51 protein-coding genes and 1 pseudogene (2 of these 52 only partly in view) are annotated in these 55,782 nt (G+C 65.0%); 16 read left to right on the top strand and 36 right to left on the bottom strand.

The annotated features are described in order from the left end of the window. A protein-coding gene (locus H7A76_RS02395; protein WP_058437100.1) for a class I SAM-dependent rRNA methyltransferase crosses the window boundary here: on the top strand, positions 1–676 show its 3' portion. 521 nt of this gene lie to the left of the window's left edge; 676 of the gene's 1,197 nt are visible here — the last part of the coding sequence; the start codon falls outside the window, past its left edge; the stop codon is at positions 674–676. Between the two features lie 113 nt (positions 677–789). Further along, a complete protein-coding gene (locus tag H7A76_RS02390; RefSeq protein WP_185697028.1) occupies positions 790–1,983 on the top strand; it encodes an MFS transporter in 1,194 nt (397 codons plus the stop codon). On the opposite strand, the gene H7A76_RS02385 is transcribed toward H7A76_RS02390, so the two are convergent. Further along, positions 1,952–2,530 carry a hypothetical protein gene (locus H7A76_RS02385; RefSeq protein WP_185697027.1) on the bottom strand — a complete coding sequence of 193 codons (579 nt, stop codon included), beginning with the start codon at positions 2,528–2,530 and terminating at the stop codon, positions 1,952–1,954. The genes H7A76_RS02390 and H7A76_RS02385 overlap by 32 nt on opposite strands. A 301-nt stretch (positions 2,531–2,831) precedes the next feature. On the opposite strand from H7A76_RS02385, the gene ilvD reads away from it, so the two are divergent. Then, positions 2,832–4,673 (top strand): dihydroxy-acid dehydratase, encoded by a 1,842-nt coding sequence (ilvD, locus tag H7A76_RS02380; protein WP_185697026.1) that lies wholly within the window; start codon positions 2,832–2,834, stop codon positions 4,671–4,673. Between the two features lie 69 nt (positions 4,674–4,742). Here ilvD and H7A76_RS02375 read toward each other — a convergent pair whose 3' ends face one another. From H7A76_RS02375 to H7A76_RS02360, 4 genes are all read right to left on the bottom strand, one after another. Beyond that, positions 4,743–5,966 carry an SGNH/GDSL hydrolase family protein gene (locus H7A76_RS02375; RefSeq protein WP_185697025.1) on the bottom strand — a complete coding sequence of 408 codons (1,224 nt, stop codon included), beginning with the start codon at positions 5,964–5,966 and terminating at the stop codon, positions 4,743–4,745. A 1-nt stretch (position 5,967) separates the two neighbouring features. Next, positions 5,968–7,101: a DUF459 domain-containing protein gene (locus H7A76_RS02370; RefSeq protein WP_185697024.1), complete on the bottom strand. Its 1,134-nt coding sequence runs from the start codon at positions 7,099–7,101 to the stop codon at positions 5,968–5,970. Continuing rightward, positions 7,088–8,488 (bottom strand): MBOAT family O-acyltransferase, encoded by a 1,401-nt coding sequence (locus H7A76_RS02365; protein WP_312026230.1) that lies wholly within the window; start codon positions 8,486–8,488, stop codon positions 7,088–7,090. Before H7A76_RS02365 ends, H7A76_RS02370 begins: the two co-directional genes overlap by 14 nt. Before the next feature lie 210 nt (positions 8,489–8,698). Further along, the gene (locus tag H7A76_RS02360) at positions 8,699–9,754 is read right to left on the bottom strand and encodes a haloacid dehalogenase-like hydrolase (protein ID WP_185697023.1); all 1,056 of its coding nucleotides are present in this window, start codon (positions 9,752–9,754) and stop codon (positions 8,699–8,701) included. 240 nt (positions 9,755–9,994) lie between these two features. Here H7A76_RS02360 and H7A76_RS02355 point away from each other — a divergent pair, with 240 nt between their 5' ends. After that, a complete protein-coding gene (locus H7A76_RS02355) occupies positions 9,995–11,386 on the top strand; it encodes an L-cystine transporter (protein WP_185697022.1) in 1,392 nt (463 codons plus the stop codon). A gap of 116 nt (positions 11,387–11,502) precedes the next feature. Here the strand turns inward: H7A76_RS02355 and H7A76_RS02350 are convergent, their stop codons facing one another. After that, on the bottom strand, positions 11,503–12,015 hold the full coding sequence (locus H7A76_RS02350) for a dihydrofolate reductase (protein ID WP_185697021.1): 513 nt from the start codon (positions 12,013–12,015) through the stop codon (positions 11,503–11,505). Between the two features lie 120 nt (positions 12,016–12,135). Here H7A76_RS02350 and H7A76_RS02345 point away from each other — a divergent pair, with 120 nt between their 5' ends. Further along, positions 12,136–13,515, top strand: a complete 1,380-nt coding sequence (locus H7A76_RS02345) for a DUF2868 domain-containing protein (RefSeq protein ID WP_185697020.1) — start codon at positions 12,136–12,138, stop codon at positions 13,513–13,515. Beyond that, the gene (locus H7A76_RS02340; RefSeq protein WP_185697019.1) at positions 13,508–14,884 is read left to right on the top strand and encodes a GTPase/DUF3482 domain-containing protein; all 1,377 of its coding nucleotides are present in this window, start codon (positions 13,508–13,510) and stop codon (positions 14,882–14,884) included. The genes H7A76_RS02345 and H7A76_RS02340 overlap by 8 nt, the downstream gene beginning before the upstream one ends. Positions 14,885–14,977: 93 nt before the next feature. Here the strand turns inward: H7A76_RS02340 and H7A76_RS02335 are convergent, their stop codons facing one another. From H7A76_RS02335 to H7A76_RS02290, 10 genes are all read right to left on the bottom strand, one after another. Then, entirely contained in the window at positions 14,978–15,535 is a 558-nt protein-coding gene (locus H7A76_RS02335; protein ID WP_185697018.1) for a phosphonate degradation HD-domain oxygenase, read from the bottom strand. Further along, on the bottom strand, positions 15,535–16,668 hold the full coding sequence (locus tag H7A76_RS02330) for a TIGR03364 family FAD-dependent oxidoreductase (RefSeq protein WP_185697017.1): 1,134 nt from the start codon (positions 16,666–16,668) through the stop codon (positions 15,535–15,537). The genes H7A76_RS02335 and H7A76_RS02330 overlap by 1 nt, the downstream gene beginning before the upstream one ends. 61 nt (positions 16,669–16,729) lie before the next feature. Beyond that, on the bottom strand, positions 16,730–17,755 hold the full coding sequence (locus tag H7A76_RS02325) for a putative 2-aminoethylphosphonate ABC transporter substrate-binding protein (protein WP_185697016.1): 1,026 nt from the start codon (positions 17,753–17,755) through the stop codon (positions 16,730–16,732). Positions 17,756–17,806: 51 nt separating this feature from the next. Then, positions 17,807–19,531 (bottom strand): putative 2-aminoethylphosphonate ABC transporter permease subunit, encoded by a 1,725-nt coding sequence (locus tag H7A76_RS02320; RefSeq protein ID WP_185697015.1) that lies wholly within the window; start codon positions 19,529–19,531, stop codon positions 17,807–17,809. A gap of 1 nt (position 19,532) precedes the next feature. Further along, the gene (locus H7A76_RS02315; RefSeq protein WP_185697014.1) at positions 19,533–20,609 is read right to left on the bottom strand and encodes a putative 2-aminoethylphosphonate ABC transporter ATP-binding protein; all 1,077 of its coding nucleotides are present in this window, start codon (positions 20,607–20,609) and stop codon (positions 19,533–19,535) included. A 121-nt stretch (positions 20,610–20,730) separates the two neighbouring features. Continuing rightward, on the bottom strand, positions 20,731–22,389 hold the full coding sequence (locus H7A76_RS02310; RefSeq protein ID WP_185697013.1) for an IucA/IucC family protein: 1,659 nt from the start codon (positions 22,387–22,389) through the stop codon (positions 20,731–20,733). A 25-nt stretch (positions 22,390–22,414) separates the two neighbouring features. After that, entirely contained in the window at positions 22,415–23,158 is a 744-nt protein-coding gene (locus tag H7A76_RS02305) for a hypothetical protein (RefSeq protein ID WP_185697012.1), read from the bottom strand. A gap of 205 nt (positions 23,159–23,363) precedes the next feature. Next, complete coding sequence (locus H7A76_RS02300; RefSeq protein ID WP_185697011.1) at positions 23,364–23,579, bottom strand: hypothetical protein; 216 nt, start codon at positions 23,577–23,579, stop codon at positions 23,364–23,366. A 261-nt stretch (positions 23,580–23,840) separates the two neighbouring features. Beyond that, the gene (locus H7A76_RS02295) at positions 23,841–24,710 is read right to left on the bottom strand and encodes a LysR family transcriptional regulator (RefSeq protein WP_185697254.1); all 870 of its coding nucleotides are present in this window, start codon (positions 24,708–24,710) and stop codon (positions 23,841–23,843) included. A 115-nt stretch (positions 24,711–24,825) separates the two neighbouring features. Continuing rightward, positions 24,826–27,153: a heavy metal translocating P-type ATPase gene (locus tag H7A76_RS02290; RefSeq protein WP_185697010.1), complete on the bottom strand. Its 2,328-nt coding sequence runs from the start codon at positions 27,151–27,153 to the stop codon at positions 24,826–24,828. Positions 27,154–27,242: 89 nt separating this feature from the next. Here H7A76_RS02290 and cadR point away from each other — a divergent pair, with 89 nt between their 5' ends. Then, positions 27,243–27,692 carry a Cd(II)/Pb(II)-responsive transcriptional regulator gene (cadR, locus tag H7A76_RS02285; protein WP_185697009.1) on the top strand — a complete coding sequence of 150 codons (450 nt, stop codon included), beginning with the start codon at positions 27,243–27,245 and terminating at the stop codon, positions 27,690–27,692. 24 nt (positions 27,693–27,716) lie between these two features. Here the strand turns inward: cadR and H7A76_RS02280 are convergent, their stop codons facing one another. From H7A76_RS02280 to H7A76_RS02265, 4 genes are all read right to left on the bottom strand, one after another. Continuing rightward, complete coding sequence (locus H7A76_RS02280) at positions 27,717–28,301, bottom strand: undecaprenyl-diphosphatase (protein ID WP_185697008.1); 585 nt, start codon at positions 28,299–28,301, stop codon at positions 27,717–27,719. A 171-nt stretch (positions 28,302–28,472) separates the two neighbouring features. Beyond that, positions 28,473–29,444, bottom strand: coding sequence for a thymidylate synthase (locus H7A76_RS02275; RefSeq protein WP_185697007.1), 972 nt, complete (start codon positions 29,442–29,444; stop codon positions 28,473–28,475). Between the two features lie 48 nt (positions 29,445–29,492). Next, on the bottom strand, positions 29,493–30,302 hold the full coding sequence (gene lgt / locus H7A76_RS02270; protein ID WP_185697006.1) for a prolipoprotein diacylglyceryl transferase: 810 nt from the start codon (positions 30,300–30,302) through the stop codon (positions 29,493–29,495). A gap of 79 nt (positions 30,303–30,381) precedes the next feature. Further along, positions 30,382–31,164 (bottom strand): sulfite exporter TauE/SafE family protein, encoded by a 783-nt coding sequence (locus tag H7A76_RS02265; protein WP_022641676.1) that lies wholly within the window; start codon positions 31,162–31,164, stop codon positions 30,382–30,384. A gap of 124 nt (positions 31,165–31,288) precedes the next feature. Between H7A76_RS02265 and H7A76_RS02260 the strand changes: the two genes are divergently transcribed. Further along, the gene (locus H7A76_RS02260; RefSeq protein ID WP_185697005.1) at positions 31,289–32,035 is read left to right on the top strand and encodes an NRDE family protein; all 747 of its coding nucleotides are present in this window, start codon (positions 31,289–31,291) and stop codon (positions 32,033–32,035) included. A 41-nt stretch (positions 32,036–32,076) separates the two neighbouring features. On the opposite strand, the gene ptsP is transcribed toward H7A76_RS02260, so the two are convergent. Together ptsP and H7A76_RS02250 are read right to left on the bottom strand one after the other, a co-directional pair. Continuing rightward, the gene (gene ptsP, locus H7A76_RS02255) at positions 32,077–34,356 is read right to left on the bottom strand and encodes a phosphoenolpyruvate--protein phosphotransferase (RefSeq protein WP_185697004.1); all 2,280 of its coding nucleotides are present in this window, start codon (positions 34,354–34,356) and stop codon (positions 32,077–32,079) included. Positions 34,357–34,378: 22 nt separating this feature from the next. Next, a complete protein-coding gene (locus tag H7A76_RS02250) occupies positions 34,379–34,858 on the bottom strand; it encodes an RNA pyrophosphohydrolase (protein WP_011064073.1) in 480 nt (159 codons plus the stop codon). Positions 34,859–35,001: 143 nt separating this feature from the next. On the opposite strand from H7A76_RS02250, the gene H7A76_RS02245 reads away from it, so the two are divergent. Further along, positions 35,002–35,658: an HAD family hydrolase gene (locus H7A76_RS02245; protein ID WP_185697003.1), complete on the top strand. Its 657-nt coding sequence runs from the start codon at positions 35,002–35,004 to the stop codon at positions 35,656–35,658. A gap of 45 nt (positions 35,659–35,703) precedes the next feature. Here H7A76_RS02245 and H7A76_RS02240 read toward each other — a convergent pair whose 3' ends face one another. From H7A76_RS02240 to ilvA, 4 genes are read right to left on the bottom strand one after another with little or no spacing between them, the layout of a single operon-like run. After that, entirely contained in the window at positions 35,704–36,171 is a 468-nt protein-coding gene (locus tag H7A76_RS02240; protein ID WP_185697002.1) for a DUF2269 domain-containing protein, read from the bottom strand. Beyond that, positions 36,168–37,424 (bottom strand): SDR family oxidoreductase, encoded by a 1,257-nt coding sequence (locus H7A76_RS02235; protein WP_185697001.1) that lies wholly within the window; start codon positions 37,422–37,424, stop codon positions 36,168–36,170. Before H7A76_RS02235 ends, H7A76_RS02240 begins: the two co-directional genes overlap by 4 nt. 19 nt (positions 37,425–37,443) lie before the next feature. Further along, positions 37,444–37,872 (bottom strand): DUF2269 family protein, encoded by a 429-nt coding sequence (locus H7A76_RS02230; protein ID WP_185697000.1) that lies wholly within the window; start codon positions 37,870–37,872, stop codon positions 37,444–37,446. Between the two features lie 40 nt (positions 37,873–37,912). Then, positions 37,913–39,427 (bottom strand): threonine ammonia-lyase, biosynthetic, encoded by a 1,515-nt coding sequence (gene ilvA / locus H7A76_RS02225; protein WP_185696999.1) that lies wholly within the window; start codon positions 39,425–39,427, stop codon positions 37,913–37,915. Between the two features lie 207 nt (positions 39,428–39,634). On the opposite strand from ilvA, the gene rpiA reads away from it, so the two are divergent. Beyond that, positions 39,635–40,306 carry a ribose-5-phosphate isomerase RpiA gene (gene rpiA, locus H7A76_RS02220; RefSeq protein ID WP_022641685.1) on the top strand — a complete coding sequence of 224 codons (672 nt, stop codon included), beginning with the start codon at positions 39,635–39,637 and terminating at the stop codon, positions 40,304–40,306. Positions 40,307–40,363: 57 nt separating this feature from the next. On the opposite strand, the gene H7A76_RS02215 is transcribed toward rpiA, so the two are convergent. The 4 genes from H7A76_RS02215 to H7A76_RS02200 form a co-directional block, all read right to left on the bottom strand. Further along, positions 40,364–41,272, bottom strand: a complete 909-nt coding sequence (locus tag H7A76_RS02215) for an SdiA-regulated domain-containing protein (RefSeq protein WP_185696998.1) — start codon at positions 41,270–41,272, stop codon at positions 40,364–40,366. Positions 41,273–41,369: 97 nt separating this feature from the next. Then, positions 41,370–42,293 carry an SdiA-regulated domain-containing protein gene (locus tag H7A76_RS02210; RefSeq protein WP_185696997.1) on the bottom strand — a complete coding sequence of 308 codons (924 nt, stop codon included), beginning with the start codon at positions 42,291–42,293 and terminating at the stop codon, positions 41,370–41,372. Between the two features lie 163 nt (positions 42,294–42,456). Then, a complete protein-coding gene (locus H7A76_RS02205) occupies positions 42,457–43,122 on the bottom strand; it encodes a fumarylacetoacetate hydrolase family protein (protein WP_185696996.1) in 666 nt (221 codons plus the stop codon). Positions 43,123–43,163: 41 nt separating this feature from the next. Next, positions 43,164–44,558 (bottom strand): FAD-binding oxidoreductase, encoded by a 1,395-nt coding sequence (locus H7A76_RS02200; protein WP_185696995.1) that lies wholly within the window; start codon positions 44,556–44,558, stop codon positions 43,164–43,166. A gap of 203 nt (positions 44,559–44,761) precedes the next feature. Between H7A76_RS02200 and serA the strand changes: the two genes are divergently transcribed. Next, positions 44,762–45,991: a phosphoglycerate dehydrogenase gene (gene serA, locus H7A76_RS02195; RefSeq protein ID WP_185696994.1), complete on the top strand. Its 1,230-nt coding sequence runs from the start codon at positions 44,762–44,764 to the stop codon at positions 45,989–45,991. Positions 45,992–46,119: 128 nt separating this feature from the next. On the opposite strand, the gene H7A76_RS02190 is transcribed toward serA, so the two are convergent. Next, on the bottom strand, positions 46,120–46,557 hold the full coding sequence (locus H7A76_RS02190) for a DUF4399 domain-containing protein (RefSeq protein ID WP_185696993.1): 438 nt from the start codon (positions 46,555–46,557) through the stop codon (positions 46,120–46,122). A 131-nt stretch (positions 46,558–46,688) separates the two neighbouring features. Here H7A76_RS02190 and H7A76_RS02185 point away from each other — a divergent pair, with 131 nt between their 5' ends. Beyond that, positions 46,689–47,474 carry a transporter substrate-binding domain-containing protein gene (locus H7A76_RS02185; protein ID WP_185696992.1) on the top strand — a complete coding sequence of 262 codons (786 nt, stop codon included), beginning with the start codon at positions 46,689–46,691 and terminating at the stop codon, positions 47,472–47,474. A 116-nt stretch (positions 47,475–47,590) separates the two neighbouring features. Here the strand turns inward: H7A76_RS02185 and H7A76_RS02180 are convergent, their stop codons facing one another. Further along, a complete protein-coding gene (locus H7A76_RS02180) occupies positions 47,591–48,079 on the bottom strand; it encodes a DUF523 domain-containing protein (RefSeq protein ID WP_185696991.1) in 489 nt (162 codons plus the stop codon). Between the two features lie 2 nt (positions 48,080–48,081). Then, positions 48,082–48,714, bottom strand: a complete 633-nt coding sequence (locus H7A76_RS02175; RefSeq protein WP_185696990.1) for a 2OG-Fe(II) oxygenase — start codon at positions 48,712–48,714, stop codon at positions 48,082–48,084. A gap of 151 nt (positions 48,715–48,865) precedes the next feature. Here H7A76_RS02175 and H7A76_RS02170 point away from each other — a divergent pair, with 151 nt between their 5' ends. After that, positions 48,866–49,618 (top strand): DUF2059 domain-containing protein, encoded by a 753-nt coding sequence (locus tag H7A76_RS02170; protein ID WP_185696989.1) that lies wholly within the window; start codon positions 48,866–48,868, stop codon positions 49,616–49,618. A 54-nt stretch (positions 49,619–49,672) separates the two neighbouring features. Here the strand turns inward: H7A76_RS02170 and H7A76_RS02165 are convergent, their stop codons facing one another. Beyond that, a complete protein-coding gene (locus H7A76_RS02165; RefSeq protein ID WP_185697253.1) occupies positions 49,673–50,611 on the bottom strand; it encodes an alpha/beta hydrolase in 939 nt (312 codons plus the stop codon). A gap of 109 nt (positions 50,612–50,720) precedes the next feature. Between H7A76_RS02165 and H7A76_RS02160 the strand changes: the two genes are divergently transcribed. From H7A76_RS02160 to H7A76_RS02150, 3 genes and pseudogenes are all read left to right on the top strand, one after another. After that, on the top strand, positions 50,721–51,314 hold the full coding sequence (locus H7A76_RS02160; protein WP_185696988.1) for a DUF6436 domain-containing protein: 594 nt from the start codon (positions 50,721–50,723) through the stop codon (positions 51,312–51,314). A gap of 97 nt (positions 51,315–51,411) precedes the next feature. After that, positions 51,412–53,823, top strand: coding sequence for a penicillin acylase family protein (locus tag H7A76_RS02155; protein ID WP_185696987.1), 2,412 nt, complete (start codon positions 51,412–51,414; stop codon positions 53,821–53,823). Between the two features lie 82 nt (positions 53,824–53,905). Beyond that, positions 53,906–54,060 (top strand): annotated as a pseudogene (locus H7A76_RS02150) (carboxymuconolactone decarboxylase family protein); the annotation flags it as partial. Between the two features lie 164 nt (positions 54,061–54,224). Here H7A76_RS02150 and H7A76_RS02145 read toward each other — a convergent pair. Beyond that, a complete protein-coding gene (locus H7A76_RS02145; protein ID WP_185696986.1) occupies positions 54,225–55,115 on the bottom strand; it encodes an ABC transporter permease subunit in 891 nt (296 codons plus the stop codon). Next, on the bottom strand, positions 55,112–55,782 hold the 3' portion of the coding sequence (locus tag H7A76_RS02140) for an ABC transporter permease subunit (protein WP_185696985.1). 250 nt of this gene lie beyond the right edge of the window; 671 of the gene's 921 nt are visible here — the last part of the coding sequence; its start codon lies off the right edge, out of view; the stop codon is at positions 55,112–55,114. The genes H7A76_RS02145 and H7A76_RS02140 overlap by 4 nt, the downstream gene beginning before the upstream one ends.

Below are 55,782 nucleotides of genomic sequence, written 5' to 3'. Positions count from 1 at the left end.
GGTGTTCGGCGTCGTGCCGGAATGGGTCGCCCTGGAAGAGAACGGCGTGAAGTTCGAAGCCCCGGTGATGGAAGGCCAGAAGACCGGCTGGTTCTACGACCACCGCATGAACCGCGCGCGCCTGGCCCCTTATGCCAAGGGCAAGCGCGTGCTGGACCTGTTCAGCTACATCGGTGGCTGGGGCGTGCAGGCCGGTGCGTTCGGCGCCAGCGAAGTGTTCTGCGTCGACGCTTCGGGCTTCGCCCTCGATGGCGTGGAACGCAACGCGGCGCTGAACGGCATCGCCGACAAGCTCACCTGCATCGAAGGCGATGTATTCGAGGCCCTCAAGGAACTCAAGGCCGCCGAAGAGCGCTTCGACGTGATCGTTGCCGACCCGCCCGCCTTCATCAAGCGCAAGAAGGACCTGAAGAACGGCGAAGGCGCCTACCGCCGCCTCAACGAGCAGGCCATGCGCCTGCTGACCAAGGACGGCATCCTGGTCAGCGCCTCGTGCTCGATGCACCTGCCCGAGGACGACCTGCAGAACATCCTGCTGACCAGCGCCCGCCACCTGGATCGCAACATCCAACTGCTCGAGCGCGGCGGCCAGGGCCCGGATCACCCGGTGCACCCGGCCATCCCGGAAACCCGCTACATCAAGAGCATCACCTGCCGCCTGCTGCCCAACAGCTGAGGCCGGCCGGCTGGCCATTGCCGTCCGTGACGGGAATGGCCAGCGCCATCCATTGACTTTGCAGGGCCACGACTCGATCCTCGGGACCACCTCAAGGCCCGAGAAGCCGCCTCATGGACCACGCATCCAACGCCACGCAGAAGACCTCGGCCATCATCCTGTTGATGACCATGACCCTGCTGGGAGTCTTTCCGCTGGATGTCATCCTGCCCTCCTTCCCTGCCCTGGCCGAACGTTTCCAGACGTCGAGCGCCGACATCGCGCTGTCGGTCAGCCTGTTCGCCATCGGCCTGTCCTTTTCCCTGATGCTGGTTGGCCCGCTATCGGACTCCCTGGGCCGCAAGAAGCTGTTGCTAGGGGGCATGAGCGTGGCCCTGGTCGGCGCGGCCGGCTGCGTCGTCGCCAGCCAGTACTCGTGGTTCCTGTTCTTTCGTGTGATCCAGGCCTTGGGCTGCGGTTGCTTCGTTCTGTCCCAGGCCCTGGTCCAGGACCTGTTCGAAGGCCAGGAACAGGAACGCCTGCGCATCGCCATGGTCACCGCCAGCGGGATCTTCATTTCCCTGTCCCCGCTGTTCGGCACCTGGCTACAGGAACGACTCGGTTGGCAAGGCAGCTTCGAGGTGTTCGTGGTCATCGGCCTGCTGGTGATCCTCATGGCCTGGCTGCTGCTGGAAAACACCCCGGGCACGGCCACGGGCCGCCAGCGCAATATCTTCGCCGCGTACCGGCGGGTCTGCGCGGAGCCGCGCTTCGTGGGCTACTGGATGATCTCGGCGCTGGCCTTCGCCTGCCATTTCTCGTTCATCGTCATCTCGCCGATCATCTTCATGGAACAGTTGCAGCTCTCGCCCTACCAGTATTCCCTGGTGCTCCTGCTGTACGGCGCGGCCTATATCCTGGGCGGGTTCGCCGCCGGTGCGATGAACCGGCACCTGCGGACCAGTACCCAGATCGTCGCCGGCTTGTTGCTGATCGCCCTGTCCGGGCTGCTGATGCTGTTTCTCCAGCGCTTCGAACCGAGCGCCAGCAGCGTGCTGCTGCCGATGATCGTCTGCACCGCCGGCACCACCATCACCCGGCCGGTCGCCACGTCCCGGGCCATGGGCCTGTTCCCGCAGAACGCAGGGACCTCGGCCTCGGCCGGCAACATGATCATCTTCACCTGCGGCGGCCTGATCAGCGGCTTCATCAACCTGGCCAGCGATAACCTGGCCATGGCCCTGGGCCTGTGCTTCCTGGTGCTCAGCGCCAGCGCCCTGGGCCTGAACAGCCTGGTCAACCGGCACAATCAACGGGCTTGCGCCTGAGCCCCCTGGCGCGCCATGACTGGCCGAGAAACAGCGCAACCGAGAACGCCAGGGTCGGGCCGGCAAAGAAGGCCAGCGCCAGCACCTCGCTCTTGAAGGGGTCCAGGTGCCGATAGGCAAGCCAGAGCTTGAACAGCTTCTGCGCCAGCCAGGGCCACGGCAGCGCCAGCAGCAGCCACAGGCCGTTTTCCAGCAGGCGTCGCGCCAACCGGGGGCCATCCTGGGCCAAGGTGGCACCCACTAACACAATCACCAACAGCACAGCAGCGACGCCATACACCACCCGCAGGGTCCCGGGCAGCGCCTGGCATGCCAGCGCCAGCGCTGCCGAGACCAGTCCCACCAGCAGCACGGCGACCCAACTGCGCAGCCGGCGCCACTGCTCGCCCTGCAATTGCAAGGTGGTGCCGCCCGCCAGCAAGGCAGCGGCCAGCACCGCCATGGCGCTGGAGCCCCAGCCGCTATGGAGCAGCAACCACATCAGCACGATGCCCTGCACCGCGCCAACCACCAGGTACAACCTCAACGAGCGAAAAGCAGCGAGCATTCCAGTTCCATTGGCATGTGATCCAAAGGCCGCGAGTCTAAAGCAAGGGCCGGGCTGCGGTCGCGTGCGGAACGATGGAAACCGCGGGGCGGCCACGGCATTCCTTCCTGACGCCAGCGGTGTAGAATCGGGCGTATTCATCGCCAGTCATCCCCCGGCGGGTTTATGAGCTCAGGCTGAGTCTCGCGGCGATCCCGCGGTGTCATCGGCAGCTTCGGACACACGGCCATTTCTGAGTGTTCCCGAGGTCAGTAGAAGCTCACTCCCCATTTGTCACCTGATTAGCCGCCTGGAGTGCTTCATGCCTGATTACCGTTCGAAAACGTCCACCCACGGTCGCAACATGGCCGGCGCCCGCGCCCTGTGGCGCGCCACGGGAATGAAAGATGCCGACTTCAAGAAGCCGATCATCGCCATTGCCAACTCCTTCACCCAGTTCGTCCCGGGCCATGTGCACCTCAAGGACCTGGGCCAGCTGGTCGCCCGCGAAATCGAACGCGCCGGTGGCGTGGCCAAGGAATTCAACACCATCGCCGTGGACGACGGCATCGCCATGGGCCACGACGGCATGCTGTATTCGCTGCCCAGCCGCGAGATCATCGCCGATTCGGTGGAATACATGGTCAACGCCCACTGCGCCGACGCCATCGTCTGCATCTCCAACTGCGACAAGATCACCCCCGGCATGCTGATGGCCGCCCTGCGCCTGAACATCCCGGTGATCTTCGTCTCCGGCGGCCCGATGGAAGCCGGCAAGACCAAGCTCGCCTCCCACGGCCTGGACCTGGTGGACGCCATGGTCATCGCCGCCGACTCCAGCGCTTCTGACGAGAAGGTCGCGGAGTACGAGCGCAGCGCCTGCCCGACCTGCGGTTCGTGCTCCGGCATGTTCACCGCCAACTCCATGAACTGCCTGACCGAAGCCCTGGGCCTCGCCCTGCCGGGCAACGGTTCGACCCTGGCCACCCATGCCGACCGCGAGCAGCTGTTCCTCAACGCCGGACGTACCATCGTCGAGCTGTGCCAGCGCTACTACGGCGAGAACGACGAGTCGGTGCTGCCGCGCAACATCGCCAGCTTCAAGGCGTTCGAGAACGCCATGACCCTGGACATCGCCATGGGCGGCTCGACCAACACCATCCTGCACCTGCTGGCCGCCGCCCAGGAAGCCGAGGTGGCGTTCGACCTGCGCGACATCGATCGCCTGTCACGCAAGGTGCCGCAGCTGTGCAAGGTGGCGCCGAACATCCAGAAGTACCACATGGAAGACGTGCATCGCGCCGGCGGCATCATCAGCATCCTCGGCGAGCTGGCCCGTGGCGGCCTGCTGCACACCGACCTGCCGACCGTGCACAGCCGTAGCATGGAGGAAGCCATCGCCAAGTGGGACATCACCCAGACCGATGACGAAACCGTGCACACCTTCTTCAAGGCAGGCCCGGCCGGGGTCCCGACCCAGACCGCCTTCAGCCAGTCGACCCGCTGGGACACCCTGGACGCCGACCGCGAGAACGGCTGCATCCGCAGCGTCGAGCACGCCTACTCGCAAGAAGGCGGCCTGGCCGTGCTGTACGGCAACATCGCCCTGGACGGCTGCGTGGTGAAGACCGCCGGCGTCGACGAGTCGATCCACGTGTTCGAAGGCACTGCGAAAATCTTCGAAAGCCAGGACAGCGCGGTGCGCGGCATCCTCGCCGACGAGGTGAAGGAAGGCGACATCGTGATCATCCGCTACGAAGGCCCCAAGGGCGGCCCGGGCATGCAGGAAATGCTGTACCCCACCTCGTACCTGAAGTCCAAGGGCCTGGGCAAGGCCTGCGCCCTGCTCACCGACGGCCGCTTCTCGGGCGGAACCTCGGGCCTGTCGATCGGCCACGCCTCGCCGGAAGCCGCCGCCGGCGGCGCCATCGGCCTGGTGCGCGACGGCGACAAAGTACTGATCGACATCCCCAACCGCTCGATCAACCTGCTGGTCAGCGACGAAGAGCTGGCGGCCCGCCGGGTCGAGCAGGACCAGAAAGGCTGGAAGCCGGCGGAGGTGCGTCCACGCAAGGTGACCACCGCCCTGAAGGCCTATGCCCTGCTGGCCACCAGCGCCGACAAGGGCGCGGTCCGCAACAAGGCCCTGCTCGACAGCCTGTGATCGCCACCGGCGAATGAAAATGCCCCGCCATGTGTGCGGGGCATTTTTTTGCCTTGCGCCAGTGCAGGCTCAGGGCATGCGTTCGCCCAACTGAGCGCGCAGGAAGCGATACAAGCCGTCGGCGCTCTTGCGATAACCATCGGCGGTCAGGTGGATCAGATCGTTGCGCGCCAGGTCGCTGGCCTGCCACTGGCTGATGGAGCAGTCGCCGCCCATGAACGCCTGCCAATCCCAGAACAGCGTGCGGCTGGTCTTGGCCACGTCCTTCTGGATCTGGATGATCTGGCGCAGCGGCTGCGGCTGCGAGGCAGCGCAACTGCCGGCATTGCGCCGCTTGATCGAATCCGGCGGGCCCACCAGCAGGATCACCGTCTTGGGCAGGTTCTTGCGCAGCAGCGCGACCTTCTCCTGCAACTGGCTGCGATACAGCTGCAGATCGATATCGTCGTCGAAAGCCTCGTTGGTGCCGTAGGCCAGCACCACCATGTCCGGACGCAAGGCCTTGAGGGCCTCCAGCCAGCCGGGCTGCCACTTGTCCAGCACATCCAGGCGCGCGCCGTTGATGCCCAGGGCGGAATAGATCACCCCGGCGCTTTTCTGCCCGAGGATGTTCCAACCGCCCAGGGCCAGGCCCTGGCTGTTGGCCACGCTCAGGTCCAAAGGCAGGGTCAGGTTGTTGAACGGCGGGCTCAGGCGCCATTGTCCGCCAGTGGCGGCGAGCATGCGGCTGCCCTTGTTGAGGTTGTCCCACGCGGTCAGGGTGCTGTTGCTGGACGCCTGGTACAGGGCCGAGATGCGGTATTGCTGGTTGCTTGGCTGGCGCTCGGCGATGTGCACCCGGGCCCCCGGGGTCTGCGGCAGCGACAGGTAGCCGCCCAGGGGAAACTGCGTGCTCTGCTGGTTGCGCGCCGACACCAGCGACCACTGGCGCTTGGCCGCGCTGAGGATCACTCGCTCGTAGCGCGTGCCGGGTACCGGGGTCGCCGCCACGAAGCCGATGCCGCCATCACCGTACTGCGCCTGCAGCAGGCGGCGCAGCTCGCCGCTGAACAGGTCGGCCGCGGTATGCGAGTCGCCCAGCTGCACGATGTGGATCGGCGTACGGTTGGAAGTACTGAACTTGCGTGCCAGCAGCGCCAGGTTCGGATCACTGCCGGTGGTGACCACCTTCTTCTGGCCCGCACCAGGCCTGGCCAGTGCCGAGGCAGGAGTGGCCTGGACCTCGGTGGTCGGGCTGCAACTGCTCAGCAAGGTGATGCCCAGCAACAGCGCAATACCTTGCAAACGCCCCATCTCAATGCTCCGTCAATTGTTGGCTGGGGAAGTTGATCATCGAGATCACGCGCTCGGCGATCAGCTTCTGCCCAGTAGTGGTGAAGTGGATACCGTCATCGACCCGGGTCTTGATCTTCTGCCCGTCGCCATTGATGCGGTAGTAGGAAAACTCGTCGTGGCGGTAGCCGAGAATCTCGTTGGCCGACACGAAGTGCTGGTGATACTGCTCGATCTGGCCCTTGTACAGCTCGCTCAGGTAAGCCATGGCCGTAGACAGCTTGGCCTTCTCCATGTTCGGCGGCCCGACCCAGATCACTTGCACATTGTGCGCCTGGGCGGTGTCGAGGATCGAATCGATGCGCCGGCGATAGGCCTCCTCCCAGTCCGGGGTCTTGAAGCGCAGGAACGGCTTGCCCTTGACCTCGGGCATGTCCCAGGGATCGTTGGGGCCGAGGAAGATCACCATCAGGCGGATGTTGGGGTTGCTGGCCAGGGTGCTTTCGACGGTCTTGGGCCAGTTGAAGAAGCTCGGGTAGGCAAGGCCGGTGCTCTGCTTGCTCAGGTTCAGGCTCTTGACGTTGTAGCGCTTGCGCAAGGTGTTGGCCATGTGCGGCGCCACGCCCTGCATCAACGAGTCACCGACGAAGAACACCTCGTCGCCAGTGCCCAGGCTGACCATCAGCGGCGTAATGCTTCCCTGCTCGACCTTGGGCGGCTGGCTGGCCACAGGCGCCACGGCCACCGCTTGCGGCGCAGCGACCGCTGCCTGATGCGCGACCGGATGGGCGTTGGCCGCCGGAGCCTGGTGCGCCGCTGCCGGCTGCTTGGCCTGCGGCGCGGGTGCGGCTGGTTCCGGCTCTGGCGCCGCCTGGACCTCGGCCACCAGGTTCAGCTCGGCCTGGCCGGCGAAGCTGTCGACGAAGGCCACCCGGGCGTTTTCCAGGGCCTGGTTGAGTTGCGCGCCGAAACGCCACTGCGGGTTCTGCGCCAGGCCGGGAATCTCGCAGCTCTGGTGGTACTTCTGCTGGCAATACAGGCGGATCGACTGCTGGTTGAACCACACCAGCAACAGGCTGGTCACCAGCAATGCATAGAACACCTTGGCCGCGCTGCCCAGGCTGATCGACAAGGGTGAAGGCTTAGAAACTGGCATAGATGAACCCCGGCACGCCCGATGGAGAGGCAAAGATGACCACGCAGATGAACAGGCCCAGCGGCACTGGATACAGCAGCCACGGCAAGCCGGTGGCAGCTTCGAACAGGCGGCGCAGCAACGCCACGATCCGTGGGTAGAACGCCACGAACAACAGGCAGCCCAGCAGCGACAGGGCACTGCCGGCCAATCCGGCCAGGGACAGCCCGCCCAGGCCGCTGAGCATGTCCAGGGCATCGGACAGGGTCGCGCAGCGGAAGAAGATCCAGGCCAGCGCCACGTAGTGGAAGGTCAGCAGGCGCGCCGCCAGGTCGGAGCCGATCCAGCGCGGCCCACGGGCCAGCAGTGGGCTGCACAGCTTGTACAGCGCCAGGCCGACGCCATGCAGCGCGCCCCAGATGATGAAGTTGGCGCTGGCGCCGTGCCACAGGCCGGAGATCAGCATGGCCAGCAGCATGTTCAGGTTGCCGCGCCAGACCGGTCCCCGATTGCCCCCCAGGGGGATGTACACATAGTCGCGGATGAAGGTCGACAGGCTGATGTGCCAGCGGCCCCAGAACTCCTTGAGGTTGCGCGCCGCATAGGGGTAGTTGAAGTTCTCCGGCAGGCGGAAACCCAGCAGCAGCGCGATGCCGGTCACCAGGTCGGTGTAGCCGCTGAAGTTGAAATAGATCAGGAACGAGTAGCCGTAGACCGCCCGCAGGATCTGCTCGGCGGAATAGGCCACCGGGCTGTCGAAAACCGGGTCGACCCACTCGTTGGCCAGCCACGAACTGAGGAAGAACAGCTTGACCACCGCCACCGCGATCAGCCCCAGCGCCCGCTGCGGCTCCAGCACCTGGCGCAGTTGCGGCGGATTGATCTGCCCGAGCATCGGCACCGCCCGGTTCACCGGTCCGGCGATCAGGCTGGGGAAGAACGCCAGGTACAGCGCCAGGTCGAACGGCGAGCCGGCCGCCAGCTCGCGCCGGTGGATCGACACCAGGTAGCTGACCGAATGGAAGGCATAGAACGACAGCCCCACCGGCAGCAGCACTTCCAGCAGCGGCAGCGATACCTCCACGCCGAACTGGGCGAAGGCGTTCTGTACGCTGCTGGTGAAGAAGTCCTGGTACTTGAACAGGTAGAACGCCCCCAGCACCAGCAACAGCATCAGCCCGTTGACCCAGCCGCGTCCGGGATACCGCTGGCTGAGCAGGCCCAGCAAGTACACCAGGGCGGTGTAGCCCAGCAGGATATAGAGGAAGTTCAGGCTGAAGCTGGCCAGGATGGCGTAGCTGGCGGCCAGCAGCAGGACGTTCTGCAAGCGCAGGCTGAAGCCCAGGCCCCAATACAGGACGAAGAACAGGATGAAGCAGAAGCCGAATTCGATCGAGAGATAGCTCACAACGTAGTCCATTACGGGCAGACGGGGCATGGCCCGGCACAGGGAGAGCAGGCGGGAGGAGTGCAAACGGGCGCGATTATGGCAGAGGGGCTTTGGCTGTCACAAGTTGAAACAGTCCCCCGACCAAGGGCCGCGGGGACCTGGCAGGCGTCCTTGCCCCCAGTGGCCCAAACACCCCGGGCGGGGCCGTGCCACTGGGCGCAGGCAGGCTTACTGGATGTCTTCGGGCTTGACGATCACCCAGTTCTTGTCGGCGGTCACCGCCAGCCCTTCCTTGGCCTGGGCCGCGGCGTGCTTGGCGATCATGCCGTTGAGCTGGTTCATGTACTTGTCCTTGCGGTTGATCCACAGGTGGATGCCGCCCTTGGCCACGTCCACATCGTGGAACAGCATGTAGCCATCGCTGGTGGGAGTGTCGCCCCCCACCAGCACCGGCTTCTTCCACTCATCGATATAGGTGAGGATCGCGGCGTGCTTGCCAGCCATCCAGGTGGCCGGAGTCCACAGGTAAGGCGTCAGCTCCAGGCCGAGGTTGGCCTGCTGGTCATACTTGCCCTCGGCGATCTGCTTGCGGGCGGTGGTCAGGGCCCCGGTCTTGCGGTCCTTGAGCAGGGTAGTGACGCCGATGACGTTCTGCGGCTTGACGTTGTAGCCGTACTTGGGGTCCGCGGCGACCATGCGCACCAGCTCCTCGGAAGCAGCGGTCATCACGTAGACCTCGATGCCGTTCTCCATCAGCTTGTTGTACAGCTCGGCCTGGCCGCTGAAGACCTTGGGCGGGTTGACCTCGATGGTCTTGACCACATCGCCGTCGTAGTAGGTGCTCGACACCGGCTTGCCGGAGGCCATCAGCTCGTCCACATGGCCCTTGAGCTCCTTGAGGGTAAAGCCTGCGAACACCTGGGCGACCCAGGGGTAGCAGACCATGTCGTCGATCTCGCAGAGCCGGTAGTAGTAGCTGAACAGGCTTTCCTTGTGCTCGGCGGTGTCCTTGAACGGAATCAGCTTCAGCGACGGATCGAGGGTGTCGCGGGTGATCAGGCCCTTGTTTTCCAGGTAAGGCAGCAGGGCTTCTTCCAGGTCGTAGCGGTAACTGGTGTTGTCCATGTCGAACACCGCGTAGTTACCCTTGTTGGCGTTGGCCGCGATCATCGCCTCCAACTGCTTGGCCTGTTCTTGCGGCCAGTGCTTCAACTCGGTGGCGAAAACCTGGCCGGCGAGGCCCAGGCAAAGGGCGGCGGCGAGCAGCTTGGGTGCGAATTTCATCGGCGATTTCTCCCTGGGTGAAAGTCATCGACGCTAACAAATCCTTGTGACAGTTCTCGTCTGTGCGCGACTTTTCGTGTCCCCTGAGCGCCAACCCCATGTGCTATAGCGTCACCGGCTTATTCCAAAAACGACGATAGCCATGCGATATCGTTATTAATTCAATAGATTTCAAGCTGTTAGGCTTGCCGGTTCGCAATCGCCCCGAGCCGCGATTGGCACATGTTTACCGGAGCCCCAATGAATCTGCCGCTGATCCTCAACCTGCTGGTGTTCCTGGCCCTGCTGCTGGGCCTGGCACAAACCCGCCATACCACCTGGAGCCTGGCCAAGAAGGTCCTGCTGGCACTCGTGCTGGGCGTGGTGTTCGGTCTCGCCCTGCACAGCATCTACGGTGCCGGCCACCCGGTCCTCAAGGCCTCCATCGGCTGGTTCGACCTGGTGGGCAACGGCTACGTGCAATTGCTGCAAATGATCGTGATCCCGCTGGTGTTCGCCTCGATCCTCAGCGCCGTGGCCCGCCTGCACAACGCCTCGTCCCTGGGCAAGATCAGCTTCCTGACCCTCGGCACCCTGCTGTTCACCACCGCCATCGCGGCCCTGATCGGCATCGGCCTGACCAACCTGTTCGGCCTGAGCGCCGAAGGGCTGGTGGCCGGCACCCAGGAACTGGCTCGCCTGCAAGTGATCCAGAGCGACTACGCCGGCAAGGTCGCCGACCTCAACGTGCCGCAGTTGCTGCTGTCGTTCATCCCGCAGAACCCCTTCGCCGACCTGGCCCGGGCCAAGCCGACCTCGATCATCAGCGTGGTGATCTTCGCCGCGTTCCTGGGCGTGGCGGCGCTGCAACTGTTCAAGGACGACGCCGATAAAGGCCAGAAGGTGCTCAATGCCATCGACACCCTGCAAGCCTGGGTGATGCGCCTGGTGCGCCTGGTGATGAAGCTCACGCCCTACGGCGTGCTGGCCTTGATGACCAAGGTGGTGGCGGGTTCCAACCTGCAGGACATCATCAAGCTGGGCAGCTTCGTGGTGGTGTCCTATATCGGCCTGGGCCTGATGTTCGTGGTCCATGGCCTGCTGGTCGCCCTGGCCGGGATCAACCCGTTGCGCTTCTTGCGCAAGGTGTGGCCGGTGCTGACCTTCGCCTTCACCAGTCGCTCCAGCGCCGCGAGCATTCCCCTGAGCATCGAGGCGCAGACCCGGCGCCTGGGGATCCCGCAGTCCATCGCCAGCTTCGCCGCCTCGTTCGGCGCCACCATCGGCCAGAACGGCTGCGCCGGCCTGTACCCGGCCATGCTGGCGGTGATGGTCGCCCCGACCGTGGGCATCAACCCGCTGGACCCGCTGTGGATCGCCACCCTGGTGGCCATCGTGACCTTGAGTTCGGCCGGTGTGGCCGGCGTCGGCGGCGGCGCGACCTTCGCCGCGCTGATCGTACTGCCGGCCATGGGCCTGCCGGTGTCCCTGGTGGCCCTGCTAATCTCGGTGGAGCCACTGATCGACATGGGGCGCACCGCGCTGAACGTCAGCGGTTCGATGACCGCCGGCGCCATCACCAGCCAGGTGATGGGACAGACCGACAAGGCCCTGCTGGACGCCGACGAGCACGAAGACCTGGCCCACGCCTGAGCCAGGGGTAGCCGCTGCCGCAGGCTGCGCATGGCCCGCAGGGCCACGGGGCATCGGAATCGCTGAAGGTCCTGCGGACCTTTACGCAGCCTCGCAGGCTCGGCAGCGGCTACAACTCAGGCTCGTTCCCAGACTTCGAAGCTGTAGGCCGGCTTGTCGCCTTCCGCCGGGTTGGGCAGGTCGGACACCCGCTTCCAGCGCTGTTCATCGAACGCTGGAAACCACGCATCCCCTTCCGGGCTCAAGGCCACCCGCGTCAGGTACAGGCGATCCGCCTGCTCCAGGCCCTGGGTGTAGAGCTGCGCGCCACCGATCAGCATCAGCTCGCTGGCGCCCTGTTCCAGGGCCCATTGCTCGGCGCGCGCCACCGCGGCTTCCAGCGACGGGTACACCTCGGCACCTTCGAGCACCAGATCGGTCTGACGACTGACCACGATGTTCAATCGCCCGGGCAACGGCCGGCCAAGGGAATCCCAGGTCTTGCGCCCCATGATGATCGGCTTGCCCAGGGTCGTGGCCTTGAAGTACTTGAAATCCCCCGGCAGGTGCCAGGGCATGCTGTTGTCGATGCCGATCACGCGGTTTTCAGCGAGTGCCGCGATCAGGCTCAGGGGGAGTGATTTTTTCATGCCGGCGAGCATACCAGAGGGCCGGGGATCTGTTCCCGCCCCATGGCGAATCCCGGCGACCTAACCCGACCAACGCTGCAGCAGTTATGCTCAGCGCACTCTTGAGCGATGGAATGACGCGTGACCGCAATGACTCCCCTGCAACGACTGTGGCTGACCGAAACCGTGCGCCTGCGCGAGGAACACGCCGGCCCCCTGGATGACCAGGAAGCCAACCGCGTGGCCCGGCAACAGGGCGGCGACCTGGCCACCCGGATCCAGGCCCGGGCCCTGTGGCTGGCCCGGCGCGACGGCTTGGACAGCGCGCTGCTGCACTGGTGGCAAGGGGCACGCCTGGCCTTCCTGGTCCTGGCGGTGCTGGCGGTCCTCAGCGGAGCCGGCCTGGCCTTCAGCGCCCTGGGCGACACCCGCGAGCCGGTGAACGTGTTCTGGGCCCTGGGCAGCCTGCTGGGGATCAACCTGCTCCTGCTGCTGGGCTGGCTGGCCGGGTTGCTGCTGTTCGGCGGCCATGACTCCGGGCTGGGCCGCCTGTGGCTATGGCTCAGTGAAAAGTGCTCGCGCGATGCCAAGGCCGCCCAGTTGCCGCCGGCGCTGCTGCTCCTGCTGCAACGCCGCAAGCTCAACCGCTGGGCCCTGGGCACCCTGGTCCACGGCCTGTGGCTGCTGGCCCTGCTCAGCGCCATGAGCATGCTGCTGGCGCAACTGATCACCCATCGCTACGACTTCGTCTGGGAGAGCACCCTGCTGGGGGCCGACGCCTTCGTCTCGATCACCGACTTCCTGAGTGCCGGCCCGCGGGTCCTGGGCTTCGGCGTGCCGACCGTGGAAATGATCCAGGCCAGTACCCGGGACGTCTACAACACCGAGCTGGTGCGCCAGTCCTGGGCGGTGTGGCTGGTGGCGTCGCTGGTGATCTACGGCGTGCTGCCACGCCTGGTGCTGATGCTGCTGTGCCGCTGGCGCTGGGTCCACGGCCGGGCCCGCCTGCAACTGGACCTCGAGCTGCCCGGCTACGCCCAGCTGCGCGAGCGGCTGATGCCCAGCAGCGAGCGCCTGGGGGTCAGCGACCTGGCGCCGGAACACCTGCATCAGATCGCAGGCGGCAGTAGCAGCCTGGACAGCAGCGGCGCCTTGCTGGTGGCCATCGAGCTGGACGACCAACGCACCTGGCCGCCGCAATTGCCGGAAGCGGTCAAGGACGCCGGGGTCCTCGACAACCGCGAATCGCGCCACCGCCTGCTGGAGCAGATGAGCCGCTTCCCCCCGGCCCGCCTGCTGATCGCCTGCGATCCTCGGCGCTCGCCCGACCGCGGTAGCCTGGGCTTGATCGCCGAACTGGCCCGCAATGCCGGCGCCACCCGCATCTGGCTGTTGCAGGCCCCGGCCGGCCAGGCCCTGGACGCCGAGCGCCTGGGCGACTGGCACGCCGCCCTGGAGCGACTGCAACTGCCGTTCGCCGACTGCGCGCCCTTCAACTGGCTGGAGACCGGCCATGACTGATACCCGCACCCGGCCGCTGACGCTGGCGGTGGTCGGCCATACCAACGTTGGCAAGACCTCGCTGCTGCGCACCCTGACCCGGGATGTGGAGTTTGGCGAGGTGTCCCATCGCCCCAGCACCACCCGCCACGTGGAAGGCGCGCGGCTGTCGGTGGATGGCCAGCCGCTGCTGGAACTCTATGACACCCCGGGCCTGGAAGACGCCATCGCCCTGCTGGACTACCTGGAACGCCTGGAGCGTCCCGGCGAGCGCCTGGATGGCCCGGCGCGCCTGGCTCGCTTTCTCGATGGCAGTGAGGCGCGCCAGCGCTTCGAGCAGGAAGCCAAGGTCCTGCGCCAGCTGCTGGCCTCGGACGCCGGGCTGTACGTGATCGATGCCCGGGAACCGGTCCTGGCCAAGTACCGCGACGAACTGGAAGTGCTGGCCGGTTGCGGCAAACCGCTGTTGCCGGTGCTGAACTTCGTCAGCAGCGCCACCCAGCGCGAGGGCGACTGGCGCGAAGCCCTGGCGCGCCTGGGGCTGCACGCCCTGGTGCGGTTCGACAGCGTGGCCCCGCCGGAAGACGGCGAACGGCGCCTGTACGAAAGCCTCGGGCTGTTGCTCGAACAGGCCCGCCCGGCGCTGCAGCGCTTGATCGACGACCAGCAGGCCCAGCGCCTGGCACGCCGCCACAGCGCGGCCCGGCTGATCGCCGAGTTGCTGGTGGATTGCGCGGCTTGCCGGCGCGGCGTGGCCAGCGAGGCCGAGCAGGAGCGCCAGGCCATCGCCAGCCTGCGCCAGGACGTACGTCAGCGTGAGCAACGCTGCGTCGAGGCCTTGCTCAAGCTGTACGCCTTCCGTCCCCAGGACGCCTGCGCCAGCGACCTGCCATTGCTGGACGGGCGCTGGGGCGATGATCTGTTCAACCCTGAAACCCTCAAGCAGCTGGGGGTCCGGGTCGGGAGTGGGATCGCCGCTGGCGCGGCGGCCGGGGCCGGAGTGGACCTGCTGGTGGGCGGCCTGACCCTGGGCGCGGCGGCCATCGCCGGGGCCATCGCCGGTGGCGCCCTGCAAACCGCCCGCAGCTACGGCAACCGCCTGTTGGGCAAGCTTAAGGGCCAGCGTGAACTGACCGTGGACGATAGCGTGCTGCGCCTGCTGGCCCTGCGTCAGAAGCAGCTGGTGCAGGCCCTGGACCTGCGCGGGCACGCAGCGCTGGAGAGCATCCAGCTGGCCACCCCCGAGGATAAAAGCTGGCGCGAGGGCAAGCTGCCGCAAGCCCTGGGCAAGGCCCGGGCCCACCCGCAGTGGTCGTCCCTCAACCCCGGCAAACGCCAGGAGCAGGCCGAACGCCAGGAGCAGATCGAAATCCTGGCCCAGGATCTGTAACCGCTACCGCTGCGCATGGCCCGCAGGGCCACGGGGGCTGCAAGATCGCTGAAGGCCTGCGGCCTTGGCGCAGCCTCGCAGGCTCGTCAGCGGCTACAAGGGTTGCAGCAGGGCGGCGGCCTTGTCCTTGAGGATCTGCAGGTCCATCACCGGCACCCACTGCTGCTTGGCCTGCTCGTCCCACTGGCGCAGGCGCAGGCTCAGCGCACACAGCGGGTCCTGCTCGAATGCCGCGGCTTCCTCGGCCGTCATCACCCCGCCCTGGTACTCCAGGGTGCGGCGACTGGCCTCGCTCAGGCGCTGGAAATACCCCGGCTCCTTGAAGGTCAGGTAGCGCTTGGCCTGCACGTGGTACTCCACCAGTTTCGCCAGACGCTCGCCGAAACCGGCCCGGCGCAGGTAGTCGGCCCCCAGCCGCTCATGGCTGACCACGCCAAAACCACCCATGTTCTCGGCATCCTGCTGGCAGATATGCCCGATATCGTGGAAGAACGCCGCCAGCACCACTTCATCGTCATGCCCTTCGGCCAGGGCCAGCTGCGCGGCCTGGGACATATGCTCGATCTGCGAGATCGGCTCGCCAATGTAGTCATGGTCGCCAAAACGCTCGTACAGGCCGAAGACCTCGGCGATCGCCCGCTCGCGGTCCATCAGGCTTCCTCCAGCAACTGCGCGATGTTGCGCTCGGCCAGCGCCGGGCCGACGCTCATGCCGACGCCGGTGTGCATCAACGCCGCATGCACCCCGGGCATCGCTTGCAGGAACGAGAACGGCCCCGGCCCACGGGCGCCGTAGACACCCTGCCAGCGCTCCACCACCTGGACCTTGCAGCCCAGGGTCTGTTCGGCCAGTTCCAGCAGCCAGCTGTCCACCTGTTCGCTGTTGAAAGGCGACGGATCGCTGCCGTAGTCATGGGAATCGCCGATGATCAGCTCGCCATATGGCGTCGGGCTGATCAGCAGGTGGATGCCGTGTTCATGCAGATGCGCAGCCTCGCGCAGGATCTGCGCCTGGACCGCCTGTGCCTCGGGCAGGTCGGCGAAAGCGCCGTAGTGCACGCAACTCAGGCCGGTGAGCAGGGCATGCTGCAGGTTCAGGCTGACCTGGGGCCGGGCACGCAACATTTGCAGGCGGCAGATCTGCGGCTGCAGGGCGGCGATCTGTTCGGCCAGCAGGGTCTGGTAGTCGTGCCCCGAGCACAGCAGGATGCGCGGTGCCTGGAAGGTCCCGGCGGTGCTGCGCAGCAGGCCTGGCTCGATATCGCGCACCAGGGTCGAAAAGTGGAACTGCACGCCCAGGTCCCGGCGCAGGTAGTCGATCAGCATCGGCAGCGCTTCGCGCGAATACAGCTGCTGGTCGTCCAGGCCATGCAAGGCGGCGCGGTGATGACGGAACTGGCCGCCGTACAGATCGTTGAGCGCTGCCCCCTGCACCAGCTCGACCCGATAACCATGCTCCCGCGCACGCCCGGCGCAGAAGGCCTCCAGCAGTTGCTCCTCGGCCTCCGTGCGAGCGAACAGGTAGGAACCATTGCGCTTGAGCTGCAGCCCGGCCAGTTGCTGCCAGTCGGCCCAGATCTCCCGGCTGGCCCTGGCCAGCTCGAGCATGGTGCCCGGCGGCTGGCCGGTCACCAGGGCCTGGCCGAAGTTGCGCACCGACGCCCCTTGGGGGGTCGCGCTGCGCTCGAATACTCGCACCCGCAAACCGCGCTTGGCCGCCGCATAGGCGTGGGACAGGCCCAGGATGCCGGCGCCGACGATCAGCAGATCGCTGTGGTTGGTCATGTTCATGTCTCGTTGGTGATGGCGAGGGAGCAAGCTCCCCCGCCATGGCAAGTACCTGGCGTTATTGCGCGGCGACCTTCTCCGACTTGCCGTCGTAGCGCTTGCGCCACTCGGCGAGGATCTCGTCGCGGTTCTTCGAGGCCCAGGCGAAGTCGTTCTTGATCAAGCGTTGCTCGTAGTCCGCCGGCAGTTCGGTCTGTGGCTTGGCGATGCCCGGCTGGGCCAGCACGGCGAAGTTTTCCTTGTACAGCTCCATGGCCGCCGGGCTGGCGGAGAAGTCGGCGAGCTTCTTGGCCGCATCTTCGTGAGCGGTGCCCTTGATCACCGCCGTCGCCTCGATTTCCCAGCCCAGGCCTTCCTTGGGCAGCACGATGTCCAGCGGCGCGCCCTTGCGCTTGAGCTGCACGGCCGGGTATTCGAAGGAAATACCGATGGGGAACTCGCCGGCGGCGGCCAGCTTGCACGGCTTGGAGCCGGAGTGGACGTACTGGCCGATGTTCTGGTGCAAATCGTCCATGTACTTCCAGCCCTGCTTCTCGCCGAAGGTCTGCAACCAGGCGCTGACATCGAGGAAACCGGTGCCCGAGGAGGCTGGGTTAGGCATGACGATCTTGCCCTTGTACTCGGGCTTGGTCAGGTCTTGCCAGCTCACCGGCTTGCTCAGCCCCTGTTTCTGGGCTTCCACGGTGTTGAAGCAGAGGGTGGCGGCCCACACGTCCATGCCGACCCAGGCCGGCGGGTTGGCGGCGTCGCGGTAGTTGCCGCCGATCTTGCCCAGGTCCTTGGGCGCATAGTTCTGCAGCATGCCTTGCTGGTCGAGGATCGCCAGGCTGGAAGCCGCCAGGCCCCAGACCGCATCGGCCTGCGGGCGATCCTTCTCGGCCAGCAGCTTGGCGGTGATGATCCCGGTGGAATCACGTACCCACTTGATCTCGATATCCGGGTTGGCCTGCTCGAAGGCCTGCTTGTAGGACTTCAGCTGCTCGGCTTCGAGGGCGGTGTAGACCGTCAGCTCGGTCTTCGCAGCAAAGGCGTTCAGGCTGACAGCGCAGAGGACAGAAGCGGCAAGAGCCAGAGGCTTGAACATGGTGCGGTTCCTTAGTGAGTGCGGATCAGAGTGGGGGGTGGATGAAGCCCTTCAGTGGCCGGGCGCGGTCTGGCGCCAGGCCTGGGAGCGACGCAGCAGGCCGCGCGAAGCACCGGCCAGGAGCAGCGACACGCCGATCGAGGTGAACAGGATCAGGGTCGACATCGCCGCGGCGCCGCCGACGTTGCCGGCGTCGTCCATGTTCAGCACGGCCACGGCGGCCAGGATGGTGTCGGGGCTGTAGAGGAAGATCGCCGCCGAGACCGTGGTCATGGCCGAAACGAACAGGTAGCGCACGATGTCCAGCAGCGCCGGCAGGCAGATCGGCACCGTGACCCGCAGGTAGTGGCGGTACAGCGGCGCCTTGAGCGACAGCGCCGCCGCCTCGAACTCCGCGTCCAGCTGGCGCAGGACGGTGGTGGCGGTCATCTGCGCGGTGGTCAGGTAGTGGGCGATGGTGCACACCACCAGCAGCGCCATGCTGCCGTAGAACACATGCAGCGGGTTGCCGTTGAGATTGAAGAAGAAGACATAGCCCAGGCCCAGCACCAGCCCGGGCACTGCCATGGGCACGAAGCTGAGCAGGCGCAGGGCCAGGTTCAAGCCGCGCTGGCCGCGGGTCTTCTCCATCAGGTAGGCGCCGGTGAAGATCACCACGCTGCCGATCAGCGCCGTGCCCAGGGCCATGGTCAGGCTGTTGCGATAGGCCAGCCAGCCACCGCCGGCGGTTTCGTCGAACTGGTAGTGGTTCAGCGACAGCGACAGGTTGTAAGGCCAGAACTTCACCAGCGATGAGTACACCGCCATGCCGAACACCAGCAGCAGCGCCGCGCAGATCAGCAGCACGATGGCCAGGTAGCAGCCATCACGCAGTCGCGAGGGCGCCGGCTTGAACACCTGGGCCCGGCCGCTCATGGAGTCGCCATGGCGCCGGCGCAACCAGGCATCGACGCCGAAGCTCAACAGGGCCGGCACCAGCAGCACCATGCCGATCAGCGCACCACGGCCGAACTGTTGCTGCCCCACCACGGCCTTGTAGGCCTCCAGGGCCAGCACCTGGTAGTCGCCGCCCACCACCACCGGCACGCCGAAATCGGTGATGGTCAGGGTGAACACCAGGCAGAACGCGGCGAACACCGCTTGCCGGGTGGCCGGCCAGGTGATGCTGCGGAACGCCTTGGCCGGGCTCGCGCCCATGCTCGAGGCGGCATCGAACAGCCGCGCATCGGCCAGGGACAGCGCCGACAGCAGGATCATCAGGGCATGGGGAAAGGTGTAGATCACCTCGCCCAGGACGATGCCCCAGAAGCCGTAGATGTTGTCGGCGAACAGCCCGCGCAGCAGGCCCTGGTTGCCGAACAGGTAGACCAGGGCGATGCCCGGCAGCATCGACGGCGCCATCAAGGGCAGCAGCGACAGGCCGCGCCAGATGCCCTTGCCGGGGATCAAGGTACGTTGCAGGGCGTAGGCGAACAGGTAGGCCAGGGGCACGACGATGGCGGCCACGCTCAGGGAGACTTTCAGGCTGTTGCCCAGCAGCCAGTGGAAGTTGGCGCTGGTCACCAGCTCGCGGGCGGCCAGCCAGCCACCGCCCTGCCCGGCCTCGGCACTGAAGCCGCGCCAGAAGATCGCCAGCAGCGGCAGCAGCACCGCGACCCCCAGCAACACCAGCAGCAAAACCTTGCCGCCGATGACGAACACTCGATCGCCGATCTCGGCACGGGAAACCTGGCGCGCCCGTTTGGCGGGTAGCGGCAGGGACATTTCGACGGCCATCTCAGGCAAACACCTGCAGGCTGCGCGGTGGCAGGGCCACCCAGATGTCCTGGGCTCCCAGGCGCGGCATGGCCTCCGGTGCCAGCTCCGCCAGCAGCGGATGCCCCGGCAACTGGTCGAGTTCGAAACTCATGCGGCAGCGGTTGCCGAGGAAGGTGATCTCGCGGACCTTGGCCGGGAACAGGTTTTCCTCATGCACCGGCGGGTTCACGCTGATGGCCTCCGGACGGCAGAACAGGCGCCCCGAGGCGGCCTTGGCCGAGTCGTCGGCCAGGCGCAGGTTCATCCCGCCGACCTGGGCATGGCTGTCGCTGCTGCGGCTGAAGGGCAGCCAGTTGCCCTGGCCGACGAACTCGGCGACGAACGGCGTGGCCGGACGATCGTAGATTTCCTGGGGCGTGGCGTACTGCTCGACCTTGCCGTTGTTCATCACAGCGATGCGGTCGGCCATCAACATGGCCTCGTCCTGGTTGTGGGTCACCATCAGGGTGGTGATGCCCAGGCGCCGCTGCAGCTGGCGCAGCTCGGTGCACAGGTGCTCGCGCACACGGGCGTCGAGGGCCGACATCGGCTCGTCCAGCAACAACAGCGACGGCGAAGGGGCCAGGGCCCGAGCCAGGGCCACCCGCTGCTGCTGGCCGCCGGACAACTGGCCGGGGTATTTCTTCTCGCTGCCGGCCAGGCCCACCAGTTCGAGCATCTGCGCCACGCGCTGGCGGGCTTCGTCACGGCCACTGCCAGCCAGGCCATAGGCGATGTTGGCCTCCACCGTGAGGTTGGGGAACAGTGCATAGGACTGGAACAGGATGCCGTAGTCCCGGGCCTGCGGCGCCAGGTTCGAGACGTCACGCTGGCCCAGGTACAACTCGCCCGCATCCTGGCGCTCCAGGCCGGCGATGCAGCGCAACAAGGTGGTCTTGCCGCAGCCCGACGGCCCCAGCAGGCACACCAGCTCGCCGGCAGCCACGTCCAGGGACACGTTGTCCAGGGCGGTGAAGGCACCGAAGCGCTTCTGGATGCCGCGCACCTTCATCGGCGCGCCAGGGTTGCTCAGGGCGGTTGCGGGGGAGTTGTTCATGGACGGACCTCATCTGGCAGATGCAGGCCATCCTAGGGAGCGAATGCGTAGGTCTGATGGCAATCAGGTAAAACTTGCCGATAGAGGTATTGGCAGATTTGGGTTGGTGCTCGACCCCGACTCAGAACCTCATGTTCGAGGATTGCTCCAGGCGCATGCTCAGGGAGTGCTTGGTGGAGCCCACCATGGCCCGTAGCCGCCGCAGCTCGCCCTGGTCCGAGGTGCTGCGCAATCGGGCAGCCAATCCTTGCCAGTGCTGTTCCAGGCACGGCTCCAGCTCGGCCAGCGCCATGCCCCGGTGCTTGATCAGCCAGTGCATGACCAGGTACAGGTGCCCATGCAGCATGGCGTGGACCAGCCGCCCCTGGCCAATCGGGACATCCGGCATGTGGGCCCAGGTATCGGGCGCCAGCGGTACACGTAGCTCCTGACAGATGGGGCGCACCCGGGCCGGGTCCATGATCGTGTTGTCCAGGTCACGCAGTAACAGCCGCACCGGCTTGCCACCGCGCAGGACGATGTAGCTGTTCTGCATATGCGGTTCGAGGCAGATGCCCCATTGCACGCAAAGCTGCAACGGGCCGGTCATCAGCACCTCGGCGTAGCGCCGGAAGCTATCGAGGCGGTCGCGGTGGCTGTCCAGCTTCAGCAGGGCCGCGGCCTGTCCGGTCGGGCTCCAGAGGTTCAGGGCCGGCACCACCACCTCGCCAGCTCCTGCCAGACAAGGCCCCCTGACGATGGCGCTCAGGTGTTCGCTGACCAGGGCATCGTCCCAGCACAGGGAGGCGACGTCGTATTGGAAGCCGATGCTGGCGATCTCGCTGCGCCGGTGGATTTCACGGACGATGCTGGAAACGAAGGGTGCGTTGTAGCTGTTGAGGCGGTACAGCAAGCGGCGCTCCCCGGTCAGGGTGGCATCCAGCGCCAGCTTGACGTCGTACCCTGTCGCCAGCACCCGGCACGTGCGCTGGGAAGCCAGGGGCACCACTTGCAGCTGGGTCGGCGCGAGGGAGACCAGGTCCCTGCGCAGGAGTTCGCGGACCACCGGAGACAGTCGCAGTTGCCAGGGATGGACAGGCAGCAGGCCCTCCTGGCCGGCCATATCCGGTCCGCCCCAATGCTGCGCGCAAGACTGCGGGTCCGCATAGTCGCTGGAGTGGAACCTGAAACCGGCGGCATTCACCAGGAACAGCGGGACCGGTTCTGGCGACAGGTTCGAGACATCCACCACGTCCTGGATGCAGGGGCCGATCCGCAGCGCCGGAAACGGGTAATAGCCATGGCCCCGGCACACCGGCTCGATGGCACACCCGGGTTGCCCGGCACGCCGACCCAGCGCCAGGTTGAGGATCAGGTTGCAGAAGCTGTTGCGGTAGTCGTGCGCCAACGCCGGCAAGTGCTTGCCATAGGGCGTTCCTGCAAGCACCTGGCCCAGGGCACGCAAGAAGGGCCCGGACCAGGCCAGCTCGCGGCACCGGCCTGCGTCGTCCAGCCTGGGGTTGGTGAGCAACTCGAAATACACCTGTGGAGCATCGCCCACCAACTGCATCCGCAACCTTGGCCCCAGCCCCAGCCCCAGGCACAAGCGCAGGCCGCCCTCGCCTGCCGCGTGGGTTATTCGCTCATCGCACAGATGCTCGAGAAACACGTAGTGCAACAGGCGCGCCATGCAGATGAGGTGGGCCTCCCGATAGATCGCGCGCAGGCCCTGCCTGTCCAGGCCATTGCACAGGCACCAATGCCTGACCGTCGCCAGGGATACCGTCGCTGGAGGGCGCATGTCCTTCATCCCGGGGTGGAGTCGCTCATTCGAAGACCCGCTGCTCAAGTTCATGGCGGGTGATGGCATCGAAGTCATCCATGCGTTCGAGCATCAACGCCTTGGCCTGCGCCGCCTCGCCCTGGATGCAGAATCCTTCGATGAGCCGTGCGGTGTAGGCCACATGTCGGGTTTCATCGAGCAGCAGGCGGTCGAGGATCCGCGCCAGCCGGGGCCTGCTGTCCACCGGGCAGAACTGCAGCAGGATCGGCCGCTGCATCAAGTGATGCACGCGAGTACGGATCTCGGCGATGTTCATCTGGATCAGGTCGTCCAGGGTAATGGGGTGGGCAAAGGCCGAGCCGGGCACCGCCACCGGCGCTTGCTGCCGGGAATAGCCGGGAGACAGCGTCAGCAACTGGGCGTGGAGCTTGCGGTCCACCGCCCCGGGAAAGGCGATGTCCAGCATCTGTACATAGGCCCGGGCATGGTGGGACTCATCGATGGCGTGCTGGCGTATCTGCGCGGCCAGCCCGGCGTCGGGCGTACTGGCCGCCAGGCTCCACAAGCGAGTGGCGCCATCCCCTTCGCGCTCGGCATTGGTAATCAGGGAGATCGCCAGCCATTGCGGATCGCACGCGGCCTCATGGTAGATATCGGCATAAGTGGTTTCACCGAACAACGGCGGACTTTTCTGGCAGGCATGACAGAGCAGGTCGTCGTAATGAAACAGCAACGGCACATTCTGTTGGCGCAGTGCCTGAAGGGTGGAATGGGCAATGTCGCTCATGACGCATCCTCTTGCGTGGCAGTGAAGCAAGAGCCAGGGGTTGCACGGCGTTGTTACAGGCAACCCGGACCTGGAAAGATCAACCAGCAGCAACTACCGAAGTCTGCGCGATGAACAGTCGAAAGAATTGGGGCAGCGAATATCTCCGGCATACCCCAATCACTCCAGCGTGCAGAGTTCAATAGTCATGCTTCGGATATATCGGCTAGTACGTTCTGAACGGAGCGTTGACCGCCACGAAAGACAAGTTGGCCTGCGGGTGCGTCCTGTTCAGCTCGGCCAGTGACTCAGGGTCGATCTCCAACTTGCCGTTCTTGATCGAACCGACGATTTTCACCGTATGCCCGTCGTCCGCCAGCTTCTTGAGCGACTCCGACAACCGCCCTGGTTTTTTTGCCGTACCTGTTTCGTCCTTCTTCATGATTCCATCCTCGTTGCGTTCAGTGACCCCCACGCGCAACGTTAGTGCATGGTTCTTATACATCTGGCTCAAGCGGACGGACGGCCAGATATAAAGCGCGATTAGTATTCGAGAATTATGAGAATTCACTATTAGCCGAGCTTTACAGTCCATAACGACTAATTAAAAGCATGTAAGCCGATGCTCTGGACACATAAAAGCACCCACAACCCATGCAACTAACTGCAATAGGATGAATGAACTTTTGATATAGCCTGGAGTTCAGGGAGAAACCGGGGCCATCTCCTGGGCCAGGCCGAGGAAGGCTGCCGGCAGGCGGGCGTTCTTGCGCTCCTTGAGGCAGTACAGGTATTCGGCGATCTGCGGCGCATGTTCGATGGTCAGCACCTTGAGCTGCGGGTCGTGGGGCACTTCCTGGCGGGCGATGATGCTGATGCCGATATTGCGCAGCACCGCCTCGCGGATCGATTCACGGCTGCCGATCTCCAGCAGCGGGCCAAAGCTGACGTTGGCGCTCTTGAGCAGCTCTTCAGTGAGGCTGCGGGTGGTGGAGCCCGGCTCGCGCATCAGCAGGGTATGGCCGGCCAGGGCGCTGAGCGGCACGTGTTCCAGGGCCGCCAACGGATGGTTGCGATGCACCGCCAGCACCAGCGGATCGCTGCCCAGCACCCGGCGCACCAGCCGCGAGTCCTCCAGCAATTGCGAGGATGCAGCCACGTCGACGCGGTATTCCTCCAGGGCCTCCAGCACCTGCTGGGAGTTGCCGATTTCCACCGCCACCTCCACTTGGGGCAGGTGCTGGCGGAAGGTCTTCACCAGGTCGAGGATGTAGTACGGCGCCGTGGCGGCAATGCGCAACGTGCCCTGGACCTGCCCGCTGTTACGCAGGAAGAACTCGATGTCGGCCTCCTTCTGCAACAGCTCCTTGACCATCGGCAGCAGGCGCGCGCCCTCGTCGCTCAGGCTCAGGCGCCGGCCACCGCGGTAGAACAGCTCCACCGAGTACTGGTTTTCCAGGTTGCGGACCTGGGTGGTCACCGTGGGCTGGCTGAGGCCGAGTTTCTTCGCCGCCTGGGTGATGCTGCCCAGGCGGGCGACCATGTAGAAGGCCTTCAGCTCGGCACTCAGCATGGCGGCTTGTCGCAGCAGCAAGATTGCAGCGCCAAGCCACAAGCTGGAGCGGGTGGGTATGGGTTCATCACTCTGGTTCTCATCTCAGTTGCTGGTCGCTTGCCGCTACATGGGCCTATTTGCGCAGCAGGCGCAAACCGTTGAACACCACCAACAGGCTGACCCCCATGTCGGCGAACACGGCCATCCACATGGTGGCCAACCCGGCAAAGGTTACCCCAAGAAAGATCGCCTTGATGACCAGGGCCAGGGCGATATTTTGCTTGAGCACCGCCGAGGTCTGGCGCGACAGGCGGATAAAGGCCGGGATCTTGCGCAGATCGTCGTCCATCAGCGCGACATCCGCAGTCTCGATGGCGGTGTCGGTGCCGGCGGCCGCCATGGCGAAGCCGATCTCCGCCCGGGCCAGGGCCGGGGCATCGTTGATGCCGTCGCCCACCATTCCCACCCGGTGACCCTGGGCATACAGGTCCTCGATGGCTTGCAGCTTGTCGGTGGGCAACAGGTCGCCCCGGGCCTGGTCGATCCCCACCTGGGCAGCGATGGCCTTGGCGGTGTGGGGGTTGTCGCCGGTGAGCATCAAGGTCTTGATGCCCAGCCCGTGCAACTGCTGGATCGCCTCGCGGCTGGACTCCTTGACCGTATCGGCCACCGCGAACAGCGCCAGCGGGCCCTTGTTGTCCAGCAGCAGGACCACGGTCTTGCCTTGCTTCTCCAGGGCGAAGAGCTTTTCTTCCAAAGCGGGCGAGCACAGGCCCAGTTCCTCCACCAGGCGGTGGTTGCCCAGGTGGTACAACTGGCCGCCGATTTCACCGCGCACGCCACGGCCGGCCAGGGCCGCGAAATTATCCACAGGGTGCATGGCCAGCTGTTTATCCACAGCCGCCTGGGCGATGGCCAGGGACACCGGGTGGTCGGAACGGCCAGCCAGGCTGGCGGCCAGCGCCGGGGCGTTGTCGTTGGCCAACGGGTCCAGGGGCAGGAAGTCGGTTTGCACCGGTTTGCCGTGGGTGATGGTGCCGGTCTTGTCCAGGGCCAGGTAATCCAGCTTGTAGCCACCTTCCAGATAGACCCCGCCCTTGACCAGGATGCCCTTGCGCGCCGCGGCGGCCAGGCCGCTGACGATGCTCACCGGGGTCGAGATCACCAGGGCGCATGGGCAAGCCACCACCAGCAGCACCAGGGCGCGGTAGATCCAGTCGAACCATAGGCCGCCCATGAACAGCGGGGGAATCAGCGCCACCGCCAGGGCGAAGGCGAACACCGCCGGGGTATAGATCTTCGAGAAGCTGTCGACGAAGCGCTGGGTCGGCGCCCGTGCGCCCTGGGCCTGTTCCACGGCATGGATGATCCGCGCCAGGGTCGAGTTGTTGGCCGCAGCGGTGACCCGGTACTCCAGGGCGCCGGCCTGGTTGATGGTGCCGGCGAACACCTTGTCGCCCACGGTCTTTTCCACCGGCAGGCTTTCACCGGTGATCGGTGCCTGGTCGATGGTGGAACTGCCGCTGGTCACCTCGCCATCCAGGCCGATGCGCTCACCGGGACGCACCCGTACCAGGGCCCCCAGCTCGACGCTTTTCGCCTCTTGTTCACGCCAGCTGCCATCGTTCTGCTGCACCGTGACCTGCTCCGGAGTCATCTGCATCAGGCCGCTGATGGCATTGCGCGCGCGGTCCAGGGAGCGTGCCTCGATCAACTCGGCCACGGTGAACAGGAACATCACCATGGCCGCCTCTGGCCACTGGCCGATCAGCACCGCGCCGGTCACGGCGATGCTCATCAGCGCATTGATGTTGAGGTTGCGGTTCTTCAGGGCGATCCAGCCCTTCTTGTAGGTGCCCAGCCCGCCGCTGAGGATCGAGACCAGCGCCACCAGCGCCACCAGCCAATCCGGCCCGGCACTGGTGAAGTGAATGACTTCGGCGGCCAGCGCACCGACGCCGGACAGCGCCAGGGGCCACCAGGGCTTCTTCACTGGTTGCGCACTGGCAGGTTGGCTATCGCTCCCTGCCTCCAGGGGTTCGGCATGCATTCCGAGGGACTTGATGGCCTCGACGATCGGCGCGGTGTTCGGCAAGTCGTGAGTGACGCCCAGCACCCGGTTGATCAGGTTGAACTCCAGGGCCTGGATGCCGGCCAGCTTGCCCAGCTTGTTCTGGATCAGGGTCTGTTCGGTGGGGCAATCCATGGCCTCGATGCGAAAGCTGCTCGAGCGCGCACCCGCGGCCGACGCCTCGCCCAGGACCACCCGGGATGGCGCGGCAGCCACGGAGCCACAGCAGGAACCGCCATGGCTGGCATGTGCGTGGGGCTTGAGCGGTTGCAACTTGCCCACGGCGGCAGGGGCATGGCTGTGATCGTGATCGTGATCGTGATCGTGATCGTGGCCAGCATGGGCATGCTGGACGTCGGGCTTGCGCGGGTTATGGAGAGAATCGCTCATCGGGTCGCTTCCATATGAAAAGGTGCTTGTTGCCAAGTGAACACCCTGTAGCCACTATAGGGTCAAGCACCCAATGGGAGACGACGGCGATGAAGATTGGCGAATTGGCGAAACTCACCGACTGCCAGGTCGAGACCATCCGTTATTACGAGCGCGAGGGCCTGCTACCGGAACCGGCCCGCAGTGAAGGCAACTACCGTCTCTACACCCAGGCCCATGGCGAGCGGCTGACCTTCATCCGCAACTGCCGCAGCCTGGACATGACCCTCGAGGAGATCCGCAGCCTGCTGGACCTGCGGGACAGCCCCCAGGACCAGTGCGCCAGCGTCAACGCCCTGATCGACGAACACATCCACCACGTCAAGGCGCGGATCGATGGCCTGCTGGCCCTGCAGGAACAACTGCTGGACCTGCGCCAGCGCTGCGGGCAGGAGCCGGACCTTGAGCCGTGCGGCATCCTCCAGCGCCTGGAGGTCAGCGGCTCGGTGGTGCCCAGCGAAACCGAGCCTTCCCACGTTGGCCGCAGCCACGGCCATTGAGCCTGCCCGCCAGGCGCCCGGCGCTCAGGAACCGTGGCGCCGCGGCAGCAAGCGCAGGTAGGCCCCTTCCAACAGCGCCAGCAGGCGCTGGTCCAGCTGATGCCAGGCGATGCCGCGGCGCACCAGCCAGGCACTCCCCAACCCCACCAGGCAACCGCCGAGGATGTCGAACGGGAAGTGCACCCCTAGGTAGACCCGTGCCCAACCCACCAGCAATGCCAGGATCAGCATCACCAGGCCGGTCTTGCGCAGGGACGCCAGCAACAGCGCGAAGCCCATGGCGAACATGCCGCTGGCGTGGTCGCTGGGAAAGGACGCGCCGGGTGCATGAGCCAGGAAGTTCTGCCCCAGCTCCAGCATGAACGGCCGCGGGTGGAACCACAGGCCGCGAATCAGCAGGTTGCTGGCCAGGGCCAGGATGATGCTCAAGGTCGCCAGCAGGACGATCATCCGTTGGCGCCGGTCGCCGAAGACCCAGAACAGCAACAGCAGCAATGGCACGGCCAGGACCAGCCATTGCGCCATGAACAGCGCCAGGTCGCGCATGGGCAGCGATGCTTCGGCACTGGCATTGATGGCCAGGAACAGGCTGCGGTTGAGTTCTTCCATTCGGTGGCTCACGTTCAGAAGGCACAGAGAGCGCCGCTTCCAGGAGCATAGTCGCCCACCAGGCACGGCGATGCCCGGAGTACATTCCGGGCAGGCTCGATAAAGACAACAGGGAAAAACGGCAGGGCCGGGCGATATCCAGCGTCCAACCCCAGGTGACGCGGGGGACGATCAGACCGCCATGGGTGCGGTCATCGGCGCATGGTGTTCGTAGCCTTCCAGGGAGAAGTCGCTCGGCTCGATCAGCTCCAGCCACTGCGGCTGGTACACGCCAGTCTTGGCGAACTCCGGCACCCGGTCGGAGATCACCAGCTTGGGCATCGGGAACGGCTTGCGCTTGAGCTGTTCGTTGAGCATGTCCAGGTGGTTCTCGTAGACATGGGCATCGCCGATGAAATAGGTGAACCAACGTGGGGTGTAGCCGGTCAGGCGCCCGATCAGGCTCAGCAGCGCCGCGCCTTCGGTGAGGTTGAACGGCGTGCCCAGGCCCAGGTCGTTGGAGCGGATGTAGAGAGTCAGGGAAATTTCCCGGGTCTGGACATTCGGATGGAACTGGTACAGCAGGTGGCATGGCGGCAGGGCCATTTCATCCAGTTGCGCGCAGTTCCAGCCGTGGAACAGGATCCGCCGGCTGCCCGGGTCGTTGATGATGGTGTCGACGCACTGGCGCACCTGGTCGATGGCCTTGTACAGCACCACGTAGGCCTCGCCCTCTTCCTCGCCCGCGGCGATCTGCCGGTAGCCCTGGCTCAGCGCCAGCTCGATGGCGGCCTGGTTGGCGACCTTGATCTGCTTGTAGGCCGGCCACTTGCGCCACTGCACACCGTAGATCTCGCCCAGGTCGTCCTCGCCCTGGCGAAACGGATTGGCCAGCCACTGGGCGTTCTCGTTGGCGTTCTGGTCCCAGACCTTACAGCCCAGGGCACGGAACTCGGCGGCGTTGTTGACGCCGCGCAAGAAGCCGACCATTTCGCCGATGGCCGACTTGAACGCCATCTTGCGCGTGGTGATGGCCGGGAAGCCTTCCTTGAGGTCGTAGCGCAGCATCGCCCCGGGGAAGCTGATGGTGTTCACACCCGTGCGGTTGGCCTGCTTGGTGCCGTTGTTGATGACGTGGGCCACCAGATCGAGATATTGCTTCATGAGTTACCTGCATCCTTGAACCCGGGAGCTGCGTCCTGGGATTCGAATTTATTGCGCGGCGTTCTTGGCCGGAGCGCGATGATAAGCCAGCCAGATCAGTCCGAGGCCACCGAGGATCATCGGTACGCACAGAATCTGACCCATGGTCAGCCAGTTCCATGCCAGGTAGCCCAGCTGGGCATCCGGCACCCGCACGAATTCGACGATGAAGCGGAAGATCCCGTAGAACAGCGCGAACATCCCGGAGACCGCCATGGTCGGGCGCGGCTTGCGCGAGAACAGCCAGAGGATCAGGAACAGCGCCACGCCTTCCAGGGCGAACTGGTAGAGCTGCGATGGATGGCGCGGCAACTGGGCCGGGTCGCTGAAGGGCGGGAACACCATGGCCCAGGGCAGGTCGGTGGCCTTGCCCCACAGCTCGGCATTGATGAAGTTGCCGATACGCCCGGCGCCCAGGCCGATCGGCACCATGGGTGCGACGAAGTCCATCAGTTCGAAGAAGGTCTTGTCGTTGCGCTTGCCGAACCACCAGGCCGCCAGCATCACCCCGATGAAACCGCCGTGGAACGACATGCCGCCCTTCCACACTTCGAAGATCAGGGTCGGGTTGGCCAGGTAGGCGCTGAGGTCGTAGAACAGCACGTAGCCCAGGCGCCCGCCGACGATCACGCCCATGGACAGCCAGAACACCAGGTCCGAGAGTTTTTCCTTGGTCCAGGTCGGGTCGAAGCGCTTGAGCCGGCGCGACGCCAGCAGCCAGGCGCCGCCGATGCCGATCAGGTACATCAGGCCGTACCAGTGGATTTTCAGCGGACCGATGGCCACGGCCACCGGATCAATCTGCGGGTAAGGCAGCATTACGACTCCTCGTAAGGGTTGGGACTTCGGTTCCGGGCGAAACTGTCACGCCAGGATTAAGCCAGGATTGCGTCACGACTCAGAACAGGAAGCTGACCCCGACGCAAAACAGCAGCGCGGCGAACATCCGCTTCAACAGTCGCGGTGACAACTTGTGGGCCAGGCGCGCGCCGATACGGGCGAACACCATGCTGGTCAGGGCGATGCCCAGCAACGCAGGCAGATAGACGAAGCCCAGACTATGAGCCGGCAACAGGGGATCATGCCAGCCCAGAATCATGAAACTTAATGCACTGGCCAGGGCGATGGGCAAACCGCAGGCCGAGGATGTGGCCACCGCCTGCTGCATCGGCACGCTGCGCCAGGTGAGAAACGGCACCGTCAGCGAGCCGCCGCCGATGCCGAAGATCGCCGAGGCCCAGCCGATCACGCCGCCGGCGGCGGTCAGGCCGAACTTGCCGGGCACCTCGCGGCTGGCCTTGGGCTTGAGTTCCAGGGCCATTTGCATGGCGATCACCAGGGCGAACACACCGATGATCTTCTGCAGGTGCGGGCCGGAAATCGCTTCCGCCGTCAGCGCCCCGAAACCGGCGCCCATGAGGATGCCCAGGGTCATCCAGGCGAATATCGGCCAGCGCACAGCGCCCCGGCGATGATGTTCGCGGACCGAGTTGATGGAGGTGAAGATGATGCTGGCCAGGGATGTGCCCACCGCCAGGTGGGTCAGCACCGAAGCGTCGAAGCCTTGCAGGGTGAAGCTGAACACCAGCACCGGAACGATGATGATTCCGCCGCCGACGCCGAACAGCCCGGCCAGTACGCCCGCACAGGCGCCCAAGAGCAGATAGAGCAGAAATTCCATGGGAGCATCCAAAAATGAGTCCGGCATGGTAACGGATGCACGGCCCGGGACTCCACCGGCTGACGATGGATACCCGCCGGTTCTGTGCGTAAAGTGGGCAAAAAACACACAGGGGGCCACCTTCATGTGCTTGATTGTCTTCGCCTGGCGGCCGGGTCATGCCCAGCCACTGATCGTCGCGGCCAACCGCGACGAGTTCTATGCCCGGCCCAGCCTGCCCCTGGCGCAATGGCCGGAATTGCCGCAGATCCACGCCGGACGCGACCTTGAAGCCGGCGGCACCTGGCTCGGGGTCGGCGCTGGCGGGCGCTTCGCCGCCCTGACCAATATCCGCAACCCACACCAGCCTCCGGCACGGCGCTCTCGCGGGGAGCTGGTGGCGCGCTTCCTGGCCGGCACCATCGACCTGGACGAATACCTGCGTGACGTAGTGGGCCGCTCCCTGGAGTATGCCGGCTTCAACCTGTTGCTGGGCACCGCGGACCAGCTCTGGCACTACAACGCCCAGGATGCGCAGCCGCGCCAGCTGGAAGCCGGTGTCTATGGCCTGTCCAACGCCGGCCTGGACACCCCCTGGCCCAAGCTGCTCAAGGCCAAGGCAGCGCTCCGCGAAGTGCTACACGACCCGCACCCCCAGGCCTTGCTGGCGCTGTTGGGCGATCCGCAGACCGCGCCTTTCGCCGACTTGCCGGACACCGGCGTGGGCCTGGCCACCGAGAGCCTGCTGTCGAGCGTCTTCATCGCCAGCCCCAGCTACGGCACTCGCGCCAGCACTGCGCTGATCGTCCACGCCGACGGTTCCCGGCATATGGTCGAACGCAGTTTCGGCCCTTATGGCGGGCACCTGGGAGAGATAGAACTGAGGATTTGAGTGCAGCCGGCGGCCGGTCCCGAGGGGGACCGGCTCGCCTACTAGAGGGTCTTGTTCGACGCGGGGTTGATCATCCGCGCCAGGCCGAGCTTCTTCAGCGCCAGCTGCAGCGAGCTGTGGATAACTTGCGGGTTGTCGATGGTCATCATCTCGTCCAGCAGTTCCCTGGCCTTGGTCATGCTGATCTGGCGCAGCATCCACTTCACCTTCGGCAGGTTGGTGGCGTTCATCGACAGGCTGTCGAAGCCCATGGCCATCAGCAGCACCGCGGCGGCCGGGTCGCCGGCCATCTCGCCACAGATACTCACCGGCTTGCCTTCGGCGTGGGCGTCACGGACCACCGTCTGCAGGGCTTGCAACACCGCCGGGTGCAGGTAGTCGTAGAGATCGGCCACCCGCGGGTTGTTGCGGTCCACCGCCAGCAGGTACTGGGTCAGGTCGTTGGAGCCCACCGACAGGAAGTCCACCTGGCGCGCCAGTTCCTTGGTCTGGTACACCGCCGCGGGAATCTCGACCATCACCCCCACCGGCGGCATCGGCACGTCGGTTCCTTCGTCGCGCACCTCACCCCAGGCCCGGTGGATCAGGTGCAGTGCCTCTTCCAGTTCGTGGATGCCGGAGATCATCGGCAGCAGGATGCGCAGGTTATTCAGGCCCTCACTGGCCTTGAGCATGGCCCGGGCCTGCACCAGGAAGATCTCCGGGTGGTCGAGGGTCACGCGGATGCCGCGCCAGCCCAGGAACGGGTTGTCTTCCTTGATCGGGAAATAGGACAGCGATTTATCGCCGCCGATGTCCAGGCTGCGCATGGTCACCGGCTGCGGATGGAACGCCGCCAGTTGTTCACGGTAGATCGCCAGCTGTTCCTTCTCGCTGGGGAAGCGCTGGTTGATCATGAACGGCACTTCGGTGCGATACAGGCCCACGCCCTCGGCGCCACGCTTCTGCGCCCGGGCCACGTCGGCCAGCAGGCCGGTGTTGACCCAGAGCGGCATGCGGTGGCCATCGGGGGTCACGCACGGCTGGTCGCGCAGCGCATCCAGGCCCTGGGCCAGTTGCCGTTCCTCTTCCACCACATCGGCGAACTGCTTGCGCAGCACATCGCTGGGGTTGGTGTAGACCTCGCCATGGTAACCGTCGACGATCATCTGGATGCCGTCGACCTTGGAGTACGGCAGGTCGACCAGGCCCATCACCGTCGGGATGCCCATGGCCCGGGCCAGGATCGCCACGTGGGAGTTGCCCGACCCCAGCACCGAGACCAGGCCCACCAGCTTGCCTTCGGGCACTTCGCCGAGCATGGCCGGGGTCAGCTCTTCGCTGACCAGGATGGTGTTGTCGGGGTAGACCAGGGTCTGCTGGCGCTCCTCCTGCAGGTAGGCCAGGAGCCGCCGACCCAGGTCCTTGACGTCCGAAGCGCGCTCACGCAGGTAGGCGTCGTCCATCAGTTCGAAACGGTTGACGTGATCGCTGACCACCTGGCGCAGTGCGCCCTGGGCCCACTGCCCGGTGCGGATCACCGCCTTGACCTCGCTGCCCAGGGACGCGTCGTCGAGCATCATCAGGTAGACGTCGAACAGTGCCCGCTCTTCGGGGCGCAGCTGGGTCGCGAGTTTTTCCGACAGCGCCCGCATGTCGGCGCGCACGCCTTCCAGGGCGCTCTTGAACAACGCCAGCTCGGCGTCGATATCGATGATGTGCTTGTCCGGCACCACGTCCAGGTCGGCCGGCGGCAGCATCACCACCGCACTGCCCACCGCGGCGCCGGGAGAACCCGGCACACCGACGAACTTGGCTTCCTGGATGCCCTTGCCCTGGCGTCCCAGGCCACGGATCGAACCGGTGGCCTCGGCATGGGCGATAACCCCGGCCAGCTGGGCGCTCATGGTCACCAGGAAGGCTTCTTCGCCCTCGTCGAACTGGCGACGTTCCTTTTGCTGGATGACCAGGACCCCGACCACCCGCCGGTGATGGATGATCGGCGCCCCGAGGAAGGAGGCGTAGCGCTCCTCGCCGGTCTCGGCAAAGTAGCGGTAGCGGGGGTGATCGGCGGCGTTTTCCAGGTTCAGGGGTTCTTCCCGGGTGCCTACCAGGCCCACCAGGCCTTCGTTGGGAGCCATGCTGACCTTGCCGATGGAACGCTTGTTCAGGCCTTCGGTGGCCATCAGCACGAAACGGTTGGTTTCCGGGTCCAGCAGGTAGACCGAGCAGACCTGGCTGCCCATGGCCTCTTTGACACGCAAGACGATGATCCCCAACGCCGTCTTGAGATCCTTGGCGGAGTTAACTTCCTGGACGATCTTGCGCAGCGTATTGAGCATGGCTCGGGGTCGAACTCCGTCGTCAGTCGCGCACTAGAAGGCGCGGGGCAAGCTCTTTGAGAGCGCGGCGATACACTTCGCGCTTGAATGTCACCACCTGGCCCAACGGGTACCAATAACTGACCCAACGCCAGCCATCGAATTCCGGTTTACCGGTCAAGTCCATCCGCACCCGCTGCTCGTTGGAGATCAGGCGCAAGAGAAACCATTTCTGCTTTTGGCCGATGCACAGCGGTTGGCTGTGGGTCCTTACCAGGCGCTGCGGCAAACGATAGCGCAACCAGCCGCGGGTGCAGGCGAGAATTTGCACATCTTCGCGCTCCAGGCCCACCTCTTCGTTCAACTCGCGATAAAGAGCGTCTTCCGGCGTCTCGTCGGGGTTGATGCCGCCTTGGGGAAACTGCCAGGCATCTTGATTGATACGGCGAGCCCATAGCACCTGGCCGGCATCATTCGTCAGAATGATCCCGACATTGGGGCGAAAACCATCGGGGTCGATCACGGCTACAACCTCGCAAACGCATGTCGCCGCATTGTTCCATAAAGCTTGGGAATGCAGCAACGAGGCTGCCAAGCTTATGTGCACTCTTGTGAAAAGACCGTATTCTGGGGACCTTTTCCAAGACTTTTCAGTGAGTAACCGCAATGCGTCTGGCTTTATTCGACTTGGACAACACCCTCCTGGGCGGCGACAGCGATCACGCCTGGGGCGACTATCTGTGCGAAAAGGGCCACCTCGATCCAGTGGCCTACAAGACCCGCAACGACGAGTTCTACCAAGACTACCTGGCTGGCAAGCTCGACAACGCCGCCTACCTGAACTTCTGCCTGGAAATCCTCGGCCGCACCGAAATGGACGTGCTCGCCCAATGGCACCGCGACTACATGCGCGACTGCATCGAGCCGATCCTGCTGCCCAAGGCCCAGGCCCTGCTGGCCCGGCACCGCGAAGCCGGCGACAAGCTGGTGATCATCACCGCCACCAACCGCTTCGTCACCGCCCCGATCGCCGAGCGCCTGGGCGTGGAAACCCTGATCGCCACCGAGTGCGAGATGCAGGACGGCCGCTACACCGGCCGCAGCACCGACGTCCCGTGCTTTCGCGAGGGCAAGGTGACCCGCCTGCAGCGCTGGCTGGAGGAAACCGGCCACGACCTGCAAGACAGCTATTTCTACAGTGACTCGATGAACGACCTGCCGCTGCTGGAGCAGGTGACCACTCCGGTGGCTGTCGACCCTGATCCCAACCTGCGCGCCGAAGCCCAGAAACGCGGCTGGCAGGTAATCAGTCTGCGCGATTGAACCGGCGCCCCGGGCCGCACTGCGGTCCGGGGCCGCTCATGGTCGTCAGGCCGGCTTGGCCACCATCAGGTAGAAGATCGCCATGAAGGCCAGGAACGCCGGCCAGCCCAGGGCGAACCACCAGCGCATATAGAGAGTGGCGCGCATCGGCATCGGCGTCCCATCGCGCAAGGCTTGTTCAGCCATCTTGTGCACCCGGATCTGCAGCCAGACCACCGGCAACCAGCACGCCCCCGCCAAGACATAGAGCCCCAGGCTCCACATCAGCCAGGACTGCTGGATCGACCACCCCGCCAAGTGGATCAAACCCAGCCCGCTCAGCGGCTGGAACACCGCCGTGGTCGCGGTGAAGGCCCAGTCGGCGAACACCAGGTGCCTGAAGGTCACGGCGATCACCTGCACCTGGCCACTGCGCCAGGCCCGCAAGGCGTAGTAGGCCGACCCGGCACCCAGGCCGAAGAGCACGGTGGAAGACAGGATATGCAGGGTTTTCAGCAGCAGGTAAGCGCTCATCGACGAGGTTCGGTCCACAACAGCCAAAGGGTCGCCACCATCAGCACCAGGTTCTTGGCGACGGCGGCATAAGGGTCAAACCAGAAATGCGGCAGGATCAGGCTGATGATCAGCGTGTAGCCGAGCATCAGCAGCAACTGCGCCTGCATGGCCCGCCGGCGCCAGCGCCGTAGCAGCAGGCCGACGCCCAGTGCTGCGTCGCAGAGCGAACCGCCGATCACTGCCAGCACCGCCCAGGCGCCCTGTACCCCGGCCTCGGCCATGATCCGCAGGCCCCAGTCGTAGCCGGGACCGACGCACACCACCGCCGTGCCGAGCCAGATCAGCACCATCACTGCCAATAACAACGGCCGCAGCACCCACTGGGTGGTCTGCCCGGCCTGGGGCCAGTCTTGCAGGCGCGTCGCCAACGGCGCGGCGTGATAACCACAGACCGATGCCAGCGCCTCGGGGTCGGCCAGGTTGTCTTGCCGGGCCATGCTCAGGCTTTGCCGGCTCAAGGCCCGCCAACCCAGGCGCTCGCCCAGCAGCGCGGCCAGGCCCAGGAACGGCCCCGGCAGTTGCAGGTAACGAGCTGGCGCCCAGCCCTGGGCTGCCCGCAGGCGATCGAGCAATTGCCCCATGGTCATCCGCTCCGGGCCGACCAGCGGCAAGACCATGGACTCTTGCGGCCAGTGCCGCAGCAGCGCCAGCACCGCGGCGCTCAAGTCATCCACATGCAGGGGCTGCATCCGCGCCTGGGCGGACAGCAGCGGAATCAGCGGCCAGGGCGACAATCGCGCCAGCCAGCCACTGCTGGCGCCCCCGGCACCGAGCACCAATGACGGGCGCAGCACTACCGCCGGAATATTAAGGCCCAGCAGATAATCGTCCGCCATGGCCTTGCTCGCCAGGAACGGCACCCGGGGCTGGCTGCCGGCGCCCAACGCGGAAATCTGCAGCACCCGGGCGCCGCGGGCCGCAGCCAGGTCGAACAGTGCCCGCGTGCCCAAGTCCTGGGTCAGGCTCAGGGCCTGGGGATCATTGCTCAGCAGCCCGGCGGCATTGATCAGCAGGTCGGTATCCGCCGGCAGCTCGAACGAACCGGGCTCGCGACCGAGGCGATCCAGGTCCAGTTGCAGCCACTGCACCCCGGGCAAACCCCGAGGTTGTGGCTGGCGACTGGTAGCGATCAATTGATGGCCGGCGGCGTGCAACGCTGCCAGCAGATGACGGCCGACGAACCCCGTGGCCCCCACCAGAACGACCTTCATGGCAATCCTTAAAGCCGGGTCAGACCGGCTTGGCCCCCATGAGGCCGGCAATGGTGACGAAGCACAGGGCGCTGAAGACCGCCAGGACCAGGGTAAAGGCCAGACCACTGGCGGCCTTGGCCACGCGCAGCCGATTGAGGCGCACCATCAGCCATAGCCAGGCCAGCGCGCCCAGGGTGTAGAGCACGCTGGAGCCCAGGACCCAGGTCTGCCCCAGCGGCCAGCCCACCAGGTGCACCAGCCACCAGCCGGTGACCGGCAGGGTCACCAGGCCCAGGGCCAGCAGCAGCCAGCCGAACAGGCCCGGACGATGCAGCACCCGGCTATAGACGGTCGCGTCACCCTGGCGACGCAGGCGCCAGACCCAGATCGCCAGGCCCAGCGCGCTGCCCAGCAGCAGCACCGTGGCCAGTACATGAAGTGTCTTGAGCGTGGTCAGCGTTTCCATATTCTCGCGTCCTTAAGGCCTCGATCCTCAGCGTAGCCGCTCAGCCCAGGAACAGCTGGTAGGCCGGATTGTCGCTTTCGTCCCAGTACGGATATCCGATCTGCTCCAGGGCCGCCGGCACCAGGTGGCGCTCCTCGGCCGGCACTTGCAGGCCGGCGACCACTCGCCCGTCCGCCGCGCCGTGGTTGCGGTAGTGGAACATGGAGATGTTCCAGCGTCCGCCCAGCTTGTTGAGGAAGTTGAACAAGGCGCCCGGACGCTCCGGGAACTCGAAGCGCAGCACCAGCTCGTCGCTGACCTTCTCCGCCCGGCCGCCGACCATGTAGCGAATATGCAGCTTGGCCAGCTCGTTGTCGGTCAGGTCGATCACCGGGAAGCCCTGCTCGCTCAGGTTGGCGATCAGGGCACTGCGCGGATCGCTTTCCGGGTGGGTCTGCACGCCAACGAAGATATGCGCCTCGCTGCCGGTGTTGTAGCGGTAGTTGAATTCGGTGATCTGGCGCTTGCCCACCGCCTCGCAGAACGCCTTGAAGCTACCGGGCTGCTCGGGAATGGTCACGGCGATGATGGCTTCGCGGCCCTCACCCAGCTCGGCGCGCTCGGCCACGTGGCGCAGGCGGTCGAAGTTGACGTTGGCGCCGGAATCGATGGCCACCAGGGTCTGCCCGGTGATGCCACACTGCTCGACGTACTTCTTGATCCCTGCCACCCCAAGGGCCCCGGCAGGTTCGGTGATCGAGCGGGTATCGTCGTAGATATCCTTGATTGCCGCACAGATCTCGTCGGTGCTGACCGTGATGACCTCGTCGACATGGTCCTTGCAGATATCGAAGGTGTGCTGGCCGATCTGCGCCACGGCCACGCCGTCGGCGAAGATGCCCACGCTCGGCAACACCACCCGCTCGCCGGCGGCCATGGCCATTTGCAGGCAGTTGGAATCGTCCGGCTCGACACCGATGACCCGGACCTCCGGGCGCAGGTATTTCACGTATGCGGCGATGCCGGCGATCAGGCCGCCGCCACCGACCGGTACGAAGATCGCATCCAGCGGGCCGGGATGCTGGCGCAGGATCTCCATCGCCACCGTGCCCTGCCCGGCAATGGTGTGGGGATCGTCATAAGGATGGATGTAGACGTAGCCCTTCTCGTCCACCAGCTTCAGCGAATAGGCCAGCGCCTCGGGGAAGGTATCGCCGTGCAGCACCACCTTGCCGCCACGGGAACGCACGCCTTCGACCTTGATCTCGGGAGTGGTCTTGGGCATCACGATGGTGGCCTTGACCCCCAGCACCTTGGCGGCCAGGGCCAGGCCCTGGGCATGGTTGCCCGCCGATGCAGTGACCACGCCACGGGCGCGCTCGGCGTCGGTGAGCTGGGTCAGCTTGTTGTAGGCGCCACGGATCTTGAACGAGAACACCGGCTGCAAGTCTTCGCGCTTGAGCCAGACCTGGTTGCCCAGCCGCTCGGAGAGCTGGCGGGCGGCCTGCAATGGGGTTTCCACGGCAACGTCATAAACGCGCGAGGTGAGGATCTTCTTTACGTACTGTTCGAGCATCGGAAAGCATCACTGAGCGGGTTGGGCAGGGCCAAGGAGTCTAACCCAGCGTTTGCCCGGGCGACCACACGAATCCAGAGGTTTTAGCCTGCCTGCGGGCCCTGTGGGCAGCGCCGCCGGGCGAGTGGCCAGACGGGCAATGACCTGGCCGGCGCCGACGCCTATAATGCCGGGCTTTGTGCCCCCCCTGCCCGCTTCGGAGCCCGCATGACCCAGGATCAACTCAAACAGGCCGTCGCCCAGGCCGCCGTCGACCTCATCCTGCCGAAACTCGACGACAAGAGCATCGTCGGGGTCGGCACCGGCTCCACCGCCAACTGCTTCATCGACGCCCTGGCCCGGCACAAGGGCGCCTTCGATGGCGCCGTGGCCAGTTCCGAAGCCACCGCCGCGCGCCTCAAGGGCCACGGCATCCCGGTGTATGAGCTCAACACCGTCAGCGAGCTGGAGTTCTACATCGACGGCGCCGACGAAAGCGATGCGCACCTGAACCTGATCAAGGGCGGCGGCGCGGCCCTGACCCGCGAGAAGATCGTCGCGGCCGTGGCCAAGACCTTCATCTGCATCGCCGACGCCAGCAAGCTGGTCTCGGTGCTGGGCGCCTTCCCGCTGCCGGTGGAAGTCATCCCGATGGCCCGCAGCCACGTGGCTCGCGAGCTGGTGAAGCTGGGCGGCGATCCGGTGTACCGTGAAGGCGTGATCACCGACAACGGCAACATCATCCTCGACGTGCACAACATGCAGATCAGCAACCCGGTGGAGCTGGAAAGCCAGATCAACGCCATCGTCGGCGTGGTCACCAACGGCCTGTTCGCCGCGCGTCCCGCCGACGTGCTGCTGCTGGGCACCGCCGAAGGCGTGCAGACCCTCAAGGCCTGATCACGCTCCCCCTGCCGGATTGGCCGCTGTGGCGAGCCAATCCCGGCAACGCCCGGGCTAGCGCGCGGGTTTCTTGAAGACGTAGAACAGGTTCGGTTCGCTGACCAGGTACAACGTGCCTTCATCGTCCATGGCGATACCCTCGGCCTGGGGCACCGCCCGGTCCAGGCCCTGGCGGCCCTTGCCCAGCGCCAGGGTGCTCAGGGGGCGCCCCTGGGCATCCAGCTCCAGCACCAGTCGCGACTCATCCGACAACGCCAGCAGATGGCCGCTGCGCTCATCGTATTGCAGGCTGGAAAGATCACGCACGAACAGCGCGGCATCCCGCTTGGGGTTGTTCACCACGTGCATGCCATAGGGCGTGTCCGGCTCGCTGTCGGGAAACCCCTGCACCTCGTAGATCAGCATCGGATCGCGCTCCTTGGCGACGAACAGGCGCTTGCCCCGGGAGTCGTAGGCCAAGCCCTCGAACCCCTTGTTGCCGCTCAGGTGCACACCGAGGGTCACCTGCTCGGACTGCGCCGCATCCACTACCTGGGTGTCGTCCTGCAGATGGATCTTGATCAACCGCTGCTGGCGCTCGTCGCTGATCACATAGGTCCCGGCACTGATGAACTCCACCGCCTCGGGATCGGCGAACCCCACCAGGGCGATGCGCCGCAGTACCTGCCCGTCCAGGGACAGCTCGATCAGCTCCGGTTGCTTGTTGGTCACGGTGAACAGGCTGTTGCGCAACGGGTCGTAGGTCAGCGCCGAGACATCGTCCAGGCCCTCGATGGGCTGGGCCTCGCGCACCATTCGGTAATCGCCCAGACCCAGCGAATGCGGATCACCCGCCTGCCAGTAGGCCTGCCAATCGAACCAGGCGCGCTGCCACAGCCGATGGTTGTGGGCGAATGCCGCCAGCAACACGACTACAAGACCAAGGAGCAGGTAGAGGGGATGGAGACGACTCAGGCGATACATGGCAGGCAAGCTCGAAAACAGGACAGCCCCATGAATATCATCGGCGCCTGAATTCAAGCTTAATCGGCAGGCCCCGGACAACGCCTGGGACCGGTGTTCAGCGCTTCTCGAAGCGGTAGAACAGGTTGGACTCGCTGACCATGTACAGGTTGCCCGCCTCGTCCATGGCTACGCCTTCGGCGCGGGGGATGGTGTTCTTCAGGCCGTTGAAACCACCGAGCAGGGTCATGAAGCTGACTTGCTCACCCTGCTCGTCCAGCTCCAGCAGCAAGTGCGACTCGGCCGACAGCACCAGGGTGTGGCCGGTACGCGGATCGATACCCAGGGCCGACAGGTTGCGCAGGTCGAGCTCGTCGCTGGGCAGCCTTTGCTTGTCGCCCTTGAGCACACGACCGTCGCTGCTCCAGGTGAACAACGCTGGTGGCCGTTCCTCGCCCAGCAGCAACTGCTGCTTGCGCGGATCCCAGGCCACGGCTTCGAAAGCCTTGTTCTGGTCTTCCGAAGGGCCCAGGTCGTACTTGGGGAAATCGGCGATGTTCAACTGGCTGGTGGAGCCATCGACCTTGACGATCACCAACGAATGTTCGCGCTCGTCGACGATGGCCATCAAGCCATCCTCCATGACCGCCACGCCTTCCGGATTGCTCCAGCCCACCAGCGGGATCTTGCGCAGGACATCGCCCTGCAGGCTCAGCTCCACCAGGAAAGGATGCTTGCCCATCACCGAGAACAACGTCTTGGTCCTGGGGTTGTACGAAAGATCGGAAGCTTCGTCGCGCTCCAGGCCAGGCAGCAACTTGGCATCGATCACCGCCCGATAGGCCGGCAACCAGATACTGGCACTGCGCTCTGCAGGAGTGACGAAGCCTTCCTGCAACCAGAGCACGCCGCGATCGTCCCAGTGCATGATGCTGGCCAGACCATAGCTGATCACCCCGGCCAGCAGCAGCCAGGAATACCAGCGCATGCGCAGTCGCAGACGGCGAGGGACATTGGATTTGGTCAGAGGTTGGGCATCCATTTCACAGATTCCAGAAGCTCGGCCTTAGGTAATAGCACGCGAATTTGAACGCTGCGAACCATAAACTGCAGGATTATCCGGGTGAAATGTGAAAAAACGGTAAAAGCGCGGAAGGCTTTCTGCGAGATGTCCGGCTTTTCGGTGCCTCGCAGAAAGTTTCCGATCAACGGACAGTGCTGGTGAAGCGGCTGGCGCCCGGCAATTCCAGCACCAGCTCGTCACCGACATTCAGCGGACCGACACCCACCGGAGTACCCGTGAGGATCACATCGCCGGCCTGCAACGAAAAGCAGCCGGCCATGTACTGGATCATCGGCACGATAGGATTGAGCATGATGCTGCTGTTGCCATCCTGGCGTACCTCGCCATTGATGGTCAGGCGAATGCCGATGTCGGTCAGGTCGGCGAAGGTGCTGCCTACCACGAAAGGCGCGATTACCGCGGCGCCGTCGAACGACTTGGCGATTTCCCAGGGCAGGCCCTTGGCCTTGAGCTCGGCCTGCTTGTCGCGCAGGGTCAGGTCCAGAGCCGGGGCGAAACCGGAGATGGCATCCAGCACTTCTTCGCGACTGGGCTTGGGGGACAGCGGCTTGCCGATCAACACCGCGATCTCGGCCTCGTAATGCACCGAACCACGCTCGGTGGGAATGGCAAAACCGTCTTCCAGGGGCACGACACAGCTGCCCGGCTTGATGAACAGCAGCGGCTCGGTGGGAACCGGGTTGTCCAGCTCCCTGGCGTGCTCGGCGTAGTTGCGACCGATGCATACCACCTTGCCCAGGGGAAAATGAATCCGGGTACCGTCGACATACTGGTGCTGATAGCTCATTACCGACTCCTGTTCGTACGCGTGTTCAGGGCTGCCCGGACTCAAGCAGCGAAGATCTTGCCCGGGTTCATGATGCCGTTCGGGTCGAAGACCGCCTTGACGGCCTTCATGTACTCGATTTCCACTGGCGAGCGGCTGTAGGTCAGGTAGTCGCGCTTGGTCATGCCCACGCCGTGCTCGGCGGAAATCGAACCATTGTGCTTCTCGACGGTTTCGAACACCCACTTGTTGACCGTGGCGCACTTGGCGAAGAACTCGTCCTTGCTCAGGTTTTCCGGCTTGAGGATGTTCAGGTGCAGGTTGCCGTCGCCGATGTGGCCGAACCAGACGATCTCGAAATCCGGGTAGTGCTTGCCGACGATGGCGTCGATTTCCTGGAGGAATGCCGGCACCTTCGATACGGTGACCGAGATGTCGTTCTTGTAGGGCGTCCAGTGGGAGATGGTCTCGGAGATGTACTCACGCAGCTTCCACAGGTTCTGCAGCTGGGTTTCGCTCTGGCTCATCACGCCATCCAGGACCCAGCCCTGCTCGACGCAATGCTCGAAGGTTTCCAGGGCGTGGTTGGCCACTTCCTCGGTGGTGGCCTCGAACTCCAGCAGGGCATAGAACGGGCATTGCGATTCGAATGGCGCCGGTACGTCGCCGCGGGCCAGGACCTTGGCCAGCGCCTTGTCGGAGAAGAATTCGAAAGCCGTCAGGTCGACCTTGCCCTGGAATGCATGCAGCACCGGCATGATCGAGTCGAAGTCAGGCGTGCCCAGGACCATGGCAGTGAGATTCTTCGGCGCCCGGTCCAGGCGCATGGTGGCCTCGACCACGAAACCCAGGGTGCCCTCGGCACCGATGAACAGCTGGCGCAGGTCGTAGCCGGTCGCGTTCTTGATCAGGTCGCGGTTCAGCTCCAGCAGGTCGCCCTTGCCGGTGACCACCTTCATGCCAGCCACCCAATTACGGGTCATGCCGTAGCGAATGACCTTGATCCCGCCGGCATTGGTGCCGATGTTACCGCCAATCTGGCTGGAGCCTGCCGAAGCGAAGTCCACCGGATAGTACAGGCCGTTTTCTTCCGCCAGGTTCTGCAGTTGCTCGGTGACCACGCCTGGCTGGCACACCGCGGTGCGGTCGGTCAGGTTCAGGTCGAGAATCTGGTTCATGTAGTCGAAGGCCACCACCACCTCGCCGTTGGCCGCTACCGCTGCCGCCGAAAGCCCGGTGCGACCGCCCGAAGGCACCAGCGCCACCTTGTGCTGGTTGGCCCAGCGGACGATGGCCTGGACCTGTTCGATGGTCTTGGGGAACACGATGGCGGTCGGCGCGGGGGCGAAGTGCTTGGTCCAATCCTTGCCGTAGGCATTCAGCGAGTCAGCGTCGGTCAGCACCTTGCCGGGCTCAACCAGGGTCTTCAGCTCATCAATCAGGGCAGGATTGGTCATCGACAGAACTCTCGAACAATTCATGGTCATCCTGAGAACGCTTCACGTCGCAGGAATGAGTGTTTAGCGGGGCGCGTATGCTAGCATACCGCCCCCGCAGAAGAGTGCCCAAGGGCCTTCTGCGGTGTCGGCCGCGCGCCGCCCAGGTCAGCTCAAGCTGTCCACTTCCCTGCCAATTTTCTCCGGGACACAGGTTTACGCAGATGAGCAAGACTTCTCTCGATAAGAGCAAGATCAAGTTCCTTCTCCTCGAAGGCGTCCACCAATCCGCTGTCGACGTGCTCAAGGCCGCCGGCTACACCAACATCGAGTACCTCACCAGTTCTCTGCCCGAAGCCCAGCTCAAGGAAAAGATCGCCGATGCGCATTTCATCGGCATTCGTTCCCGCACCCAGCTGACCGAGGAGATCTTCGACCACGCCAAGAAACTGGTCGCGGTGGGTTGCTTCTGCATCGGCACCAACCAGGTTGACCTGTCCGCGGCCCGCGAGCGCGGCATCGCGGTGTTCAACGCGCCTTACTCCAACACCCGCTCGGTCGCCGAGCTGGTACTGGCCGAGGCCATCCTGCTGTTGCGCGGTATCCCCGAGAAAAACGCCTCCTGCCACCGTGGCGGCTGGATCAAGAGCGCAGCCAACTCCTTCGAGATCCGTGGCAAGAAGCTGGGCATCGTCGGTTATGGCTCCATTGGCACCCAACTGTCGGTCCTGGCCGAGGGCCTGGGCATGCAGGTGTTCTTCTATGACACCGTGACCAAGCTGCCACTGGGCAACGCGACCCAGGTGGGCAACCTGCACGAGCTGCTGGGCATGTCCGACATCGTCACCCTGCACGTGCCGGAAACCGCGGCCACCCAGTGGATGATCGGCGAGAAGGAAATCCGCGCCATCAAGAAGGGCGGCATCCTGATCAACGCCGCGCGCGGCACCGTGGTCGAGCTGGACGCCCTGGCGGACGCGATCAAGGACAAGCACCTGATCGGCGCGGCCATCGACGTATTCCCGGTCGAGCCACGCTCCAACGACGAAGAGTTCGAAAGCCCGCTGCGTGGCCTGGACAACGTGATCCTGACCCCGCACATCGGTGGTTCCACCGCCGAGGCCCAGGCCAACATCGGCCTGGAAGTGGCCGAGAAACTGGTCAAGTACAGCGACAACGGCACCTCGGTGTCCTCGGTCAACTTCCCGGAAGTGGCCCTGCCTGCCCACCCTGGCAAGCATCGCCTGTTGCACATCCACGAGAACATCCCGGGCGTGATGAGCGAGATCAACAAGGTCTTCGCGGAAAATGGCATCAACATCTCCGGCCAGTTCCTGCAGACCAACGAAAAGGTCGGCTACGTGGTGATCGACGTCGACGCCGAGTACTCGGACCTGGCGCAAGAGAAGCTGCAGCACATCAACGGCACTATCCGCTGCCGCGTGCTGTTCTGACAGAAGCTTCAAGCGGCAAGTCTCAAGCTGCAAGCAAGGGCCCGCCCTGGTTTGTAGCTGCAGCCTTGTAGCTAGCCGTACAAAAAAGGGAGCCTTGATGGGCTCCCTTTTTTGTACGGCGTTTACGCTTATTTCACGGTCACTGTGATTTTCTTCGAAACGATCACCGGGTCGAACGGTACGTGGTTCTTGTCCCCCAGTTCCAGCTGAAGGGTGTGCTTGCCCGGGGCCAGGGTCACTTCGGTCTCGGTCTGGGCCTTGCCGAAGTGCAGGTGGTTGGCGTCCATCGGAATCGGCAGGTTCTCGGCCGGTAGCTGGTCGACATCGATCAGCAGGTGGTGATGGCCAGTGTTGGCGGTCTGGTCGCCCGCTGGCGCCAGGGCGATGCCCTCGACCCCGAACTTGACCTTGAAGGTCTTGTCCACGGTTGCTCCATCAGCCGGGGAAACAATCGACACCTTGGCACCGGCAGGGGCCTGCGTACGAGGAATTTCAGCCGCGCCGGCGAGCATCGAGGCTCCCAGCAACAAACCCGCCAGGGCCGCACAAGACATATACTTTTTCATTATCTTCTCCAGTTTTCCGCGATTCTTTTACGGTTATGACAACTTTGTGGCTGTTCGTTGTCGAAGGCACTCAACACCTTAGCAAAGCGAGCCTGAACAGCGCATCGCTCACATGAATTCAAGGAGTGACCATGCGTTTTTTGCCTGGCCTGATACTTTTGCTGCCCCTGGCGAGCACCTGCGTCCACGCCGAGTTGATGGATGACATCAACGACCGCGGGGAACTGCGTATCGCCCTTGAAGCCGATACTCCACCCTTCAACTTCAAGGATGACGGCAAGCTCAGCGGCTTCGAAGTCGAGCTGGGGCAGTTGCTGGCCAGCGAACTGGACGTGCGCGCGGACTTCGTGGTGACCGACACCGACGAGTTGCTGCCCGGCGTCGAGAGCGGAAGGTTCGACGTGGCCATCAATCACATAGCAGTGACACCGGAGCTCAAGGACCGTTTCGACTTCAGCGAGCCCTACAGCTACTCCAGCGCCCAACTGATCGTGCGCAAGGAAGAGCAGCGCCCGCTGTTTTCCCTGCAATCCCTGCGTGGCCGAGCCCTGGGCGTGGCCCAGGGCAGCCAGTTCGTCGACCAGGCGCGGACCGTCGAAGGCATCAACCTGCGTAGCTATGCCGATGCCCAGCAGCCGATCAAGGATGTGGCGGACAAGCAGATCGACGCCGCCATCAGCGACCGCCTGCTGATACCCTATGCGATTCGCGACAGCCGCCTGCCGGTGAAGGAAGGCGCCAAGGTGGGACCGACCCTCAGCCTGGCGATCCCCTTCCAGAAAGGCAACCCGGCATTCCGCGCCAGCCTGGATAGCGCCTTGCAGCGGATCAAGGCAGATGGCCGGCTGATGGCCCTGTCGGAGAAATGGTTCGGCATGGACGCCAGCAAGCCGCCCAAGGGCCAGGCCGAGCAATAAGCCTGACCTGTAGCCGGCGCAGGACGCAGGGACTTCATGGCCGCCAGAGGTTGGCGGGAAAGCACCCAGCAAGGCTCTTCAGGCCTTTTCGCAGCCTCGCAGAAACTCGACAGCGGCTACGAGGACAAGGCAGCGAGGGCGCTGGCGGCCTCGCGCAGTTGCAGTTCGCTGAAGACCTGCACACCGTGCTGCTTGAGCAAGGCGGCGGTGACCCCCTCTCCCGGGACCTTGACCCCACTGAAGGTGCCGTCATAGGTCCACAGGTTGCCGCAAGACGGGCTGTTGGCCTTGAGCACGGCAATACGGATGCCATGCTTTTCCACCAGGGCCAAAGCCTGCCGGGCCCCGCAAAGGAACTCGGCGCTGACGTCTTCACCTGCCGTGCTCATCACCGGCGCCCGACCCTGCAGCACATCGATGCCCTGGCCGCCCGGGATTTCCGCCGCGGCCCGCGGTGTCGGCAAGCCACCAGCCACTTCCGGGCACAGGGCCACCACCCGCCCCTCCTGCTGCCAGGCCGCCAACTGATCGAAAGGACCACTGGCGCCGCCGTCGTAGCGTACGCGGTGGCCCAAAAGGCAGCGGCTGACCAGGATCTTGTGCATCGTCAGAACGGCTCGTTGCCACGGCGCCGGAACCAGCCGGTCAGGGACAGGCGCTCGCGGGTCGCGGGCAGGACCTCATGGGGCAGCTCGCCGGAGAGGAACACCACCAGCCGGCCGCCGAGCGGGTCGACATCGTGCTGCCCCTGGTCCTCGAGGTACATGCGCAATTGCCCGCCATGCTCGGGCAGCCATTGCGAGTTGAGGTAGATCACCGCCGACACCATGCGCCGGTCATCGTCGCGAAAGCGGTCCACATGGCGCTTGTAGAAGGCACCCGGCGGATACATCGCGAAATGGCACTCGAAATCCTCCAGGCCGAGGAACAGGCCACGGTTCAAGGCTTCGCGCAGGCTGTCCATGAGCGCCAGGTAGGCGTCGCTGGCCTCGGCCTGGCCGGGTTCGAGCCACTGGATATGGTCGCCACGGATACCCTCGCGGATTTCCTGGGCGAGCCCGCGCCCGACCGCCGCTGGAGCCAGTTCGCCCTCGGCCGCGCGTTTACGGCACTCGGCAGCCAGGTCGAGGGTCAGAGCCTCAGGCAGGAAAAGATCCTGCTGCGACCAGCCACGGGCGGCCAGGTCGTCGACGATGCTCAACAACAGCGGATGATCAGAGGGTATGTGCATGGCGCGCATAGTATCCAGCCGCAGATAAATCCGACAGAGCCGCAGGGCGGCAGATTCAGCTTTTTTTCCAACGCGCCTGGAACCGTGACTTCATCTGATACGAATTCTCGACAACCACCGCCTTGCCCCGGAGAATAGTCGCCTGCTGACAGGAGTCCTTATGCGTCGTTTGCTTTTCTCACTGTTGATGTTCTGCGCCTTGCCTGCCTGGGCAGACAGCCACGACCAGTTGTACAAGGTCGCCGGTTGGGCAGAGCAGCGCGCGCATTTCAGCGATGCCCTCAACGCCGCCCAGCAGCGTTACCAGAACAGCCTGCCGCCAGCGGTCTACCAGGCCCTGGTGGAAAACAGCAACCAGCGCTTCGCGCCCCAGTCGGTGGATCGCCGCGCCGAGGAGCAACTGCGCCAGAACCTGGCCGACCCCGCTCCCGCCCTGGCCTTTTTCCAGTCGCCCCTGGGCCGCAAGATCGTCGCCGCCGAACTACTGGCCACCCGCCGCGACCAGCTGGCCAAGAATGCCCAGGGCTTGCCGAAGATGCAGGCCAGCGATAATCGCCAATTGATCATCGGCCACCTGGCCCAGGCCCTGCCCGCCCGCGAAGCCGGCGCGGAAGTCAGCCTGGCCATCGCCGGGGTCGCCGCCGACAGCCTGAGCCAGATGATTCCCGGCTTGCTGGGCAACGGCCAGGCCCAGGGCATGCTCAATGGCCAGCGCCAGCGCCTGATGCAGCAGATCGGCAATGACCTGAACAACACCCTGCTGTACGTCTACCGGGACCTGTCCGACACGGAACTGGAAGAGTTCGCCACTTTTGCCGAGTCCGCCGAAGGCAAGGCCTATTACCAGGCGGCCCTGTCTGCGATCCGCGCCGGCCTGGCGGTGGGCCAGAGCACCTCCAGCCTGGCTCCCTGACCCGGCTACTCACCTGCCCCTGCCGAGCCCGCGAGGCAGGCGCGCTCCCGGGACTCAAACGTGCCGGGTCAGGAAGGCGAAATACTGGTCGCGGTACAGCGGCACCTCGTTGGCCAGGTGGTGCCGCGCTTCCGGCAGCATCAGCACCTCGGGTGCGCTGAACTTGCTGCGGATCACTTGCAGGTTGTGCTGCCAATCCACGGTCATGTCCGCCTGCCCCTGCACGATCACCGGCTGCCGGTCGCTGCGCGGGGCCGCCTCCAGCCGCTTGATCCAGCGCGCCAGCGCACCGACCCAGGCCGTCGGCAGGCGCTGGGGTTGCAAGGGGTCGGCCTGGAGGAAGGCGAGGAAGTCGTGGTCGTTGGAGTTCTCGCTGAAACGCCGGGCAATGCCGCTTACGAAGGGCCGCAACAGGTAGTAGCTGAACAACGACCAGCCCCAGGCCCGTGGCCGCACCAGCGGCGAGAGCAAGATCACCTGGCCCTGGGCCGGGCTCTGGGCGCCCTGGTGCAGCAGGTGGTCCATGACGATCGCCCCGCCGGTGCTCTGCCCGAACAGGTGCCAGGGCTGGGGCAATTCCAGGGTCCGCGCCTGCTCGAACAGGCCCTGCAATACCCGCTGGTACACCGCGAAATCGTCGATGCTGGCGCGCTCGCCGCTGGACAGTCCATGCCCCGGCAGGTCGCAGGAAATCACCACGAAGTCGCGCTGCAGCGCCCACTCGATTACATGCCGGTACAAGCCCATGTGATCGTAGAAACCATGGAACAGGAACAGCGTCGCCCGGGTTTGCTCCGGCCACCAGGCCTGGGCGACCACCTCATAGCCATCCACCTGGAAGCGCCCCAGGCGACTGCGCGGCACCCGGGCGCGGTCGGCGAAATCCAGCCCGTAGAAACGCTGGTAGGCCTGGCCCTGGGCCGACAGCGGCTGGCCAGCCGCCAGGGGTTGCAGGCTGGCACGCAGGAGGTCGGGGTCGAAGGTCATGGGCAGGGAGGTTTGCAAAACGGGGACACCAGAGCAAAACGGGCTTTATGGGCCTGCGATATTCATCTGTCGCGGCAAGCATGGCAAGCTACGCGACCTTCGAGGACCTATCTCCATGCGCCAGCCCTACCGCACATCCCTGCTCGCTAGCCTGCTCGCCCTGATCTGCGCCGTGGTCCTGTGGAGTGCCTACGACTGGTTCCAGGGTCGCTACCTGCGGGCCTTCAGCGAGCACACCGCGATGTTCTCCGGCGATCCATTGCAACTGCCCGCCGAACTCGCCGGACCGGGAGCGATCCGCCTGGTGCACTTCTGGGACCCGGCCTGCCCTTGCAACGTCGGCAACCAGCAGCACCTGGCCGAACTGATCGAAACCTACGGCCCACGGGGCGTGGAGTTCTATTCGGTGCGCAAGGCCGGCAGCCACGGCCAGTTGCCGGTCACCCTGGAGCGCCTCAAGTCCCTGGAGCACCTGCCCGGCGCCGAGCAGATTCCCGCCAGCCCCGCCGTGGCGATCTGGGACCGCAACGGCAAGCTGGCCTACTTCGGCCCCTATAGCGAAGGCTTGACCTGCAACTCCAGCAACAGCTTCATCGAGCCCATCCTCCAGGCCTTGCAAGAAGAGCGCGCGGTCAGCGCCACCCATACCCTGGCGGTCGGCTGCTATTGCCCATGGGCCAACGGCGCCGAGCAAGGCATTCGCGACTAATCGAGGACTGCCTCCTGCGCACCGCAGGCCAGATGTGCTACATGTCTGCTGCCCGACCAGGGCGGCACCGAACATAACAACGCAGCAAGGAGCCCGCATGAAACGCAGCCTCACCATCGTCGCCGTGTTGATCCTCGCCCTGTTGGTGGGCCTCGGCGGCTACCTGTACAGCAAGCAGCCGGTGCGTCAGGGCCAGGTGGAGCTCAGCGGCCTGCAGGGCTCGGCCACGGTGCGCTACGACGAGCGCGGCGTACCGCATATCCGCGCGGAGAACGAAACCGACCTGTACCGCACCCTGGGCTACGTGCATGCCCAGGACCGGCTGTTCCAGATGGAAGTGCTGCGCCGCCTGTCCCGTGGCGAGCTGGCCGAGATTCTCGGGCCCAAGCTGCTGGACACCGACAAGCTGTTCCGCAGCCTGCGCATCCGCGAGCGGGCCGACAGCTACGTGGCCGGGCTCGACCGCCAGTCTCCCGCCTGGCAAGCCCTGCAAGCCTACCTGGACGGTATCAACCAGTATCAGGACAGCCACCCACGGCCCATGGAGTTCGACATCCTGGGCATCCAGAAGCGGCCCTTCACCGCCGAAGACACCGTCAGCGTCGCCGGGTTCATGGCCTACAGCTTCGCCATGGCGTTTCGTACCGAACCGCTGATGACCTACATTCGCGACCAACTGGGCAACGACTACCTGAAGGTGTTCGACCTGGAGTGGCAGCCCAAGGGCGTCCTGGCCAACGGCAAGACCCCAGTCACGCCGCACCTGGCCGCCATCGACTGGCAGGACCTGGCGCGAATCGGCCACCTGAGCCAGCAGGCCCTGGCCGACGCCGGCCTGCCGCAATTCGAAGGCAGCAACGCCTGGGCCGTGTCCGGCAGCCGGACCAAGAGCGGCCGCCCGCTGCTGGCCGGCGACCCGCATATCCGCTACTCGCTGCCATCGGTGTGGTACGAGGCCCAGCTCTCGGCCCCGGGCTTCGAGCTCTACGGCCACTACCAGGCGCTGGTGCCGTTTGCCTTCCTGGGTCACAACCTGGACTTCGGCTGGAGCCTGACCATGTTCCAGAACGACGATCTGGACCTGATCGCCGAGAAGGTCAACCCGCAGAACCCCAACCAGGTCTGGTTCCATGACCAATGGGTGGACCTGATCAGCAGCGAGCAGCAGATCGCCGTCAAGGGCCAGGCACCGGTGACCCTGACTCTGCGCCAGTCGCCCCATGGCCCGATCATCAACGACATGCTCGGCAGCACCGTGGGCAAGGCCCCGATCGCCATGTGGTGGGGATTCCTGGAGACGCCCAACCCGATCCTCGACGGCTTCTACCAGCTCAATCGCGCCGACACCCTGCCCAAGGTCCGGGCGGCCGCGGCCAAGGTCCATGCGCCGGGACTGAACATCGTCTGGGCCAATGCCAAGGGCGATATCGGCTGGTGGGCCGCCGCCCTGTTGCCCAAGCGCCCGGCCGGAGCCAAGCCGAGCTTCATCCTCGATGGCAGCACCGCCCTGGCGGACAAGGATGGCTTCTACCCCTTCAGCGCCAACCCCCAGGAAGAAAACCCGGCCCGGGGCTACATCGTCTCGGCCAACTTCCAGCCGACCTCCCCCACCGGCATGGAGATTCCCGGCTACTACAACCTGCCCGACCGAGGCCAGCAACTGGATCGCCAGCTCAGCGACAAGACGCTGAAATGGGACCTGGAGAACACCCAGAAGCTGCAACTGGGCACCACCACCGCCTACGGCCCGCGCTTGTTGGCGCCTTTGCTGCCAGTGCTGCGCGAAGTGGTCGTAACCCCCGAGGAACTCAAGCTGGTGGAGCAACTGGCGCAATGGCAAGGCGACTATCCGCTGGAATCCACCAGCGCCACCCTGTTCAACCAGTTCCTGTTCGAACTGGCCAACGCCACCTTCCATGAAAAGCTCGGCGATGCCTATTTCGACGCCCTGATCCAGGCCCGGGTGGTGGATGCCGCCCTGCCGCGCCTGGCGGCAGACCCCGACTCGCCCTGGTGGGACGACCGCACCACAGCGCAGCGGGAAAGCCGTGCCGATACGGTGAAACAAGCCTGGCGCGCCAGCATCGACCACCTCAAGCGCACCCTCGGGCCAAACCCGGCGCAATGGCGCTGGGGCAGTGCCCACACCCTGACCCATGGCCACCCGCTGGGCATGCAGAAGCCCCTGGACCGCGTGTTCAACGTCGGGCCGCTGGAGGCCCCCGGCAGCCATGAGGTACCGAACAACCTCACCAGCAAGATCGGCCCGGCGCCCTGGGCGGTGGTCTACGGCCCTTCGACCCGGCGCATCATCGACTTCGCCGACCCGGCCCATAGCCTGACCATCAACCCGGTCGGCCAGAGCGGTGTGCTGTTCGACAAGCACTATGACGATCAGGCCGAGGCCTACATCGAAGGGGTTTACCAGCAGGCGCACTTCAGCGAAGAGGAAGTCACCGCCAACACCCGCAGCACCCTGAAGTTGCTGCCGGCGCGCGTCGCCCAGTAATGGATCCGCCCAGGTCGGCCGCGGGATCGTCTACAGGGCCCGACGCAGCCGGCCTGGAGCCCTGAAACTGGCAGCGCAGATCGAGGCCGCCATCAAGGCCGGCGCCACCGCGAGGAAGTGGCCACGACACTGGCCACGGCGATTTCGCTGAATGCCGCAGCGGCCTATATCTATTCGCTGAGCACGCTGGAGGCGTATGACAACCTGAAAGGAAATGCCAGGCTAAGGAACGTGTAGGAGCGAGGCTTGCCCGCGATGGACTTCAGAGCGCTGCGTTTATCCCGTCAACACGCGCTAGCGTCAACGGCCCTCGCGAGCAAGCCTCGCTCCTACGGGGATCACCTCGCGTAACTGGCTGGCATTGGTCAGTTACGCGAGGTTTTTTCAGGGCGATACGCCGGTCAGGCGGTTTCCGCCCGCTGCGGCCGACGAACGTCCGGCTGTTTCCAGGAGTCGGCGGCGCTCTCTTCGATGGCTTGCTGGATCGCCCGCTTGCGGGCCTCCTCGGCGCGCCGGCTGAAGAACCAGACCAGGAAGGTCACCAGCGATACCGCCAGCAGGATCAGGCTGGCCACCGCGTTGATCTCCGGCTTGACCCCCAGGCGCACCGCCGAGAAGACTTCCATCGGCAAGGTGGTGGAGCCCGGGCCGGACACGAAGCTGGCCAGCACCAGGTCGTCCAGCGACAGGGCGAAGGACATCATGCCGCCCGCCGCCAGGGACGGGGCGATCATCGGGATGGTGATCAGGAAGAACACCTTGAACGGCCGTGCTCCCAGGTCCATGGCTGCTTCCTCGATGGACAGGTCCAGCTCGCGCAGGCGCGCCGACACCACCACCGCCACGTAGGCGGCACAGAAGGTGGTATGGGCGATCCAGATGGTGGCGATGCCACGCTCCTGGGGCCAGCCGATGGCCTGGGCCATGGCCACGAACAGCAGCAACAGCGACAGGCCGGTGATCACCTCGGGCATCACCAGTGGCGCGGTGACCAGGCCGCCGAACAGGGTGCGACCCTTGAAGCGGCTGATCCGGGTCATGACGAACGCCGCCAGGGTGCCCAGGGCCACCGCCGCCACGGCGGTATAGCAGGCGATTTCCAGGGAGCGCAGCACCGAGCCCATCAGCTGGGTGTTGTCCAGCAGGCCGACATACCAGCTGACCGACCAGCCGCCCCACACCGTCACCAACCGCGAGGCGTTGAACGAGTAGATCACCAGGATCAGCATCGGCAGGTAGATGAACAGCAGGCCCAGGACCAGCATCAGGTTGGAGAAACTGAAGCGCTTCATTCCTTGGCCTCCATTTCTTTGGCCTGGCTACGGTTGAACAGGATGATCGGCACGATCAGGATCGCCAGCATCACCACCGCCAGGGCCGAGGCTACCGGCCAGTCGCGGTTGTTGAAGAACTCCTGCCACAGCACCTTGCCGATCATCAGGGTCTCCGGGCCGCCGAGCAATTCAGGAATCACGAACTCGCCCACCACCGGGATGAACACCAGCATGCAGCCGGCGATGATGCCGTTCTTGGACAGCGGTACGGTGATCCTCCAGAAGCTGTTGAAGGTTCCCGACCCCAGGTCGGCGGCGGCTTCCAGCAGGCTCGGGTCATGCTTGACCAGGTTGGCGTACAGCGGCAGCACCATGAACGGCAGGTAGGAATAGACCACGCCGATGTACACCGCAAGGTTGGTGTTGAGGATCTGTAGCGGTTCGCTGATCCAGCCCATGGACATCAGGAAGCCGTTGAGCAGGCCGTTGTTGCTGAGGATGCCCATCCAGGCATAGACGCGGATCAGGATCGCGGTCCAGGTCGGCATCATGATCAGCAGCACCAGCACGGTCTGCATTTCCTTGCGGGCACTGGCGATGGCATAGGCCATCGGGTAGCCGATCAGCAGGCAGAGGATGGTGCTGATGAACGCCATCTTCAGCGAGCCGAGGTAGGCGGCGATGT

Origin of the sequence: Pseudomonas sp. MSSRFD41, assembly GCF_014230245.1 — a bacterium.
GTDB classification, from domain to species: domain Bacteria; phylum Pseudomonadota; class Gammaproteobacteria; order Pseudomonadales; family Pseudomonadaceae; genus Aquipseudomonas; species Aquipseudomonas piscis.
The sequence above is the reverse complement of the archived record's forward strand: the minus strand, read 5'-3'. Positions and strand labels throughout refer to the sequence as shown.

What these genes read in the sequence shown, in the direction of transcription:
- H7A76_RS02390 (WP_185697028.1), top strand. Translation starts at nt 790, where the DNA reads ATGGACCACGCATCCAACGCCACGCAGAAGACCTCGGCCATCATCCTG.
- H7A76_RS02385 (WP_185697027.1), bottom strand. Translation starts at nt 2,530, where the DNA reads ATGCTCGCTGCTTTTCGCTCGTTGAGGTTGTACCTGGTGGTTGGCGCG.
- ilvD (WP_185697026.1), top strand. Translation starts at nt 2,832, where the DNA reads ATGCCTGATTACCGTTCGAAAACGTCCACCCACGGTCGCAACATGGCC.
- H7A76_RS02375 (WP_185697025.1), bottom strand. Translation starts at nt 5,966, where the DNA reads ATGGGGCGTTTGCAAGGTATTGCGCTGTTGCTGGGCATCACCTTGCTG.
- H7A76_RS02370 (WP_185697024.1), bottom strand. Translation starts at nt 7,101, where the DNA reads ATGCCAGTTTCTAAGCCTTCACCCTTGTCGATCAGCCTGGGCAGCGCG.
- H7A76_RS02360 (WP_185697023.1), bottom strand. Translation starts at nt 9,754, where the DNA reads ATGAAATTCGCACCCAAGCTGCTCGCCGCCGCCCTTTGCCTGGGCCTC.
- H7A76_RS02355 (WP_185697022.1), top strand. Translation starts at nt 9,995, where the DNA reads ATGAATCTGCCGCTGATCCTCAACCTGCTGGTGTTCCTGGCCCTGCTG.
- H7A76_RS02350 (WP_185697021.1), bottom strand. Translation starts at nt 12,015, where the DNA reads ATGAAAAAATCACTCCCCCTGAGCCTGATCGCGGCACTCGCTGAAAAC.
- H7A76_RS02340 (WP_185697019.1), top strand. Translation starts at nt 13,508, where the DNA reads ATGACTGATACCCGCACCCGGCCGCTGACGCTGGCGGTGGTCGGCCAT.
- H7A76_RS02335 (WP_185697018.1), bottom strand. Translation starts at nt 15,535, where the DNA reads ATGGACCGCGAGCGGGCGATCGCCGAGGTCTTCGGCCTGTACGAGCGT.
- H7A76_RS02330 (WP_185697017.1), bottom strand. Translation starts at nt 16,668, where the DNA reads ATGACCAACCACAGCGATCTGCTGATCGTCGGCGCCGGCATCCTGGGC.
- H7A76_RS02325 (WP_185697016.1), bottom strand. Translation starts at nt 17,755, where the DNA reads ATGTTCAAGCCTCTGGCTCTTGCCGCTTCTGTCCTCTGCGCTGTCAGC.
- H7A76_RS02320 (WP_185697015.1), bottom strand. Translation starts at nt 19,531, where the DNA reads ATGGCCGTCGAAATGTCCCTGCCGCTACCCGCCAAACGGGCGCGCCAG.
- H7A76_RS02315 (WP_185697014.1), bottom strand. Translation starts at nt 20,609, where the DNA reads ATGAACAACTCCCCCGCAACCGCCCTGAGCAACCCTGGCGCGCCGATG.
- H7A76_RS02310 (WP_185697013.1), bottom strand. Translation starts at nt 22,389, where the DNA reads ATGCGCCCTCCAGCGACGGTATCCCTGGCGACGGTCAGGCATTGGTGC.
- H7A76_RS02305 (WP_185697012.1), bottom strand. Translation starts at nt 23,158, where the DNA reads ATGAGCGACATTGCCCATTCCACCCTTCAGGCACTGCGCCAACAGAAT.
- H7A76_RS02300 (WP_185697011.1), bottom strand. Translation starts at nt 23,579, where the DNA reads ATGAAGAAGGACGAAACAGGTACGGCAAAAAAACCAGGGCGGTTGTCG.
- H7A76_RS02295 (WP_185697254.1), bottom strand. Translation starts at nt 24,710, where the DNA reads ATGCTGAGTGCCGAGCTGAAGGCCTTCTACATGGTCGCCCGCCTGGGC.
- H7A76_RS02290 (WP_185697010.1), bottom strand. Translation starts at nt 27,153, where the DNA reads ATGAGCGATTCTCTCCATAACCCGCGCAAGCCCGACGTCCAGCATGCC.
- cadR (WP_185697009.1), top strand. Translation starts at nt 27,243, where the DNA reads ATGAAGATTGGCGAATTGGCGAAACTCACCGACTGCCAGGTCGAGACC.
- H7A76_RS02280 (WP_185697008.1), bottom strand. Translation starts at nt 28,301, where the DNA reads ATGGAAGAACTCAACCGCAGCCTGTTCCTGGCCATCAATGCCAGTGCC.
- H7A76_RS02275 (WP_185697007.1), bottom strand. Translation starts at nt 29,444, where the DNA reads ATGAAGCAATATCTCGATCTGGTGGCCCACGTCATCAACAACGGCACC.
- lgt (WP_185697006.1), bottom strand. Translation starts at nt 30,302, where the DNA reads ATGCTGCCTTACCCGCAGATTGATCCGGTGGCCGTGGCCATCGGTCCG.
- H7A76_RS02265 (WP_022641676.1), bottom strand. Translation starts at nt 31,164, where the DNA reads ATGGAATTTCTGCTCTATCTGCTCTTGGGCGCCTGTGCGGGCGTACTG.
- H7A76_RS02260 (WP_185697005.1), top strand. Translation starts at nt 31,289, where the DNA reads ATGTGCTTGATTGTCTTCGCCTGGCGGCCGGGTCATGCCCAGCCACTG.
- ptsP (WP_185697004.1), bottom strand. Translation starts at nt 34,356, where the DNA reads ATGCTCAATACGCTGCGCAAGATCGTCCAGGAAGTTAACTCCGCCAAG.
- H7A76_RS02245 (WP_185697003.1), top strand. Translation starts at nt 35,002, where the DNA reads ATGCGTCTGGCTTTATTCGACTTGGACAACACCCTCCTGGGCGGCGAC.
- H7A76_RS02240 (WP_185697002.1), bottom strand. Translation starts at nt 36,171, where the DNA reads ATGAGCGCTTACCTGCTGCTGAAAACCCTGCATATCCTGTCTTCCACC.
- H7A76_RS02235 (WP_185697001.1), bottom strand. Translation starts at nt 37,424, where the DNA reads ATGAAGGTCGTTCTGGTGGGGGCCACGGGGTTCGTCGGCCGTCATCTG.
- H7A76_RS02230 (WP_185697000.1), bottom strand. Translation starts at nt 37,872, where the DNA reads ATGGAAACGCTGACCACGCTCAAGACACTTCATGTACTGGCCACGGTG.
- ilvA (WP_185696999.1), bottom strand. Translation starts at nt 39,427, where the DNA reads ATGCTCGAACAGTACGTAAAGAAGATCCTCACCTCGCGCGTTTATGAC.
- rpiA (WP_022641685.1), top strand. Translation starts at nt 39,635, where the DNA reads ATGACCCAGGATCAACTCAAACAGGCCGTCGCCCAGGCCGCCGTCGAC.
- H7A76_RS02215 (WP_185696998.1), bottom strand. Translation starts at nt 41,272, where the DNA reads ATGTATCGCCTGAGTCGTCTCCATCCCCTCTACCTGCTCCTTGGTCTT.
- H7A76_RS02210 (WP_185696997.1), bottom strand. Translation starts at nt 42,293, where the DNA reads ATGGATGCCCAACCTCTGACCAAATCCAATGTCCCTCGCCGTCTGCGA.
- H7A76_RS02205 (WP_185696996.1), bottom strand. Translation starts at nt 43,122, where the DNA reads ATGAGCTATCAGCACCAGTATGTCGACGGTACCCGGATTCATTTTCCC.
- H7A76_RS02200 (WP_185696995.1), bottom strand. Translation starts at nt 44,558, where the DNA reads ATGACCAATCCTGCCCTGATTGATGAGCTGAAGACCCTGGTTGAGCCC.
- serA (WP_185696994.1), top strand. Translation starts at nt 44,762, where the DNA reads ATGAGCAAGACTTCTCTCGATAAGAGCAAGATCAAGTTCCTTCTCCTC.
- H7A76_RS02190 (WP_185696993.1), bottom strand. Translation starts at nt 46,557, where the DNA reads ATGAAAAAGTATATGTCTTGTGCGGCCCTGGCGGGTTTGTTGCTGGGA.
- H7A76_RS02185 (WP_185696992.1), top strand. Translation starts at nt 46,689, where the DNA reads ATGCGTTTTTTGCCTGGCCTGATACTTTTGCTGCCCCTGGCGAGCACC.
- H7A76_RS02180 (WP_185696991.1), bottom strand. Translation starts at nt 48,079, where the DNA reads ATGCACAAGATCCTGGTCAGCCGCTGCCTTTTGGGCCACCGCGTACGC.
- H7A76_RS02175 (WP_185696990.1), bottom strand. Translation starts at nt 48,714, where the DNA reads ATGCGCGCCATGCACATACCCTCTGATCATCCGCTGTTGTTGAGCATC.
- H7A76_RS02170 (WP_185696989.1), top strand. Translation starts at nt 48,866, where the DNA reads ATGCGTCGTTTGCTTTTCTCACTGTTGATGTTCTGCGCCTTGCCTGCC.
- H7A76_RS02160 (WP_185696988.1), top strand. Translation starts at nt 50,721, where the DNA reads ATGCGCCAGCCCTACCGCACATCCCTGCTCGCTAGCCTGCTCGCCCTG.
- H7A76_RS02155 (WP_185696987.1), top strand. Translation starts at nt 51,412, where the DNA reads ATGAAACGCAGCCTCACCATCGTCGCCGTGTTGATCCTCGCCCTGTTG.
- H7A76_RS02145 (WP_185696986.1), bottom strand. Translation starts at nt 55,115, where the DNA reads ATGAAGCGCTTCAGTTTCTCCAACCTGATGCTGGTCCTGGGCCTGCTG.